The sequence below is a fragment of the Kitasatospora sp. NPDC051705 genome (assembly GCF_044453265.1).
Classification (GTDB): domain Bacteria; phylum Actinomycetota; class Actinomycetes; order Streptomycetales; family Streptomycetaceae; genus Kitasatospora.
The window spans coordinates 217735-271664 of sequence record NZ_JBITCO010000007.1 but is presented as its reverse complement, the minus strand read 5'-3'; the positions used below and the strand labels follow the sequence as shown (position 1 = coordinate 271664).

Below are 53930 nucleotides of genomic sequence, written 5' to 3'. Positions count from 1 at the left end.
GCCGACTATGGAGGTCGAGATGGTTCCCCTTCTTCTTGTTCTGCTGCTGGCACTGCTCCTCTTCGGCGCGGGCTTCGCACTGAAAGCCCTGTGGTGGGTGGCGGTCGTGGTTCTGGTGGTGTGGCTGCTCGGCTTCGTGGCCCGCGGTACCAGCGCATCCGGCAGCCGCGGCCGCTGGTACCGCTGGTAGGCGTCCGGGCGCCAACGCCCGGACGAACGAGGCAGCGTGGCGGGGAACGCACCGGGTGCGTTCCCCGCCACGTCGTGCCCGACCCGGCCGCCGCCCGTGAGCGATCCGCCGGTGTGACAGAATTCCCGTTCGTGGCCATCCGATTACTGCTCGCCGACGACCAGGAGATGGTCCGTCGGGGGATGCGGCGGATCCTCGAGAGCCAGCCGGACATGGAGGTGGTCGGCGAGGCGGCGGACGGCGTGGCCGCGGTGGAGGAAGCGGGCCGGCTGCGGCCCGACGTGGCGCTGGTGGACATCCGCATGCCGCGCATGGACGGTCTGGAGGTGGTCCGCCGGATCGCCGGCCCCTCGGCGGCGGACCCGGTCAAGGTCGTCGTCGTCACCACCTTCGACCTCGACGAGTACGTGTACCCGGCGCTACGCCACGGCGCCTCCGGCTTCCTCCTCAAGCGGTCGGGCCCGGCCCTGCTGGTCGAGGCCGTCCGGGCGGCGGTCGCGGGCGACAGTCTGATCAGCCCGTCCGTCACGGTGCGGCTGCTCAGGCACGTCACCGGCGTCCGGCCCGACGGCCCGGCCCTCGTCGAGCCGCTCACCGGGCGGGAGGAGGAGATCGCCGGGAAGGTGGCCGAGGGCAAGACCAACGCCGACATCGCCGGGGAACTGTTCATCTCGCCCGGCACCGTGAAGACCCACGTGGCCAGCATCCAGCGGAAACTGGGCGTCCGGAACCGGGTCGGCATCGCCGTGCGCACCTTCGAGAGGCGATACGCGGCCGGCCGGTCGGGCGGGTGAGCCACGGTCCGGACACCCCGGACGGCCTGGACGGCCTGGACGGCCGGGTGCGCGTCCGTCGCTCCGGCGCGAACGCGGATCCTCGTCACGGCAAGATCCCTCACACCGGGCCTTCCTGACGACCAGCCACCTCTTCGCCGAGCGTCCGGCCCTGTTGCATAGGCTCGGTCCGTGTGCACCCGGTCCCTGCCTGACACCCGTCGTCGACGCATGCTCTGCGCGATGGCCGTGGCCCTGATCGCGGCTCCCGCGACGATCGCTCCACCGGCGGCGCTGGTCCCGGCGGCCGTCGCCGTCCTCGCCGTGGCCGCGGCGATCCTGCGCCGCCCGCCGGGCCCGGCCTCGCCGGTCCTGGCGGCAGGCCTGGTCGCGGGGATCTCACTGATCGCCGACGCCGTCTGCCCGGGACCGCGGAACCTGGTGGCCCTCTGGCTGCCGTTCGAGTTCGCCGCGTTGCTGGTGCTGGGCGGGCGGGTGATCCGGCAGGCCGACCCGCGCCGGGCGTTCCTCGCCGGAGGGGTCCTGGTCGCCGCCCTGCTGGCCCTCCCGCTGCGCTTCACCCTGCGCCTGCCGCAGCCGGCCTTCGGCCCGTCGGTGGTCGCCGTCGCACTGGCCACTTTTCCGGCGGCCTGCGCCGTCGGCGTCGGGCTCCACCTACGGGCCCAGGACGACCAGCGGGCCCGCGCGGTGCAGCAGGCCCGACACGACCAGCGCCTCGAAGTCGCCCGCGACCTGCACGACTTCGTCGCGCACGAGGTCACCGGCATCCTGCTGGAGGTGCAGGCCGCCCAGGTCTGCGGGTACGACGAGCAGCAGAACCTGGAACTCCTGGCCCGCCTGGAGGCCGCGGGCCTGCGGGCGCTCGACTCGATGGACCACACGCTGCGGACCCTGCGCGACCCGCAGGCCTCCGCGGACGCCGAGCCGCCGCCGACCAGGGTGCACGGCCTCGCCGACATCCCGGAGTTGGTCGACCGCTTCCTCGCCTCGGGCGCCGCCGGCGCACTCGTCCTGGAACCGGGGCTGCCCGGTGCCGCGCCGCGCGAGATCGAGGACGCCGCCTACCGGATCGTCCTGGAGGCGCTGACCAACGTCCGGCGGCACGCCCCGCGGGCCGAGCGGCTGGACGTGGAAGTGGTCCGCACCGTCCATGCCGCGGGCCCCGCCGTGCGGGTGACCGTCACCGACGGCGGACGGCCCCGCGGCCACCGCGGCAGCGGCGGCCCGGCCCGCCGCTCCACGGGCGGGACGGGGCTGACGGCGCTCGCCGAACGGACCGGCGCCCTCGGCGGCACCCTGTCCGTCGGTCCGCACGCCGACGGCTGGCGGGTGCGCGCCGTCCTCCCGTTGCACCCCGCACCGGCGACCTCCTGACGCACCCGCGTCGGCGCGTTCCCGACGCCCCCGCGCCATCGCCCTCCGGACTCACTGCCCTCACCGGACACACCGGACGCACCGGACGCACCAGGCCGTTCGGCCTACCCGCCGCCCTCCCACCCGCCAACCCGAGCGGCGATATCTGCCGAACGGCAGATGGCAGGAGCCCGCGGATGGGCGAGGCTTCCACCGTGTCCCGCGCGGCGTCACGGTGCTCCGCAACGGCAGGGAGACGGACGTCAGGGGCTGAGCCCGCACGGTCCGACGGGGAAGAGGAAGACGATGCTCGAACTGACCGACGTGACCAAGGTGTACCGGGGCGGCAAACGCGCCGTCGACGGCATCACGATGCACCTGGGCCCGGGAATGCTGGGCCTGCTCGGGCCCAACGGCGCCGGCAAGTCCTCGCTGATGCGGATCGTGTCCACGGTCACCAGACCGACCAGCGGCCAGGTCCGCTACCAGGGGCGCGACGTGATCGCCGACCCCGACCGGCTACGCCGCGAACTCGGCTACCTGCCACAGGACTTCGGGTCCTACCCGAACCTGACCTCGCGGGAGTTCCTGTCCTACCTGGCAGCGGCCAAGGGCCTGTCGGCCCGCTCCGCCCGGGCCCGGATCGACGAACTGATCCAGCTGGTCAACCTGACCGAGGCCGTCAAACGCCCTCTCGGCAAGTACTCCGGCGGCATGCTGCGCCGGGTCGGCATCGCGCAGACCCTGCTCGCCGACCCCAGGGTCATCGTCGTCGACGAGCCGACGGCCGGCCTCGACCCGGAGGAACGGGTGCGCTTCCGCAACCTGCTCAGCGACCTCGCCGCCGACCGGATGGTGATGCTCTCCACCCACATCGTCTCCGACGTCGAGTCGGTCGCCGCGGACATCGCCGTGGTCGCCCGGGGGCGGCTGCTGCGCCGCGGCTCCCCCGAGGACCTGCTCCGGGAGGTCGACGGACAGGTCTGGGAGCTCCTGACCGCCCCCGCCGACGTCCCGGCCGTGCAGGCCCGCCACGTGGTCAGCCGGATGGTCCGCACCACCAGCCGCGTGCGCCTGCGGCTGCTCTCCGACGCCGCACCCGCCCCGGACGCGGTCCCGGTCCCGCCTGACCTGGAGGACGCCTACCTCGCCCTCGTCCACCGCAGCGGCGAACCGGCCACCAGCCCTCAGGCGGTGCTGCGGTGAACCTTCGCGCCCTGGCCGCCCTGGCGGTCGGCGACTTCCGCGACCGGGTCCGCCGCCCGGCGTACGCGGTGACCCTGCTCGCCGCGGTCGGCCTCGGCTACCTCGCCGTACCGGACGCGGACAGCACCTGGGTGATCATGGACGTCGGCGGCCACCGCGGGATCTACAACAGCCCCTACGTCGGCACGGTCACCGCCCTCGCCGGCACGCTGTGGCTCACCCTCGGCGGCTTCTACGTGGTGCGCAGCGGCATCGCCCGGGACCACACCACCCGGGTCGGCCAGGTGCTGGCCGCCACCCCGCTGCGCACCGGCGGCTACCTGTGCGCCAAGTTCCTGAGCAACCTGCTGGTGCTCGGCTCGATGCTGGGCGTCCTCGCGGCCACGGCGCTGGCGATGCAGCTGGCCCGTGGCGAGGACCGCTCGGTCGACCCGGTCGCGCTGGTCGAGCCCTTCGTGCTGCTCGCGCTGCCGCTGATGGCGCTGACCGCGGCCGCCGCGATCCTGTTCGAGACGGTGCCGCTGTTGCGCGGCGGCGTCGGGAACATCGTGTGGTTCGTGGCGGCCCTGGTGCTGTCGCTCGGCGGCCAGTCGGCCTCCGCTCCGCTGGGCGGCCTCGGCGTGCACCGGGTGGCGCGGTCGATGGACGCGTCGATCACGGCCCAGCACCGGCAGGTCGGCGAGGGCGGGTTCAGCCTGGGTCTCACCCAGGTCGCCGAGCCGCTCGACACCTTCCTGTGGACCGGCTTCGACGTCTCGGCCGGCTTCGTCCTGGACCGGCTGGTGCTGCTCCTGCTCGCGGTCGCGGTGGCGCTGCTGCCCACCGTGTGGTTCGGCCGGTTCGACCCCGCCCGGTCCCGCGGCGGCGCCGCCGGCGGCGGGCCGTGCTCGCGCCGCGCCTTTCCGCGGGAGCCGGTGGCGGCGCCCCGGGTGCCCGTTCCGCGCGGAGCGGACCGGGAAGCGGATCCGTCCGCCCGCTGGTCCACCGCGCCGGGCGCACTTCCGCGGACCGAGCCCGATCGGGCGGGTGCGTTCGGCCGGCTGCTCGCCGGCGAGGTGCGCATCCTGCTGCAGGGCGTCTCGCCGTGGTGGTGGCTGGTCGCGGCGGCGCTGACCGTCGCGGGCTTCGTCGTCCCGATGAACGCCCTGACCGGGCTGCTCCTGCCCGCCGCCTGGCTGTGGCCGGTCCTGATCTGGTCCCGGCTGGGAAGCCAACAGGTCGAGAACGGGCTGGAGGTCCTGCTCGGCGCCTACCCGGCGGCCCGGCGCCGTCTGCTCGCGGAGTGGGCCTCCGGGCTCGTACTCACGGCGGTCGCCGGCGTCGTACCGCTGCTGCGGATGCTGGCGGCGGGCGACGGCGCCGGAGTGGCGCACTGGGCCTGCGGCGCGCTCTTCATCCCCTCCCTGGCCATGTCCCTGGGCACGCTGAGCCGCACCCATCGGGTCTTCCAGGTCGTCTACCTGCCGCTCTGGTACCTCCTGGTCAACAACGTGTCAGCCCTCGACTTCATGGGCGCCGTCCGGCCCCACGGCCGCCCGACCGGCCCCAGCCCCGTCCTCGTCGCGGCACTGTCCGCGGCGATGCTCGCCGCGGTCTTCGCCGTCGACACGGCCCGCCGAAACGCCAAGGCCTAACCCCGACCGTCCCCCGGCCCCCGGCGACGGGGTCCACCGGGGGCGCCCCCGGCCCACACCTCCACCACACCGGGAGCAGCCGCGGGCCCATGCCGGTGGCGGGTCGGTCGGCCGGCCTGGTCAAGGGCGAAGCTGACGACCAGGCAGAGATGCGGCACGGCCGCTCCGGCCGGCACCAGCCGCACCACCGACGCGCGGTCCGCGGTCCGGGTCCAGATGACAGATGACAGATGACAGATGACAGGAGACGGACGCGGCTCTCTGCCGCCGAGGATCGATCCGCACCGGGCGCTAACCGGCCAGCTGCGCCAGCCACGGATGCCCGGGGTGGACACGCTCCAGCCACCCACGGAGGGTGTCCCGCCGGGCCTGGCCCAGCAGCGGCAGCGCGCCGTCGAAGTCCGCCTGGTCCTTGGGCCGCGCGGCCTTCGCCTTGAACAGCAGCACCAGTTCCGGCAGGAGGTAGGGCGTCCCGTCCGCCGTCCGCTCGATGACGGTGTCGTACGGCAGCCGCAGGCTCTCGTCACGACGGCAGATCCAGGTCGCGCCCTGGTGCGGCTCGCGGAAGACGTCGAACAGGAACCGCCCGTTCGCCGGATCCCGCACCCAGGTCTGGTGGGTGGCCGCCAGCGCTTCGGGCCCCGCGTCCGGCCAGACCCGGCCCGAGCCCGCCGCGTCGAAGGCGTACTCGGGGAAGCGGTCCCGGATCTCGGGGAATCCCGCCGCGGGCACCGCGATCTCCAAGTCGCCGTGCGGGCGCGACTGCCTCCCGCGGAAGAGGTCCAACGCCCAACCCGCGGCGACGCACCAGGGCGCGCCGACCCCGCCCAGTCGCTCCGCGACCTGTTCCGGCCGCCACGCGTCCGCCCACCGGGCGTCCAACTCTTCCGCGTCGAGCACAACACCGCCGGGCGGCAGGGATTCGGTCACCGCCACAACCTACTCCCGCGTCCCTGCCCTGGTCGGCCGATCCTCGGAGGCGGCCTCGAAACCTCCTGGAGGCGGTGAAGCAGTCGCCGGCTCCTGCGAATCCGGGTACCTGGCCGGCAAAGAACCTGGGTGCCATCAGGCTCGTGTTCCACGCTGCCGCCTTATCCGGCCCGAACCCTCGAGGAGTCGTGATGACGGGCGAGTACAGTTGGCTGATCTACGATCATGAGCCCATTTCAGTGGTTCTGACCGACCCCGGACCTCGCCCCGTCGAGGCCGTGAAGCCCTCGCCGAGGTGCGGCAGTAGAAGCCACAGACCACTTCCACGGAACCTGCGGCCAGAACACTCGGTTGTCCCTCGACCACCGCCCAGGCAGAATCAGCGCATGGCGACGTGAGGAGCAGCGGCCGGACGGAAGTCCTGGCGCACGTGGGGGAACGGCTGGTCCGTCCTCGACGGTGACCGCAGGATCTGCAGGGTGTGCCACGAGCCCGTCCGCTCCTACCAGTACCGCTTCCATCCGCCCGATTCCTCCAGCTTCGAGCGTTGCATCGGGTTCGCCTGGTGCTCGGGGTGCCGGATCTACTCGGGCGCCATGGTCCACGTTCCTCGCAGGCGCGTCCTGGTCGACGCCCTTGCCTCGCTGCCCGCCGACGACCGCGACCGGTCGCTCCGGAAAGAGGCCGCGCTGGTCGACTACCTCGACGGCCGCGGCATCGGCCACCGCTGACCCGGAGGCCTGCAGCCCCGGCGTCGAACTCCCCCGCCCGCCGGTGAGGTGGCGCCGCGTCCAGCGATCCGGGGGCTGCGTGGGCGCCCGCGCAACAGACCCAGACGCCTGGTTGCCGACCGGGGCTACGACTACGACAAGTACCGTCGCCTGCTGTGGAAGCGAGGCATCAAGCCGCTCATCGCCCGTCGCGGCGTTGCCCACGGTTCCGGCTTGGGCCGCACCCGCTGGGTGGTAGAGCGGACGTTCGCCTGGCTCCACCAGTTCAAGCGCCTGCGCATCCGCTACGAACGTCGAGCAGATCTCCATCATGGCTTGCTTCAACCCGCCTGCGGCCTCATCTGCCTGCGACGGCTTCGCAGGGCTCCGGCGAGCGGTGGCCCCGACACCGCAGGGGTCGGGGCCACCTCAGGGGCTGGATGGGTCAGCTGAAGCTGACGTCGTAGACGCTGGCGCCGCGGGGGGTGAAGCGGGCACTGCCGGTGAGGCCCTCGTACTTGAGGGTGCCACCGGTGACGATCGCATCGAAGGACTGGAGCTCCGCGCCCGGGTGCGCGATGGGCCGCACGCTGGTGATGGCGATCTGAGCGTCGCCAGTGAACTTGAGCACGGTGCTGCAGAGCACCTGGTCCTGGGTCGAGCCGATCTGGTCCTTGACGCAGTTGCCGAAGGCGGTGCCGATCTGGTTGCCGTCGAGGTCGTTGACCTTGGCGCGATTGCCGTAGGGAACGCCGATCACCGGAGCCCCGGACAGTGCTTCGGAGCCGGTGTAGTCGAGGATGAGGTCCGGTACCTGGGCGGCCCGGGTGGAGCGGTTCTTGTGGTCCTGCGGGGTGTCGCTCGCCATGGCGGGCACACTGACCGCGACGGCCGTGCCGACGGCCGTCGCGGCCAGGACGAGGGCGAGGGTGCGCTTGGTCGGGAGGGCAGGGCGCATCGATTCTCCTTCAGTGCTTCGGGCCTGCTGCCCGAATCCGGTGAAATCTGATCACACCGGGCGAAAGCGCCGGGACGGCTGCAGTACCCCGGACCTGATGCCAGGAGAGCCCTGTCGGCCTTGCACCCCAAGGCCTCATGTCGTCCACGAACAGCGCGGATTGGACGCATGCGTGAGCACGGCTATCACCCGCTCGAGCAGCAAGATTCACCTGCTCGGCTTCACGAGCACCACCGACATTCTGAAACGATCAGTAAGCCGTGCGCGTCGTCCCCGCCGCCTGCGCCCCGAGCAGGTCGATCATGGCGTCGAGGGGCTTGGCCGCCTCCGCCGCCGCCCGGGCCGGATCACCGGAGCGGATCGCCTCGTACAGGCCCCGGTGCAGGTGGACCGGCGGTCGGGGCAGGTCCGCGAGGACGTTCGCGCGCCGCAGGCTCTCGGCCACCGCACTGACCAGCCCCTGGTACAGCTCGATCAGGACGACGTTGTGCGAGGCCTCCAGCACCGCGCGGTGGAAGGCGACTCCGGCCGCGACCCGGTCGGCCTCCCCCTCGCCCTCCCCCTCGCCGTGGCCGTCGCCGTGGAGCCGGTGCCAGGCGTCGGCGAGCCGGTCCAGGTCCTCGGGCGTGCGGCGTTCGGCCGCCGCCCGCGCCGCTTCCACCTCCAGGGCCCGGCGCGCGGCGAGGATCTCGCGCAGGTCCACCGTGCCGAAGCGGCGCCGCAGGATGCCTTCCGTGTCGGTGCGCGCCCGCACGTAGACGCCGTCCCCGTGCCGGATCTCCAGCACGCCGGCGTGGGCGAGCGCCCGGACCGCCTCGCGCATCGTGTTCCTGGCCACGCCGAGGAGTTCCATCAGCACCGGCTCCGGCGGAATGCGTTCGCCCACCCTCCAGCGTCCGGCGGCGATCTCCGCCAGCACGGTCTCCGCGATCTGCTCGACGCGCGAGCTCGACCCGACCTTCACCATCCACTCCCCGAGATCACTAGAGGGTCAATGATTGACTCTCCGACAGGTGACATGATTCCCTTCCCGACATGGATCTCGCAACCCGGGCAACTCCCCCGGCCACCACCACCGTTCACCGCACCGGGCGTCTCCGGACCGGCGGCGCCGAACTGAGCTGGCACGCGGACCAGGCCACGACGCCGGTGGTGTTCGTCCACGGCTCCTTCGACGACCACACCAGCTGGGACGGCGTCGTCCCGCTGCTCCCGCCGGGCGTCACGGCCGTCCGCTACGACCGTCGCGGCCACTCCGACAGCGGCGCGCCGGGCCGGAGCGTCATCCACGAGCACGTCGGCGACCTGGTCTCGGTGATCACCGAGGTCTCCGGCGGCAGCGCCCACGTGGTCGGCCACTCCTACGGCGCCCTCGTCTCACTCATGGCCGCGGCCCGCCACCCGGAGCTGGTCCGCAGCGTGCTGGTCCACGAACCGCCCGCCTTCCCCCTGCTCACCGGCGACCCGGTCGGCGAACCGATGCACGACGCGGCCCGGGCCCACGTCGTCACGGTGGCCGAGCACATCGAGGCGGGCCGCACCGAGGAGGCCGTCGCCCTCTTCGCGGAGCAGGTCGCCTTCGGCGAGCGCTGGCGGGACCTGTTCGACGAACCGCAGCGCGCCATGCTCGCGGCCAACGCCCAGACGTTCCTGGACCAGTTCCGCGACCCCGACCACTACGCGCTGGACCTCACCGCACTGGCCGCGAGCCCCGTCCCGATCACCCTCACGGTCGGCACCGACGGCCCGCCCGCCGTTCGCCGGATCACCGAGCTCCTCGCCCGACGACTGCCCGCCGCCACCGTCCACACCCTCACCGGCGCCGGCCACGCACCCCACCTCAGCCACCCCGCCGAATTCGCGACCGCCCTCACCCACCACCTGGACCGCACCCGCGGGGCCTGATCCTGCAGCCCCCTTCGCGTTGCCCCACGAGCGGGGTGACGCCGCCGTCCCGGCGGAAGGCGGAAGGCGGAAGGCTGAAGGCTGAAGGTGCCCGCAGGTGACGGACGTCTCCGCGTGCCGATCACCAGGACACCTCAGAGGCCCGACCCGTCGAGTCGGCGCCCCACGCTGCTACGTAGCCTGCGGTTCCGTTCGAACGAGAGGGGGGTTTCCGAGTGGACGTCGAGCAGCTCCACAGCGCGATCGAGCTCCCGGAAGGGTCCTGGTGGGACTGGGACGTCGTCGCCTGGGATCGTGACCGGTTCCGGCTCGCAGCCGGATACGACCTGACCTATCACCACTCGCTGGAGCTGGTGTTCACCGCCCCGGTGTTCGTCAGCTGCCCGGCGAACTTTCACGATCCCCGATTTCGCGCCCCCACGTCCGAGGAGCTGGCGAGGATCACGGGCCGGCTCGGTGAGACGCCGTCCGTGCTCGTCGCCTTCGAAGCGGACGCGGGCGGGTCGGAGCCCGTCTCGTGCCTGATCGCCGCGGACCGCCTGGACGTCGTGCAGGAGACCGTCTTGCGGTACTGGCGCGAGGACGTGACACCTGGTCAGCGGTTCGCACCATGGGTGCGGCCTCCGGGCAACTAGCGGCGTCGACTCGGCTCAACTGCGCGGTGGTGAGCGTCTTCTCCGGTCGGACGAGGACTGCGGCCGAGAGTTCGGCGAACAGGTCTGCGGGCAGTCGTGCGTCCACGGTCCGCAGCGCGGCCAGGGCGGTCCTGGCCGGGCCGGACGCGCCGTCGACGGCCAGCCGGACGTGGTCGCGGGCTCGGGCGAGGATCTCCTCGGTGTCGGGTGCCAGCGCCGCGTACAGCTGGAGGAATCCGCGCAGGTTGCCGGGCCGGTCGCCGCGCAGCAGCCGGCCGAGGCAACGGTCGATCAGTTCGGCGCGGTCGAGCAGGCCCTCTTCCGCAAGGGCGGTGAGCGCCTTGGGCCACTCGTTGTCCGGGCCGGAGCGGGCGGCGTACGGGTCGGCGAACTCGGTTCCGACGTCGGGGACGTCGAAGAGCCGGCGGACGAACTCGGTGAGCCGGGGCTGGGCGCGCAGCCAGGAGAACAGGGTGTCGTGGTGTGGCGCCGGCTCGCGCAGGCCTCGGTCGGCGAACCATTCGCCGATCTCGCGGTGGCGGTGGCGCATCAGGCTGCCCTCACGCATCCAGCCGGTCACGTAGCCGTCGGTGGCCGGTGGTTCGGTGCCGGACCAGACGGCGAGGCCGGGGGAATGCGGATGCCTGCTGTCGGCAGCCTGCTCCGCGCGGGTGCACCTTGTAGCCCTTCGGAGCACGCGGCGTGCACGACCGCAGCATTCTTCCTATCGTCGGCAGCACTGAGTGGCACCGCGCAGGGTCGGAACGCGGACGGCTGGGACGAACAGCAGCACGTCGGAGCCGGCAACGGCCTGCCCGATCCTGCCAGACCGTGACACAACGCGCTCGCCGCCCTGCACCGCAACACGACCGTCCGCCAGCACGGATCCGCGATCCGGCGTCGGACGGGTCGACGTGCCGAACACCCCGCTTCGAGGAGGATCCACCATGCCGTACGCGTCGTTCGCAGCCCCCGGTACCGCTCTCGCCGCGACGGGAGTGGCGGCCGGGCAGATCTGGCCCGTCGTCATCGCCACCGCCCTGGTCCTGTCCTCCATCGCCGCCGTACGCCTTTCCTTCCGACGCGGCCGCGGTCCGCTCCACAAGTGACGCCCCCGGCCCCCGTCGGACACGTGCCGCTACCCAGTGCCGAACACGCTCCGCCCCGCGCACTGTTGCTGCTCGCCGTGCTGCCAGTGGCCGCCTTCACGGCCTGGGCCGCGGCCCACACCGCCGCCCTCATCGCCCACATCCACCATCACCACGGAGCCGGAGCACTGGCCGCCCCCTGGCTGATCTCCTTCCTGCTGCTGTGGTGGGTCCCCCTGTCCTGGTGGGAGCGGCCCCGCACCGCCACCCCCGAACAGCAGCACGGCCTCGACCGGCTGCGGGTCACGGTGCAGATCCCCGTCTACAACGAGGACACGGCCGCCCTGCGGGCCTGCTTGCACTCGGTCCTCGCCCAGTCCCGCCCCGTCCAGCGCATCCGTGTCGTCGACGACGGCTCCGTCCGGCCCGACGGCACCCCCATGACCTACGACGAGGCCCGGGCCGAATTCGCCCGACTCGCCGCCGCCGCCGGCATCGAGGCCACCTGGGACCGCACCTCCAACCGCGGCAAACGCCACGCCCAGATGCACGTCCTCGCCAACGACGACGCCGACGTCTTCATCACCCTGGACAGCGACTCCGTCCTCGACTGCCACGCCGTCCGTGAAGGACTCAAGCCCTTCGCCGACTCCCGGACCCAGTCCGTCGCCGGACAGGTCGTCGTCCTCAACCACGACGCGAACGCCCTCACCCGCCTCATCGGCTTGCTCTACCTCCCCTTCACCCGGGGTCTGCGCAGTGCACAGTCCGTCCTCAAACGCGTCACCATCAACTCCGGCACCCTCGCCTTCTACCGGGCCGACATCGTCCGCGACGCCGCCGGCACCTACGAGAACGAGCAGTTCCGCGGCCGTCCCATGCAGATGAACGACGACTCGATGCTCACCTTCTACGCCATGCTCGCCGGAGACACCGTCCACCAGCCCTCCGCGCTCGTCTTCACGCTCGCCCCCGAACGCCTCCCCCACTACCTCAACCAACAGCTGCGCTGGATGCGCGGCACCACCGTCCGCCACCTGTGGTGGCTGCGCTACCTCCCCGCCACCGGCATCGTCTTCTGGACCACCGTCGCCGAGTACCTCCACCTCGCGCTCGGCCTCGTCATCCCCGTCGCGCTCCTCACCATGGCCGACTACCGCGCCCACCTCGGCGACATCGCCCTCTACGGCCTGGCCATCGCCACCGCCATGAGCTACCTCATGGCCCTGCGCCTGTTCACCGTCTCCCGCTCCGACATGACCCGCCGCCAACTCCTCACCTGCTTCGCCTGCGCTCCCCTCGCCGCACTCTGGCGCACCCTCGTCCTGCGCCCCATGTACCTCTACGCCATGGCCACCTGCCACCGCGTCAACCGCTGGGGCACCCGTCAAGACGTCGAAGTCGCCCTGCCCCACCCGCAGGTCTCACCGGCAACGCGGTGATCAGCACCGAAGGAGCCCCGCCGCACCACTGAGCAGTGGCGCGTTCCTCCACCGCTCGCTCCGGCAGGGTCACCTCGCGGGCCGACGGACACACGCCGCCGGTGGCCGGGCAACCCCGGGGCTGCCGAATCGACGGCAAGGCGCAGCCCCGGGCACATCCGGCGCGGGCCCGGAGGCCACCCCTGCGGCGATGTCAGCCGTGTGCCACCGCCCGCATGCGGCCCGGCGCACCTCAGGGCAGTCTCGGCTCCAGGCGCCACGGGCGGGCGCCCCCGGCAGACCCGCCCGCCCGGTCGACCGGCAGGACACCACGGAGGACAGCGTGAAGAAGCACCTCGGCATCCCGGCTGCCCGCCCATGACCAGGTACTGAAGCTGCTTCGGGTTTCCCGTCGAGGAGCGCACGGCCTCCGGGGCGATGTCGACCCGGCCGGTGAACCCGAGGCCCCGGGTCACGTAGTCGGTGATGTTCGGCACCGCGAGGAACGCCTTCCCGTCCTCGGCGGTGCACGGGCGGTACGGCCCCCAGGTCTCTGCCACGGTGGCACTCCCTCCTCGGGCCCGGCGCCGGGCCTGCTCGGACGATCGCTGCCCGGGACCATCCCGGGCAGCCACCCCTCTCACTGCCGAAACCGCTGGTCGGAGGGGCTTTCGGGCAGGTCTCCAGAAGTCGTCAAAAAAGTTTCGATCTCACCTGCAACCCTCGCGGGCCCCGCACGTCTATGTGAGTGAGCGGCGGGGAAGCCCGCCGCGGCGGACCGCAGGCAGACCGGGAGCACCGACTCCCGGGCCTCGGATCCTGCCACCGCACTCATCGCAATCCATCGAGCAGCGACACACGTCTGCCGATGAAAACACCCCGGGGGGTATTCAGAATGTCCATTGTGCGTGCACGTCGTTCCCGCTCCGCGGTCCTCACCGCCGCCACCCTCGGCGCGCTGCTCGCCACCGGCGCCGTGGTGGTCTCCCCGGCCGCCTACGCCGCCGACGCCCCGGCCCCGGCCCCGGCCCCGGCCGCCACCGCCGCCGCCCCGGCCCCGACCGCCACCGCGACCCCGACCCCGACCGCGGCGACCCCGGTCCCGGCCACCACCCCGGCCCCGGCCACGGCCGCCCCGACCGCGAAGCCGACGGCCGCCACCCCGGCCCCGGCTGCCACCCCGACCACCCCGACCACCCCCGCCGCCCCGGCCGCCCCGGCCGCGAAGCCGACGGCCAAGGCCGCCGCCAAGGCCACCGCCGACGACAAGCCGTCGCTGACCGTCACCCCGCCGGCGTCGGTCGGCCGCGGCGGCCAGCCGGTCGAGTTCACCGAGACCGTCACCAACCCGGGCAGCACCGCGGCCACCTACAAGCTGAAGATCACCACCAGCGGCGCGGGCCCCGTCTCGGCGAGCGCCATCAAGGTCGACTACCGCGACGCGGACGGCACCTGGAAGCCCGTCACCGACACGGTCCCCGGCCTGACCGTCGCCGCCGGCGCCACCACGACGGTCCGGCTGCGCCTGACCACCGAGCTCGCGACCTACTGGTCCAACACCGACTCCACCATCACGCTCCGCTCCGCAGTGCTCGACGAGGCCGGTGCCGTCCTGGCCGAGAGCACCAAGGAGGTCGCGGCCAGGGCCATCACCCTGCAGGTCCAGAACGCGCCGACCACCGCCGTCGCCGGCGGCGACCCGGTCGAGTTCGACGTCGCCATCGCCAACCGCAGCGCCTCCGCCTACACCAACGTCGACAAGGTCATCGAGGCCGACCAGCACACCACCCTCCAGGTCCGGAAGGCCGACGGCAGCTGGCAGAACATCACCGGCGTCCCCGGCAGCAACCCGACCGTCGCCGACCGGGTCACCTACCACCTCTCCGACGACCGGACCATGGCACCGGGCGAGACCTTCACCAAGCACGTCCGGCTCGCCTTCACCGCCGACGCCCCGACCGGCACCGGCTACATCCACCCGTGGGCGAAGCTCGACATCGGCAGCGGCTACTCCCCCGTCACCGTCGGCCCCCAGTACCTCCTGATCAACGTCGTCAGCGCAGCGCCCACCCTGTCGCTCCAGGCACCCGCCTCGATCGGCAACGCCGGCGGGCCGGTCGAGTTCACCCAGACGGTCACCAACCCGGGCAACACCCAGGCGACCTACAACCTGGAGTTCGACGCCAGCAACCAGTACGCCCGCGGTGAGGGCCGCATCGCCATGGACCTCCTCGACGACGAGGGCGCCTGGAAGCCGGTGCTGACGACCTTCCGGCAGCAGAACGACGGGTTCCACTTCAAGGGCGGGTACGCCGGCGTGACCGTCCCCGCCGGCGCGACGAAGACGTTCCGGCTGCGCCTGTCCGCCCCGGTCAACAACGACTGGGCCGGCGCGAGCGGCACCATCAAGCTCTCCTCCTCCGTCCTCGAGCAGACGGGGCAGTACGTCATCGCCGAGAGCACCAAGGAGGTCGCCCTGAAGGCCCTCGACGTGTCGGTCAAGAACGCCCCCACCGCCGCCGTCGCCGGCGGCGACCCGGTCGAGTTCGACGTGACCGTGTCCAACGCCAGCGCCTCCCGCTACGACAACGTCCGCCCCGCCGTGCTGGCGGACCGGAACAGCGCGCTCCAGGTCCAGCAGGAGGACGGCAGCTGGCAGAACGTCTTCGGTGTGCCCAGCCGCCAGAACGGCGGCCCGGTCACCTACTACCTCACCGAGGACCGGAACCTGGCGGCCGGCGCCTCCGTCACCAGGCACGTCCGCCTCGCCTTCACCTCCCTCGCCCCCGTCGGCACCACCCACGTCAACCCGGAGGTCATCTTCGAGGGCGGGCAGGGCGCGCCCGCGAGCGTCGGCCCGCAGGGCTTCCCGGTCGACCTCACCCTGGGCTTCCCCACGGACGACTCCGGCAGCACGGGCGCCCCTGGTGCCACCGGCGCCGTCGGCAACAGCGGCAACAGCGGCAACAGCGGCAACAGCACCGTCGCCGCGGCCGGTCTGACCAGCGCCTCCGACACGAAGTCCGACACGGGTTCCGCCGGCGGCACGGTCGGCGGGTCCGGTTCCACCGGGACCACCGGCTCCGCCGGGACCGCGGCCTCCTCCGACACGATCCAGACGGCCGCCAGCGAGCTCGCCCACACCGGCTCGGACGGCACGCTGAAGGTCTCGCTGGGCGCGGCCTCGCTGCTCGCCGGCGGCATCGCGCTCATCGCCCGCCGCCGACGCAGCGCCTGACCGTCAGGGTACGGGTGCACCCACCCAGGGTCCGGCCCCTCACCGCCCGTCGCGGCGACGGGGCCGGCCCTACCTGCGGTACCGCTCCAGCTCGTCGACGGTCAGACCGTGGGTGCTGTGCATGGCGATCGAGCTGTAGGAGGAGCGGGCGGCCCGCAGACGGGCCGTGCGCTCCTGTTCGACCAACAGCCCTTCGACGGTCTCGGTCCGGCCGTCGGGCCGCCGGTGCAGGTAGACCGCGAGGCCGGTCACGATGACGGCGAGGCTCGCGAACAAGGCGATCAGCGTGGCCATGGCCACCCCCTCGGGGAGCTGTTCAGCTGCCTGGACGTCCGGCTGTCGAAGCCGCCGAACAATCGGTACGTACCCGCACGGTCGGGTGGTCGAACCTCAGGGACGCCGCTCCGTGGCCCTTCGGACACGGTGCGCAGCGTGCCGGCCCGGCTCCCGGCGCACGGGCTGCCCGGGGCCGTCTGCGTGAGGAAAGGCCCTGGTCACGAGCCTTCCGGTCGCCCCTGAGAGGATCTGCGCCATGACAAGCACCATCCGCCGCTCCGCGGGCACCAGAACCCTCTCCGACGCCCTGCTCTCGCTGTTCGGCATCCGGCGGCTGAGCACGGAGAAGGACCTGGCCGACCTCCGGGCGGGCACCACCCTGCAGGTGTTCTGTTCGAGCCCGACGCTGGGCACGGTCAGGATGCTGTCGGTCGGCAAGGGCCGCACCGTCCCGCACACGGCCTCCGGCCACCTCTACCTGGCGGCCGACCGGGTGACCTGGCGCAACCGGCGCACCGGCGAGGACGTCGCCCTGACGGGTCCGTTCCGCCTGTCGCCGTCGGGCCAGAAGTCCCCGCTCCCGAAGATGGCGCGCCTGGACCTGGCGGCGGGCGACGCGCAGCACGTGATCGTGATTCCCAAGGCCGACACCGACCTGGTCACGCAGGTGCTGGAGGCGGCCGGCCGGTAGCCCGGCGCCGGCACCGCCGGGGTCCCCCTCGGCACGAGTGCCGAACGACCCCGCGGCCGGTCTCGGCAGCGGGGTCGTTCGGTATGGGACGTGCCGACCGTTCCGGCTCGGCCCAGCGGCCGGGAGGCCGGGAGGCCGGGCGGCCCAACAGCCGGGAGGCCGGGAATCAGACCGCGACGAGCTCCCGCTCGCGCTGCGGCGTCCCGGCCGCGGGCCGCTTCCTGTTCGGCAGGGAGAGCCGGAAGACCTTGTGCCACGCGGAGAACACCTGCTTGGGCAGCGGCCCGGTGACGTACTCCAGCTCGTACTTCTCGAACAGTGCGCGCACCTTCACCGCGACCTCGGCGTACCGGTTGCTCGGCAGGTCCGGGAACAGGTGGTGCTCGATCTGGTGCGACAGGTTGCCGGTCATGAAGTGCATGGCCCTGCTGCCGCTGATGTTCGCCGAGCCCATCATCTGGCGCAGGTACCACTGGCCGCGCGTCTCGCCCTCGATCGACCGGCGCTCGAAGACCTTCACGCCCTCCGGGAAGTGCCCGCACATGATCACCGAGTGGGACCAGATGTTGCGGACCAGGTTCGCGGTGAACGTGGCGGCGAGCGTGGTGGGGAACGACGGGCCCGACAGCAGCGGGTGGATCACGTAGTCCTTGAGCACCTGCTTGCGGATCTTGCGGCCCACGGCCCTGGCCCGCGCGCGGAACTCCGGGTTCCTGCGGCGGCGCTTGCTCAGGTTCTTGCCGAGCTCCAGGTCGTACGCCGCGATGCCGTACTCGAAGAAGCAGGCGTTGAGGAAGTTCCACAGCGGCTGGCCGAGGTGGAAGGGGTGCCACTTCTGGTCCTCGTCGACGCGCATGATGCCGTAGCCGAGGTCGTTGTCCTTGCCGATCACGTTGGTGTACGTGTGGTGCAGCTCGTTGTGCGAGTGCTTCCACTGGTCGGACGGCGAGACGTGGTCCCACTCCCAGGTGGTGGAGTGGATCTTCGGGTCCCGCATCCAGTCCCACTGGCCGTGCAGGACGTTGTGGCCGATCTCCATGTTGTCCATGATCTTCGCCACGGACAGGCCGGCGGTGCCGATCAGCCAGGCGGGCGGGAAGATCGAGAACAGCAGGACGCCCCTGCTGGCCATTTCGAGCTTGCGCTGCGCCGAGATGACCTTGCGGATGTAGGCGGCGTCCTTCTCTCCGCGGTCGGCGATCACCTCGTCGCGGATCGCGTCCAGCTCGCGGCCGAGCTCCTCGATCTGCTCCGCGCTCAGGTGGGCGGTGGGGTCGATGGCGGTCAAGGTGCTCCTACCGTTCGATGTCGCAGGCACCCGCTGCCGCGGACACGCAGGTCTGGATGAGGACGCCCGGCTCGGCCTCGGTGATCTCGCCGGTGCGCAGGTCGCGGACGGCGCCCGCCTTGAGCGGCGTGACGCAGCCGAAGCAGACGCCCATGCGGCACCCGGAGGGCATGAGCACGCCGGCCTCCTCGCCGACGTCCAGCAGCGGCGTGGCACCGTCGGCCTCGACGGTCCTGCCGGTGGCACTGAACGTGACCTCACCGCCGCCACTGCCGTCGCCCACGACGACGGCGACGGCGGGGCGGAAGCGTTCGGTGTGCAGGCGCTCCCGGACGCCGTGCTCGCTCCAGCGCTCCTCCGCGGCGTCGAGCAGGCCCGCGGGCCCGCAGGCCCAGGTCTCGCGCTCGGCCCAGTCGGGCACGAGCTCGTCGAGCCGGGCGATGTCGAGCCGGCCGTCGGTGCCGGTGTGCACCTCGGTGAGGCGCAGCTTCCCGTCCGCGACCAGGCCGTGCAGTTCGTCGCGGAAGATCACGTCGTGCGGCTGCGGCGCGCAGTGGACCATGACGGCGTCGTCGAACTCGGCGTCGCGCAGCATGCCCATCACGGGCGTGATGCCGCTGCCCGCCGTCAGGTAGAGCACCTTGGCGGGCTTGGTCGGCGGCAGCACGAAGTCGCCGGCCGGCTGGTCGAGCTGGATCAGGGTGCCGGGTGCCGCCCTGCGGACCAGGTGGTTGCTGACCTTGCCGCCCGGGATCGCCTTCACGGTGATGGTGACGCGGCCGTCCCGTCGGTTCGTCGGCGAGGTGATCGAGTAGGAACGCCACAGGCGCCTCCCGTCGACGTCGACCCCGATGCGCACGTACTGGCCGGCCGTGTGGCCGCGCCAGCCCCGTCCCGGCCTGATCACGACGGTCGCGGAGTCACCCGTCTCGGGGTGCACGGCTTCGATGCGCCCCCGCAGGTCGGCGCCGGCCCGCAGCGGGCTGACCAGGTCGAGGTAGTCCGACGGCAGCAGCGGCGTCGTGACCATCTCCAGCAGTTTCCACGCCCTGCTGCGGAGGGCTGTACTCGTCATGGTTCCCAGCTTGCTGCGCCTCAGGGCGTAAAGTCCTGACCGTAGGACGTAAATCTGTTCGGCCGAATTGTTCGCAGGGAACAAGAACGTGAGCGATGCCATCCGGAGGGCCAGTGGACTGGCCCTGGACGAGACGACGGTCACCGCGCTGCGGGCCACGCTGAGGACCACCGCCGACGAGGTCGTCCAGGCGATCATCGACGAGGTCCCTTCGTACGCCAACGCCCTGTCGGGCCGCATGGGCGCCACCATCCGCCGGGCCGTCCGCACCGCCCTCGGGAACTACCTGGACCTCGCGAGCGGGAACGCCACGGGCGGCGACGCCGGTGGCGCGGCCTACGAACTGGGCCGCGGCGAGGTGCGCGACGGCCGTTCGATGGACGCCCTGCTCAGCGCCTACCGGGTCGGCGCCCGGGTGGCCTGGCGGTGCCTGGCAGCGGGTGCCGTACCAGCCGGCCTGCCCGCCGCCGAGGTCGCCAAGTTCGCCGAGCTGACCTTCGCCTACATCGACGAGCTCTCCGCCGCGAGCGCGGCGGGCCACGCCGACGAACTGGCCGCCCGGGGCCGGGCCCAGGAGCGCCATCTGGAACACCTGGCCCGCGACCTGCTCGCCGGCGCGGGCCCGGACGTGCTGCTGGCCTCCGTCCAACGGGCCGGGTGGCAGCCTCCGGTCTCGCTGACCGCGGTCCTGCTGCCCGCCGCCCAGACCCGGCCCGCCTACCGCGTGCTCGACCCGGGCACCCTCGTCCTCGACGACCTGCCGGACGCCACCGGTGTGCTGCTCGTCCCCGACGCCGACCGGCCGCACCTCCTGCGGCAGCTGACCGACCGCACCGCCGTGGTCGGCCCGGCCCGGCCGTGGGCCCGGGCGTCCGCCTCGTACGCACGGGCCGTACGCGCGCGCTCCCTCTCCCCCGACATCCGCGACACCGAGGACCACCTGCCCGAGCTGGTGCTGAGCGCCGACGCGGACGCGTTCGCGGACCTGCGCGCCCGGGCCCTCGCACCACTGCGGACCCTGCCCGCCGCGACCGCGGGGCGGCTGGAGGAGACCCTGCGGGCGTGGCTGCTGCACCAGGGCCGGCGGGACGAGGTGGCGGCGGCGCTGTTCGTCCACCCCCAGACCGTCCGGTACCGGATGTCGCAGCTGCGGGGGCTGTTCCCGGATCTCGCCTCGCCGCACCGGGTCCTCGAACTGACGCTGGCGGTGGGCCTCGGGGCCCCGGAGGCCGCCGGGGCCGGGCCGGCGGGGTGATGCGGGCGGCCGGTCGGCCGCTCCCCCGCCCGTCGGCGGCCGGACGGCGGACACCGCGCCACCTGCCCTGGGCGAGACCCTGCTCTCCGGGTGAGGTCGCGGTTGTCGCGGCGGAGACGCCGCCGGGGTCTTCGGGCCGGAACGTGGTGCGGTGCGGGACCGTCCGGTGACGGGCCCGCACCACGGGGTACGACAGGCGTCGGGGTCAGTGCTTGAGGGCGTCCTTGACGTGCTCGCCAGCCTGCTTGATGTCGCCCTTGACCTGGTCGGCCTTGCCCTCGGCCTCCAGCCGCTCGTTGCCCGTGAGCTTGCCCGCGCCTTCCTTGGCCACGCCCTTGATCTTCTCCCCGACGTTCCCGATCTTGTCACCCGTGCTCATGACGCCCTCCTCGGTACGGCTGCTTCGTGGTCGTTGCAACGACCCGGGTGCCCCGGCATGTGCGAAACATGCCGGTGAATATGTCGCCGCCGGCGGGGCAGTTGCGTGGCCACACTCACTCTGGAGGTCACCGTGGTCCCCCTTCTGCTGGTCCTGCTCCTGGCCCTGATCCTCTTCGGCGCGGGCTTCGCCCTGAAGGTCCTCTGGTGGGCAGCCGTCGTCGTCCTGGTGATCTGGCTCGTCGGCTTCGTCGCCCGCGGCACGCACCCCTCCGGCAGCCGCCACCGCTGGTACCGCTGGTGAGCCACGCCCCTGCGGCTCCGGCCACGGCGAACGCGGCCCGCGCCGCTCGGACGCACCGAGCCGGCGTGGGCCGCTGACGCGGCACGCCTGGGACCTCATGCCTCCAGGCGGATCAGCGCCCGCATGGCCTCGCGCTCCACGCGCGCGAGGTCGTCGAGGACCGAGCCGGCCTCGGCCAGGCACCGGGCGTCGCCCGACTCGCCGGCCTCCTCGATCAGTGCCGCCGTCCGCGTCCACAGGACGGCCGCCTCGGCGTACAGCGCGTGGCCGGTGCGCAGGTGGACGCTGTCGAGCAGGCCGGTGCACTCGGCGAGGAAGTCGCGGTAGAGGTTGCGGAACAGGGCGCCGCCGGTGCCGGCCCGCTCCATCAGCAGAGCGGCCCGCGGCAGGTCCCGCCGGGGGTCGTCGGTGCGCTGGAGCCAGGTGCGGACCAGCTTGCCGGCCTTCTCGATGCCGCGGTGACCGAGGTTGGCGATGGGCGGGTCGAGGAAGGCGCCGGCGCAGGCGGTGATGGCGGGGACGATCCGTGCGTGCGGGGCGGGCAGGTCCCGCACGACGGTGAGGGTGAAGGAGCGGTGCCGGGCGGTCATCGGGCCGCGCTCGGCCCGGGCCCGGGCGAGGCTGCTCAGGCCGCAGGAGACGGCCCCGCCCTGCTGGTCGGTGTCCACCAGGTGGGCGTCGTGGTCGTCGTAGCCGTACATGGCGACGACGTGGCCGCCGAAGTGGACCTTCGTGTCGAAGTAGTCCAGGTGGTAGCTGTCGAGCTGGAGTCCGACGGGGCGCCCGGAGTCGATGGCGGACGCCACGTTCCGCCACGCCCTGCGCGGCGAGGTCGTCTCCTGCACCAGGAGGTCCAGCCCGAGTCCGGCGGCCAGGTTCCTGGTGAGGTCGAACGGCCTGACCCGTCCCCCGAGGAACGGGAAGTCCGCGTTCCTGGCGTCCCAGTAGACGAACGACAGGCCGGAGCCGAGGCCGAACAGCATCGGCTCGGACAGGTCGAGTCCCTGGTGCCGCAGCAGCACCCCCAGGGCCGACGACTCGCAGTGCTGCGTACCGCGGGCGTCGATGCCCGCGACCGTGGTCATGCGCCCTCCTGGACGGGGACGACCAGCCGGGTCGTCAGTTCTTCCTCCGGTGCCTCCGCCGGGCCGACGAGATACGCCTCGCGCACGGGCGCCTGCGGGCGCAGCCCGCGCTCGTGGACGGCGGCGAGGAGCGCGTTGTAGGCCAGCCGCAGGTGCGCGTAGGGCCCGGTGTGCGTGGTCTCGGCGACGAGTCCGCCGGGCAGCACCACGATGTCCAGGCCGGGCACGGCTTCCCCGCGCGGAACCTGCGCTCCGACCGCGATCTCCACCCGCTCGTCCAGGTCCAGCGGGTACAGCCCCCACAGCGGCGGCTCCCACGCGGCCGCCGCCCCGCCGAGCGCGGGCAGCAGCCGGCCCACGCACTCCCCGACCCCGGCCCCGATCCCGGCAGGGGCGCAGGTCGCCCGCAGCACCGCCAGCCGCCGCTCCGGCTCCCTGCCCACGGTCACCTCGTAGCCGGGCAGACCGCCCTGCGCCAGCCGCTCCAGGGTCTTCAGCCGGGCCTGGTCCCTGCCGATCCGCTCGGCCAGCCGGTCCCGCTCGGCGCGCAGGATCCGCGCCCTGTGCTCCGGCCCGGCGGCCAGGGCCCGGGCGATCACGGCCAGGGGAAGGTCCATCTCGCGCAGCAGGGCGATGGTCAGGGCGTCACGGGCCTGTTCGGGCGCGTAGTAGCGGTAGCCGGAGCCCGCGTCCACGTGGACGGGAGCCAGCAGCCCCCTGTCGTCGTAGTGCCGTAGCTGCTTCACGCTGAGGCGGCACAGGCGCGCGAAGCGCCCGATGGTGAGGAGTTCGTCTCGCACGCCGCCATCGTGGACCCTCCCACGGTGGGAGGGTCCAGCGCCGGGGCTGTAGCCGTTCTTGGAAGCCTTGCCATTTTGCGTTCGCACCGTCAACAGCCCGACGGTGATATCTGTAGGCGCATTCCTTCATATACTTCCCGCAGGTCCCGCGCATCGGAAATCTTTCGCACTTCCACCGCTTTGACGACTTCGAGGGCGCGCCAATGGTTAGATGGTGCAACCCGACCGGACAGCATGGCACGCTGCGCCGAATCACATGCTTCATCCAATCGGTTAGCGGCCACCAGGGAGAGCGCCAGATCAATATTTGCGGACGCCACCCGGCGAGGCCACTTGCTAACGTCCTCCGAGGGTGCGAGCCGCGAAATAACTTCGCGCGCGTATGCTTCGGCCGCTGGATCGCCGAGCCATGCAAGCGTGGTCGCCGAATAGGCGAGCGACTTCGCCGGATCATATTGGAAATGATGTTCTGGTCGATTTGGAATTCCCATCGCCGCAGAAAGCGCCTGCACTCGATCTATTGCGAAATAGGTCTCGGCAGAATACCCCAAGCGCGCAAATGCTCGACCCTGCTGCGCAAGGGACTGGATTTCAACAGAGCTTCCGGCGGGAGCCAGCTGCTGAGCAGTCGCACTAAGTTCTGCCGCCTTGGAGTAGTCGCCGCCCGTGAGAACCCGCCAAGCATCAGTTTCAAAGCACCACGCCTGAATTTCTGAATTCTCGGCATGCTGCGCTAGGGTCATCGCCGTCCGCAACCTTGCTGTTGCTGCGCCTTGCTGATCGAGGTCGATGTGCAGAGTTGCACCAAGGAGAGAGAACCAGCCACCTATCACGAGTAGCTGTCGATGTTCGGCGAGGGTCTTCTTCGCATCCATGAGCTTAGCCACATAAAGCGCATATTTCCGCACCTGCCCCAAGAGTTCCTGCGGGGCTACGGTCGGATATTTGATTGCGAGATCATGAAAAGTCAGCTCAAGGCGGTCAAGGGTTTCTCGCCCCACGTCGCTGACAGAGACCCTGCGCGCAAGCTCCAGCGCTTCGATCTCGTCGTCGTATTCGAGCGCAACAACAGGGAAACTTTCGCGCCGCGCGGGCTTTGGGGCAGCTGCGGCGTACAGGAGAGAGTCAAGCTCAATTAGTGTAACTCGCAAGACCTTGGCCAGGGTTGGGCGCTGCCAATCCTGGGGGTCTACCCGTCCGATTTCCCATCGCGCCACGGTGGAGCGATCCACACCCAGGTCTCGAGCAAAGGACTCCTGAGTGAATCCAAGGGCTTTTCGCCTTTCTACAAGGGCCCTGCGCCGCTCTGCCATGCCACCTCCTGGTCTCTGACCACCCGTTCTAGCAGGCCAGAGCACTCGGTGCAGAGACTCTGAGACACGGATGCCACACGGATGCGTCACCGCTGCTCTGTCCAAGTGCGAACGACAGCCCTGTACTGGTGAATCACACAGTCCGGCGCTGATCGGAGGGATAGCAGTGCAACGCTCAAGTACCGTGACCAGCGCCCTCGCGGTCGTGGTCGCCCTCGGACCCGCCGCTCTGGTGGCCGCCCTCGCCAAACTCGACCCGCAGTCCACGCGTCGGTTGGTCTGGTGGTTCTTTGCCCTGGCGGTCGCCATGCTCGGCATCGTCTACGGGGCGGACTGGGAACTCTGGTGGCGCCGAAGGCGTGCCCGAGTACGTGTCCGGGCGGCCAGAAGCCGCGGCACCGCACTGTGCCGCGAAGCGCAACGGGAACGGGTCGGCTCGTGAACGCGAAGACCGGCATAGCCCCGGCCGTGCCGGACGGACTCCACCGGGATTCGGGCTGGTGCTACCCCTGCGGCGAAACGCAGGACGTGACGCCGATACCGGCCATAGGGCGCCGCACGGTTGTGACCGTCCGCCAGGTCCACCACGGGAAGTACTCCGTCCGGTTCCGCCGGACGATCCGGCTCCACGCGTGGCACGGATTGCTGTCCCGGACGCGCAGCCGCTCGGCGGTCTCCTGATCTCCCGGAGTGGTCCCTCCGGATCACCCGCAGCCACAACTCCACGAACTCCCGTCCTGGCGGGCGGAAAGGGAATCAGCCACCGGGGCGGGGCACAACCCACCGTGCCTGTTCGCGCCCCGGGAACAGGCCGTAGCAGGCACGGTGGGTCTTTCGCACCCCGAGCAAAGCCGATATGTAGGAGGACAGTTGAGCACCGCTACCGAACGCGCCCCCGTTGCCCCGTGGGGCATGGGGCGTATGGCGCCGCTGCGCAATGGCGAGCCGTCGCAGTGGCAGTACGCGGGGCTGGACCCCGCGACGCAGACCGGTCTGTGGTTCGGCGAGGCCGGCACCATGAGCCCCGCCGAGCTGGGCAAACACGGCACGTCGGTGGGCACCTACCCGCCCACCCAGGTCGGCAAGGACGGCAAGGTTGACGGCGACTCCGGCCACGACGCGACGCAGGACTAGGAGGTAACGCCATGGACGGACGCCCGGTGCTGGTCTCCACCGAAGCCGAGGACCCGACCGCCGATCTGGTCATAGCGGAGTTGAACCGGCGCCGGGTGCCCGTCCTCCGGTTCGATCCCGGACGGGACTTCCCGACCCGCGTCACGCTGGCCGCTTCGATCACGGCTAACGGATGGTCGGGGAGTCTCACGGTAGACAAGCGTGCTGCCGATCTCTCCGGCGTCCGCGCGCTCTACCATCGACGGCCGAACCCGTACACGCCGGACACCGACCACCAGGCCGACCGATTCGCCGCCCAGGAGAACCGCCGGGGGCTGAACGGGGTGCTCGGCGCACTTCCGGGCTGTCTCTACCTGAGCCACCCGCAGGCCATCGCCCGCGCCGAGTACAAGCCCACCCAACTCTCCCTCGCCGCCCGGCTCGGGCTGCCGGTCCCGGCGACACTGATCACCAACAACCCGACCGAAGCAAAGCTCTTCGCCGCTGCGCAACCCACGATCTACAAGCCCCTGCACGCCGGGGCCTACAACGTGGACGGCGAACCCGCCGGTATCTGGGCGGCGTCGGTCGAGCCGGGGGAGATCACCGACGCCGTGAGGAAGTGCGCCCATCTCTTTCAGGCGCAGGTGCCGAAGTCCGGCGACGTGCGCGCCGTGGTGGTCGGGGGCCAGGTGTTCTGTGCGCTGATCACCGCCCCTGCCGGGGTGCTCGACTGGCGCAGCGAGTACCAGAACCTGACGTACGAACCCGTGGACTGCCCCGCGCCGGTCCGGGCCGCTCTGCTGCGGTTCCTCGGCGAGTTCGGCCTGAGTTTCGGGGCGTTCGACTTCGCCGTGACCCCCGAAGGTGAATGGTGGTTCCTGGAGTGCAACCCGAACGGTCAGTGGGCGTGGCTGGAGCACGCGGCGGGCCTGCCGATCACGTCCGCCATCGCGGATTTTCTGGAGAACGGAGTAACCGGGTGAACGAGTCCGAAGGACTGCGGGCGGTGCTGGCCGCACAGCTCAAGGAAGCGGGGGTGATCCGTGCCGCCGAGTGGGAAGCGGCGGTGCTGGCCGTCCCGCGTGAGGCGTTCCTGCGGGACGGCTGGTTCGAGTACGACGGCGACGGGTGGTACCGGCCCGTGTCTCTGGAGAAGTCCCCCGAGCTGATCGGCCGCGTGTACGAGGACGACACGTTGGTGACGCAGCTCGCCGGCTGTGTGGTGCCCCGACAGGTCGAGGGTCGGTTGGCGCAGGTGCCCACGTCGTCTTCCACGTTGCCCGGCCTGGTGGTAAGGATGCTCGAAGACCTGCGGGTGCAACCCGGCATGTCCGTGTTGGAGGTCGGTACCGGCACGGGCTACTCAACTGCCCTGCTGACGCACGTACTTGGCGACGACCAGGTCACGTCAATCGAGGTGGACGCGGACGTGTCGGCTCGGGCGTCCGTGGCGCTCGGCGGACTCGGCTACTGGCCCGAGCTGGTAACCGGTGACGGGCTCGCCGGGTACGCCAAGGGGGCGCCGTACGACCGGATCATCGCCACCTGTGGGGTCCGGACCGTTCCGGTCGAGTGGATCGCGCAGACCCGTCCGGGCGGCGAAGTCCTGGTGACCGTGGGTGGCTGGATGAGCGCCTCAGAGCTAGTGCGGCTCACGGTGGCCGAGGACGGCACGGCAACCGGTCCGGTGCTCGGCGGCGGTGTGTCGTTCATGCTCGCCCGCCCGCACATGCCCCCGCCGCTCGGCATGCTGCCCGCGTTCGACCAGGGCGAGGCCCGTCCGGCGGAGGTCGGCGCCGACGTGCTCGACCAGTGGGCGGCCCGGTTCGTGGCGCAGTTCTCGGCGCCCACCGCGCAGTACTTCGCCATGCCCCGGAACGGACGCACCGAACACGTGTTGGTGGACGTGGACGGCGGGTCTTGGGCCGTGGTGTTCGAGGACGGGGGCCGCTGGCTGGTCCGCCAGGGCGGGCCGGTCCGACTCTGGGACGCGGTGGCCGAGCTGATCACCCGGTGGCGCGTCGCGGGTGAGCCCACGGGCGAGCGACTGCGAATGGTCGTCAGTGCCGAGGGCCAGCGGATCGAGTGGGACTGAGCCCGCGACAGTCGCAGCCGGGGGCGCATGCGCCGCTCCGCGCCCCTACGAAACGGCTGTCGGTGATCACCGTGGCAGCAGTACTCTCGCCGCCACGGCGAACCCCCTGCGAATCGAACTGTCCGATGGCATCGAAGAGTCGGCGAACCTCGTGCCGGGCGGGTACCGGGTTCGAGGACGGCGTCCTCGTCGGGCGCGCCCGGGCCCTCGCGGCGTCATCGGAGCCGCGAGGGCCCGGGGGCAGCTGCCCGGCGCTGGACTACTGCCCGGTGCGGGCGCGCAGGGCTTGCGTGAACCAGGTGAACACCGGTGCCAGGCTGGGCGGGACGGGCCATCCGTTGATGACGGCCAGCAGGTGCCAGTAGCGCTCCGTGCGGGGATCGCCGGCGATCTCCAGTCGGGTCAGCAGCCAGTGGCGCAGCTCCGCGTCGTCGGCGCGGCCGAAGGTCTGCGCGTAGCGGGCGGTCAGCGCGTCGACGACGGGTACGGCCTCGGCCGCGGTCGGGGCGATGCCGGCGTCGAGCGCGCGGCCGACGCCGTCGCGGACGGCCTCGGTGAGGTCGTGGTGCAGCCCGGTGGCATCGCCGCGGGCGCGTTCGGCCGCCTGGTACTCGGCCATGCGGCGCACGGCGGCACGGAAGTCGGGGTCCCGGGTGAGCTCGGCGAGTTCCACCCAGGCCTCGACCTGTTCGGGTTCGGGATCGTCCGGCAGTTCGGGCATGGCCGCGCGCAGCATGTCGACGAGGTCGGCGTTGGCGTCGAGCCCGCCGAAGGCGTCGTCGATGAAGTCGGTGACCAGGCGTCGGCGTTCGTGGTCGGAGAGCTTGGCGAGCTTGTGCATGAGGTCCGTTTCCTCGGGAGTGGAGCCCCGCTTGGCCACCGCGCGCAGGACGGCGCGGCGCAGTCGGAGGGTGCGGATCTGCACCTCCAGGGCGTCGGCGTGGATGGCGGCGACCTCGGGCACCGAGACCTCCCGGTCCACGACCTGGCGGATGAGGGCGAGGTCGAGTCCCAGGTCGCGCAGGGTGCGCACCAGGTCCAGGCGGGCGAGCGCGTCGATGTCGTAGAGCCGGTAGCCGGCCGGGCTGCGGTCCGTCGGCGGCACGACTCCGGTGTCGGAGTAGAACCGGATGGTCTTGACCGTCAGCCCGGTCCGCCGGGCCAGGTCACCGATCGTGAAGAGCGTGTCGCCGTCCATGCCCGTAACTCTCCCGTCTCCCCCTGCGGGAGACTCAAGCCCGGGCGGTGACGGTCGCGGTACGGCTTCGCGACCCGGGTCCTGCGGGTGCTGGTGCGGGTGCTGGTGCTCGTGCTCGTGCTGGCGCCGGGTCAGCTCAGGCGCCGGCGGGCGGGGTGGGCGGTCCCGGCCGCTTCCGGCGCGGCCAGGGCTTCGCGGAGTTCGGGCGTGCGGGCCCTCTCCGCCCGGAACCAGGTGCCGTAGCGGGCGGCGAGGAACGGGGCCGACATGCCGTGGGCGACCACACTGAGGCCGACGGTGGCGGCGACGACGAGACCGAGCCGGTGGATGCCGGGCACGTGCTCCTCGACCACGAGGAGCCCGAAGACCACGGAGGCCAGGCCGCGCGGCCCGAACCAGCCGATGTAGGCCACGGTGGGCCACCGGAAGCCGGTACCGGCGAGCGCGAGGACCACCGGCACCGTCCGCACGACCGTCAGGCTGAGCACCGCGTACGTGACGACCCGCCAGTCCAGCTCTTCCAGGGCCGGGCCGAGCAGCACCGCGCCGAAGACCAGGAAGCTCAGCGTCGCGAGCAGCCCGCCCAGGTACTCGGTCAGGTCGGCGGCCCGCCCGCCGGATCCGTCCGCGGGGAGCGGCGGGGCCTGGCGCAGTCCGAGGGCGAACGCGAACCCGGCCGTCCAGGCGGCGATGAACCCGCTGCCGTCCGCCGCCGTCGCCACCGTGTAGGCGCCGACGGCGACGGCCAGGACGAACACCTGTCGCCACTCGCCGGTCACCCAGCCCCGGGCCTGTGACCAGGGCAGCAGCCGCCCGCCTGTCAGGCCGACGGCCAGGCCCACGGCGGTGCTGAGCAGCAGGGTCCGCCAGAGGACCCCGTCCGCCCCCTCCGCGGAGGTGGCCGTGCCGGGGATCGCGGCGAGGAACAGGACGAAGAACGGCAGCACCAGCCCGTCGTTCAGGCCGCTCTCGACGTTCAGGCCCTCGCGGACGAGCGGCGGCACCGCGGGGCTGGTCATGGCAGCCTTGCCGAGCGCCGCGTCGGTGGGCGCGAGGATCGCGGCGAGCAGCGCGAGCTCCCCGCCGGTGAGGCCTGGCAGCAGGGGCCAGGCCAGCAGCCAGCCGGCCCCGATCGTGAGCGGCAGGCCGAGGGCCAGCAGGCGCAGCGGCAGGAAGCCTCCGGTGCGCAGGTCCCGTCGGCGCACGGTCATCGCGTCGGCGAAGAGGACCAGGGTCAGCGCGGCCTCGACCAGCGTGCGCACCGCGCCGGCGTCGCGTTCCGGGTGGATGACGTCCAGGCCGGCGGGGCCGATGAGCACGCCGAGACCGGTGAACAGCATCGGCGCCGACAGGGGTGTCGAGGCGAGTCTGCGGGAGAAGAGCCCGTAGCCGCCGGTGACGGCCGCCACGGCCGCCGCGGTCCAGGCGCCGCCGCCGCTCATCGAAGCCGTCCTCTCCGCAGGGCCGGTGGCCGGCCGCACCCCGAGGGATCGGGATGGGCCGGTCGGATCGTCATTGTCGCGTGGGAGGGTGCGCGATCACGGCGGGACATGCCGCCCGGGGGGCGCGCGTGGGGACGCCCGGCCGGGCGGCCGCCCGTCAGAAGGCCGCCGCCGTCACGAAGCCGTCGGCTGCGGGCTCATCGCCCGCTCGTACAGCTTCTCCCGCCCCCGCTTGAGCAGTTCGGCGGCCTTCTTGCGCGCCGCCTCCTCCGCCTTGTCGAGCGCGCCCGGGTAGTCGGCGGACATGCCCGAGCCGGCGCCGTAGTCGACGTCGACCGCCAGGTTCAGGTTCCCGTCGCAGAAAGCCGACTTGAAGCTCAGTTGGTCGACCGGCCCGGGGGTGGTGTCGGTGAGCGGGTGCCGGACCGAGGACTGGTAGCCCTCCTGGCCGAGCCCCCCGCCGTCGTTCATCGCGAACTTGCGCGTCTCGGTGGGCTTGGGCCCGCCGAGCGGGGACTTGGCGATGTCCGCCTCGACCTCCATCCAGTGGCAGCCGCGGGCCGCCTCGAAGACCGTCGCGTCGATGGTCACCCGCCAGTCCTCCGTCGCCGGGCCGCCGTCGTAGCTGCAGCTGAGCGTCGAGGACGGGTCGTCCGCGATCCCCTCGCTCGTCACCGGTATCGAGCTCCTCAGCTGCCCCGGCAGACCGGGATCGCCCACCGCCGCGCAGAGGTCGCCGACCGTGCGGTACCAGCCGACCTCCTTCGCCTTGCCGGCACTACTGCTGCTGCCACTGCCGGCGGTGGCACTGGCGCCACTGCCTGCGGTGCCGCCACCGCCGCCGCAGGCGGTGAGGAACACGAGGCCGGCAGCCACGAGGGCGGCCGCGCCGGTACGGGAGGTTCGATTTCGACTCGTCACCGCGCCAGGCTAGTGCCGGATCATGCGACGCCCGACCCGGGGTGACGCCCCGTCCGTCGCCGACCGCGGAGCCTGCGATCATCGACCGATGAACGCCATCGACCGCCCCATGCCGCCGCTGAACGCCGACGAGCGCACGACGCTCGAGAGCTGGCTCGACTTCCACCGCACCACCCTGGCCATGAAGTGCGAGGGGCTGGACGACGAGCAGGCCGCCACGGCCTCCGTGCCGCCGTCCGGCTTCACGCTGACCGGGCTGGTCCAGCACATGGCGGAGGTGGAGCGGAACTGGTTCCGTCGCGTGTTCGCCGGGGAGCAGGCTCCGCCCATCCACCCGAAGGCCGACCCGGACGGCCCCGACGGTGGCTTCGAGGTCGCTGAGGGCACCGCCCTGAGCGACGCCCTCGCCGTCTGGCACGCGGAGATCGCCCGCGCCCGTGCGCACTGCGCCGAGCACGCCCTGACCGACACGGGCCGCTTCATGGAGCAGGACGTCAGCCTTCGCTGGATCTACGTCCACATGATCGAGGAGTACGCCCGCCACAACGGCCACGCCGACCTGGTCCGCGAACGCGTCGACGGCGCCACCGGCGTGTAGCGCCGGGCCCGGCCGACAACTGCGTGGGCCGAGTTCTCCGAGTTTGACCAGGCCGAGGACCGACACCACACTCAGGTCGCCGCCGCGGCCCCGGCCACGTCCAGCCCAGGCGACAGTGCGGTTGACCGGGCCCACCAGTCGGTACACCATTGGTACACCAGCGGTGTACGATCGCAGTATGGCTGATGCGACGATCAAGGTTTCCCCTGAGACGCGTGACCGGCTCGCCGCTCTCGCGGCGGCCAGCGGCACCACGATCGGCGCCCAAGTGGCCCGGCTGGTGGAGGCGCAGCCCACCGCAGAGCAGATCGCGGAGCGCGTTGCCGAGGGCCGTCGGCTGCTGCGGGAGCACTTCGGGATGACGCTCTCCGACACGGAGCTGGACGAGGGCCCGAACCTGCTGCAGCGGGTCTACGACATCGCTGCGGCCGATGCCCGTGCGAAGGTCGCCCCGAGGCGCAGCGCGTGATCATTCTGGATTCGAGCGCCCTGTCCGCGCTGGCCGCCGGCCACCCGCGTCTGGACCGGATCGTGGACTCCGCGATGCAGAGCCCGTTCCAGCATCTGCTGGTACCGGTGCTCTGCCTGGTGGAGGCCGAGATCAAGGACGAGGGTGCCGCGCAGGCGGTGCTGGCGCTGCCCTCTCTGGAGTTCGAGCCGTTGGACGCGACCACCGCCATGGTGGTGGCGGCGATGGTCCGCGACGGGTACGGGGGCCAGGACGTGGCGCACGCGATCGCCACGAGTCTGCCCACCCCGGTGCGTCCGCAGCAGCACCTGATCCTTACGGCCGATCCGGGGCTCTATCCGCCCGGGATCGTCGCCGTCGACATCGACGACCCCCGTCTGGAGCCGTAGGGGAGAGCGCGCGGCCTCGCCGACGAGGTCGTGCCGCCTTGCTGAACGGAGCCGGCTACTCCAGAACCCGGAAGGACGTGCCCGCGGAGTCGGCGTAGGTGAGCCAGGCCGCGCCCGCGCTGTGGACGTGCAGGTCGACGGTGACCTCGTCGTCGTCCCAGCGGCCGGACTCCGAGATCGCGAGGCCGATCAGCGCGAGGGTTCCGGCCTGGTCGCGTAGTTCGTACTGCTCGCGGCTCTCCTCGCCGAGGCCGTCCGAGGACTCCTCGTCGCGTTCCCAGGCGTCCACGGCGGCCCGGGCTAGGTCCCCGGGCAGTCGCACGGTGACCGGGCCGACCTGGAGGTGGACGTGTTCCCCGACCGCCGCCAGCACCGTCGAGTCTTCCCTGTACCGCTCGTACTGCTCCTGATCGACCACGGCGCGAGGCTAGCCGGGCGGGCGGAACCGTCTCCACCGGATTTGCCCGCCGGGCCCCTGTGGGCGGGCACCCGGGGCCTGACGGCACGTCGGCCCCCGGGTGGAGTGGGTGCGAGGGCCGTGCGGTGTGCACGGCCCTCGCACCCGGGTGTGGGGCGCCCCGTTCCCGCCCTCGTCGTCCGGATCTGCACATGGTGGTGAGCTGTGCGGCGTGTGCCGTCACCTGTGCGCGGTGCTGAGCTGCACTGTTGGTGGGGAATCGAACCCCTGCGTTGCTCTTCACGCGCCAGGACCGGTTTGACCGCCGGCCTCGGTGTGTGCACGCCTCCGTGGCGACTACCTGCTGTCCCACACCCGGTCTGCGGGGTCAGTCCTCGACCAGGTCGATCTCCCAGTTGGTGCGCTGGATCAGGGTGTCCACCTCGCGGATCTCCTTGGCGAGGAGGTCCGCCCGGGCGCGGAGTTCGGCGACCGGCAGGGCGGAGAGGATCCTGAGTTCGGACCGCAACTGCCGTACGGCACCGCGCTGGTCGCGTCCGGAGGCGGCGTCGGCGGCCGCGGTGAGCACCGAGTGGCGCAGCCGCAGGACGTCCCGGCGGGCGAGGGCGTCGGTCAGCGTGCCGCCGCCTTCGACGAGCGTGGTGGAGTTGGTCCGGTTGATCAGGCGGATCAGCCGTTCCAGCTCGTCCAGTACCTCCCCGGCCTGGGCCAGGACCTCGGCCGCGTTCTCGGCCGGCTCCTCGCCCTCCTGGTAGCGGGCGCTGCCGACGACGCGCGAGCGCAACTGCTCCACCTGCCGCACCGCGGCCGCGCGCTGTGCAAGCGCTTCAGCCAGTTTCACCGCGTCATCCACCCTCTGCGTGCCGTTGATCGTCCGGCAAGTATGCACGTCGGCGCCGGTGGCACGGATCGCCGGGGCCCGCCCCCTCGGTGGGCTGCGGTGCGTCCTTTCGTCAGGGGGTGGTGGCGGTCGCCGCGACCTCCCCGGTCAGGCCTGCGCGGGTCAGCGCGCGGGCGATGGCCGGCCCGTCCAGCGGGTCGTCGTCGGCGTTGGTCGGGGCCAGCCGTTCCAGCAGCCGGTGCGGGTCCAGCCGGTAGGCCTCCGCGTCGGCCAGGAGGCCCTGCGCGTCCGGCCCGTCGGCCGTGTCGGCCGTGTCGTCCAGGTGGTCCGTCAGTTCGCCCAGGACTTCGCCGCGGTCGATGAAGGAGCTCATGCCGCAGTCCAGGCCGTCGTCGCGGAGGCCGTCCGGGTACGGTGCCCGGGCCCAGGCGCCGTTCTCGTACCAGTAGACGCAGCCGATCTCGTACGACTGGATCAAGTCCCGCAGTTCCTCGTGGGGCAGCCACTCGGGGCCGCCCGCCAGCACGTCGATCGCCGGCTCGTGCCACTTGACGCCGCTCGACTCGTCCTCGCCGTAGAGCACGAACCGGCCGTCGCCCCGCTGGGACATGACCCACCAGGTGCAGCCGCAGTCGTCCCAGTGCAGGCCCTTGTCATCGATCCACCGGCCGGTGCGGTGGCGCGGCGGGCGTTCCTCGTCCGCGGTGGTCGCCTGGAGGGCGGCGAGCAGCGCCCAGCGTGCCCACAGCTCCTCGGCCGGCGGGAGGTCCTGCGGCAGTCCCGGCCGGTGAACGGTCATGTGTGCCCCCGTGCGTGCGTTCCGATGGTGCTCGCCGCAACCGTACTGTCCACGACCGACAGGGCCGGCACGGGGCCCGGGGGCGGCAGGGGCCCGTCCGGGTCAGTACCCCTCGCGGACCTCGAAGACGCCGCTGTCCCAGTACACGGAGGGCTCGTCGGCCTCGCTCGGCCAGTCGCTCTGCAGGTGGCGGCGGCCGTGGCCGAGGGCCCCGACCCGGTGCGGGCCCAACCGCCCCGCCGCCAGGTCGTCCGCCTCGGCGTCGGTGATCGGCAGCACCGTGCGGTACTGCGCGTCCTGTGAGGCGGCCCAGTCGACGTACTCGGTGAAGACGCTCACGAAGGCCTGCGAACAGAGGGCGCAGCGCTGGACGGAGACGATGAAGTGCGAGTCGTCCCGGATCATCGTCTCGACCCGGACCCCGGTGTGGCTCCGGTGGTGCGCCCGCGCCACCTCGGCGTCCTCGGCGCAGCACGCCGCGCACCCGAAGCCCGCGGACTGCGTCGCGTCGTCCCCCATGGTCGCGCCCCCTTCGGCCGTGGCGCCACATGCTACTCGGGCGGGGGCCGGGAGATCCGGCGGCCCGGGGGGTGCCGTGACGGCCCGGGGCACGCCAGACTGGCGCCATGCTGATCTCCGCCCGGCGTGACCGGCCCCTGCTGAGGTTCTGGACGACGACCCGCGCCGACTTCTACGCCGACGACCGGACGGCCCGGTGGACCGCGCGGGCGGCCTGGCTGCTGGTGACCGCGTCGCTGTGGCTGGTGTTGATGTTCACGGTGGTGTTCGGGGCGACGGTCGCCGGCGCACCGACGGGTGTGGTGCTCGTGCTGATGGTGGGTCTGGGCTTCACGGTGCCGGTCGTCTCGATGCTCGCCGTCACGTCCGGGCCGCACGGCCGGATGGGGGCGCCGCTGCTGACCGCGCTGGTCATGGCGGGCGCCGTGGTGCTCTGCTTCTGGCGGAGCTGACCCGGGCCGCCCGGCGCCCCGGTCCCCGGCCGCGCCCGGCCACGCGCGGGGCCCGGACACGCGCGGGGCCGTGCGGGAGCGCTCCGCGCCCGGGGGCGGCCGATATGCTCCCCCAGCTGGGAGGTGCCTGCGGCAGGAGTGGGGGGCACGGGCCTCGACGATCCGCGTTCGCGCTGGTCGGAGGCACCGTGCAGGCCACCCGGCCACGGCGGGACACCGCACTTCATGACGTGACGACGGGGTGATGCGATGCCTCTCGAAGGCGAGTACGAGCCGAGTCCGGCGCAGTGGGTGCGCGAGCAGGTCGAGCTGTACGAGGGTTCGGGCGGCACGCAGGGGCTGACGCTCCGGGACACGGGCCTGCCCGTCGTCATCCTCACCACGCGCGGCGCGAGGAGCGGCAGGATCCGCAAGACCCCGGTGATGCGCGTGGAGCACGAGGGCCGGTACGCGGCCGTGGCCTCGAAGGGCGGCTCCCCGCACCACCCGCTCTGGTACTTCAACGTCACGTCCGACCCGCACGTGGAGCTCCAGGACGGGCCCGTGCGCCAGGACATGACGGCCCGGGAGGTCACCGGGCAGGAGAAGGCCGAGTGGTGGGAGCGCGCGGTCGCCGCGTACCCGCCGTACGCCGAGTACCAGCAGAAGACCGACCGGGAGATCCCCGTCTTCGTGCTGGAGCCCGCCGCGCGCGGGTAGGAGCGCCTGCGCGGGGCTACAAGGGTGGGGCCCGACGCCCCCGGAGACCGGGTCGCGGCACACTTCGGGAACCGGTCCGCGGCGCGGCGATGAGTTTTCCGGCTCCGGCAGGTCTACATCTCGACGGGGTAGACCGACGCACCGGGAGTACAGACATGGGCCTCATCCAGATCGAAATGTTCGCGACCCTCGACCTCGTCGGGCAGGCGCCCGGCGGGCCGGACGAGGACCCGGCGGGGTTCCCGTTCGGCGGCTGGCAGGCACCCCTGCTGAACGAGACCACCGGGGCGCAGATCCTCGCCGCGTACGAGGGCACCGACGCCCTCCTGCTCGGCCGGCGGACGTACGACATCTTCGCCTCCTACTGGCCGCACCAGAAGGACGGCGAGATCGCCGAGCTCTTCAACCGCGTCCCGAAGTACGTGGCCTCCCGCGGCACGCCCGAGCTGCCGTGGGCCGGGTCCGTGCAGCTCGGCCCGGACCTGGCCGCCGCGGTGCGGGAGATCCGGGAGCGGCACGAGAACGTGAAGGTCGTCGGGAGCCTGGACCTGGTGCAGTCCCTGCTGCGGGAGAAGCTCTTCGACCGCCTCGACCTCTGGGTGCACCCGATCGTGCTCGGCGTCGGGAAGAAGGTGTTCGACGGGGGCGCGGTGCCCACGAACGTCACGCTCCTCGAACCGCCGGTGGCCGGCCCGCAGGGCACCGTGTACCTGCGCTACGGGCTCGCCGACGGCACGCCCGGGACGGGCGACATGAGCCTGCCCGACCGCGGTCTCGGGTCCGACGAGGGCAGGTGATCGCGATGACCACGATGACCACCGTCGACGTCGACGGGACCGCCCTGGGCGTCGAGTCCTTCGGTGACCACGACGCGCCGCTCGTCCTGCTCGCGGGCGGGCCGACGATGCTCTCCTGGCCCGACGCGCTCTGTGAGCGCCTGGCCGCCGGCGGGCGCCGGGTGGTGCGCTACGACCTGCGGGACAGCGGGGAGTCCACGACGGCGGACCCTCAGGCACCCGCCTACACCCTGCGCGACCTGGCCGCCGACGCCGCGGCCCTGGCCGGCGCGCTCGGCGGGGCGCCCGCGCACCTCGGGGGGATCGGCGTCGGCGGGATGGTCGCCCAGGTGGCCGTGCTCGACCACCCGGGCGCGTTCCGCGCGCTCACCCTGGTCGGCACCCGCCCGGTCGCCCCGGGCCCGCCCGACGACGACGGGGAGGCGATGGGCCGGCTGTTCGCGCGCCCGGCGCCCGACTGGGCCGACCGCGCGGCGGTGGCGGAGTTCGCCGCCGCCGGCGCGCAGGTCCTCGGCGACGACCCCGCCGCCGCCCGGGCCGTCGCCGCACGCGTCTGGGACCGCACGCCCGGCACCGCTCCCCCGGTCCAGCTGGCCAACCAGCTGGGCGTGGTGTTCTCCCGGCTGGACTGCACGCCCCGCTGGCGCGAGCGCCTGCCCGGCGTCGGGGTGCCGACCCTCGTCGTCCACGGGCGCCGCGACCGGTTCTTCCCCGTCGGCAACGGCGAGGCGCTGGCGCGCGAGATCCCCGGGGCCCGGCTGCTCGTCCTCGACGAGGCCGCCACCGCGCTCCCCGCCGCGGCGGTCGGCGAGGTCACCGGGGCGATGCTCGAGCTCGGATAGCGGACGGCGGGGGAGGGCGGGGCCGAGGACCGCGACGAGCCCGCCGAGGCGCTGCGCAGGCACCACCGGCAGCGCCCCGCGGGCTTGTCGATCTCCTCCCGCGGGGATACCGCGGGTGCCTCGCTCCTCGAGTTCCCCCTGGGGAAAGGGACTTCCATGCCGCTCGGCAACGCGTTCAACAAGGCCTTCTGCAACGGGCACGACTGGGGCTACTGGGAGCGGTACGACGGCAGCTTCACGCTCTACGGGATCGTCCTGGGTGCCAGGGGGACCCCCGAGGCGGAGCACTGCCTCTGGTTCAGACGGTGCCGCAGGTGCCGCGGCCGCGAGACCGAACTGCGCCACAGCTGGGGCCCCCTGGAGTTCATCAACGAGGACCTCGGCGTGGACTCCGGCAAACGGTACGACGGGTACCGGTGCACCTGGTGCAGGGCCACCAAGCCGGCGTGACGTGACGGCACACGCCCACGCCGCCTGCTCAGCCGTCTGCGCGTCCCGGGCCGAGACGAGCCCGGTCTGTCGGCGACGGATCGTCGCATCGAGCAGCTCGGCGGTGCGGCGGGCCAGCGGCACCTCGCCGCTGGCGACGGCCCCGCCGACCGGGGTGTGGAAGGACAGCAGCTGTCGTGCCCGACAACAACGCGTCGAGCGCTCGGCCCTTGACCGGGCCACCCGACCCCGAGGGCTTCGACTGGCCGTTCGGCGGTGGTGGCTCGTCCGCGCCCCCTGAGATTCACGTTGAGGTCACCTGTCTGCGAGTACGTCGTCTGAACGGCACGCTACGACTGTTGTTGATCTAGATCGTGCACAAGAGAAGGCCCCGCTCGCGCGGCACCATCGTGCGAACCGTTCGAGTTCCCCGGACTCGTCGAACGGCGAGCCGGCCTGGCGGCGACCCTCACCCTGGAGGAGCTGCAGGCTGCGTTCAGACAGTGTGCGGAGCCGTCTCCCGGACCGCCCGGCGCCACCGCGGACGGTCGCTCTGGCCGCCGTCGCGACCGGCGCCCTCGGCCTCGACACCCACCTCACCGGCCTGCTCGAAGCCCTCCTCGCCCGAGGACGCGGTCCCCGCATGACCGGCGGCAGCGGTGAGCCGGACGGACGGGCCCCGGGCCCGTCCGCCGACACCTCGTGGGGACGAATCGAGCCGATCGCAGGATACTGAAGCCATGGCGCAGAACGCCCGCACGCACCACGAGCCGTCGCGTCTCACGGTCAAGGGCCGCGAGGTACGACTGCGCACCATCGCCATGGGCGTCATCGCCGTCCTGGCCGTCTGGTTCATCGCGGTCAACACCGCCTCCGTGACCATCACCCTGTGGGTCGCCGACGTCACCCTGCCACTCTGGGTCGTTCTGACCGTCACGATCCTCGTCGGCATGCTGATCGGCACTTTCCTGACCCGCCGCCGGGCCTCCCGCAGAGCAACCCGGCCATGACCCCGGGGCCCGCACGTCGACGTCCGCCCCGGGCCTGACCGGCGGGAAACCGCAGGCGGAGAGGACTGCGCAGTCGGCGGACGGTCTCCCGCGCGGCGCCGGCCACGGTCCCGACCAACCTCTCCACGCTGCGGGTCCAGGAGGGGGCTCCCAACCGCAGTCGTCCCAGTGCAGACCCTCGTGATCCCCGTCGATGTCGGGAGGGTACGGCTGCGGCGCCGTGGCGTCATTGTGTGAACGCTCGTGCCGTCCCTGCATCCGCCCGGTTCCCCGGAGCCCCTCCGTCCACGCCCCGGGCGGAACGCGCTGCGCCGACCGGCGGCGTGCAGGTGGGAAGGCCCGGCTCGCGGCGGAGCGGGGCTCGGGGCAGCGTCCGGGGGGGCTTCACACCGGTTGTCGGCGGACGCGCCGACCGATCCGGCAGGAAGGACGCGGGAGCCTGCCCGGTCTTCCACCCGATCGTCTCCGCCCCGGCGAACACGGTGATCGCAGCCTGGGTGAGCGCGCGGAGCCGGAACCAGGAGGAGGGCCCCATGCCGCAGGAAGCCGCAGGGGCCCCTGCCGGGGACAGGACCGGCTTCGAGACCGATGAGGCGGCCCGCTGCATGGCCCACTCGCACGACGTACTGCGGTGGCGCGAGCACGCCGTGGGCCGGGCGGTCGAGGCCAAACGGCGCGCCGGCCTGGCGGCGACCCTCACCTCGGAGGAGCTGCAGGCGGCGTTCCGGCAGTGTGCGGAGCCGGTATCCGTCCCGTTCGGTTCCGGCGGGGTCTGATCGGGCCGTGACGAGCTCGTGCAGGCGCCCGGCCGGGGCGAGCCCGGCCCCGGCCCGTCCCCGCGCCCCTTGCCCGCCCAGGGCGGGCTCGTGCGCGCCCCGCTCCCGCCCGGGCGCAATCGTGCGCGCCGTGCCTCCGGCCCCGGGCCGGGCGGCGTTGACGCCCGGTCACGCCGGGGTGGAGCGTGGCCCGGGGCGGACAGGACCCGCCCCGCAGGCAGTGCCCCTAACGCCCCCGTACGCCCGAGGAGTTCCCGTGCGTCGCTCCGGCACCTCCGTCCGAAGAACCCCCGCCCGCATCCCCGCCCTGGCCTCCGCTGTGGTCACGCTGGCCGCCCTGCTGTGGCCGACGGCAGCGGCCTCCGCCTCCCCCTCGGCCCTCGCCGCCGACCCCCCGTTCGGCACCCAGACCACCATCGGCCTGTACGCGCCGGTGCCGGCCGGCTGGGCGGCCGTCGCCCAGAACCAGGCGACCGGGCTGAAGACCATCGAGTTCCTCGGCGGTGCGCCCTACCTGGCCAGGGTCGCCGTGCTGGCCAACACCACCGTGCCCGCGGGCTGGGTGCTGGTCGCGGTGTCCATCGACGCCCGGACCTCCCAGGTCGCCTACCTCGGCGGCGCGCCCCACGGTGCGACGGTCACCGCCGACGTGGGCTGCACGATGCCCGGAGGCCGGGTCTACGGCTACCCCGTGCCGGCCGGCTGGACGATCGTCGGCAGCGGCGTCAACTCCGTCTGCTCGTACCAGAACCTGCGCTACCCCTGACCGGGCTCTGCCCGCCCGGTCCCGCCCGATCCGCCGTTCTGGCCGGGGGACGGCAGGCGGCCCGCCCCCCGTGTGCGGGAAGCGGGCCGCCCGGGCGCCGGTACGGTCACTGGTGGAGGTAGGTGTCGGTGAAGCTGGTGCCGCCGGAGCCGAGCGCGCTGGTGCGGGCCTCGTAGGTGCCGTTGGAGCTGGGGTCGAGGGCGACCGGGCCGAAGGAGCCGAGGGACTTGCCGTTGACGGTGGCCGAGGTGAACGCGAGGGTCCCGAACTTGGGGTACGAGCCGGTCGGCGACTCGATGATGACCTCGGCGCTGGTCCGCTGCGCGGACAGGGACTTGGTCGTGCTGTAGGTCCAGCCCCGCGAGGAGTCGGTCAGCTTGAGGGTGTACTTGCTGCTGCCGGCGTAGGTGACGGAGGCGGTGATGACGTCGCCGGCCGACACCGGGTACGAGCTGAGGCTCAGGTAGACCGGGCTCGCCGGGTACATCTCGTACCAGGCCTGGTTGACGGGGCTGCCGCTGGAGCAGTCGGTGGCCACCCCGGTCTGCTCGACGGTGGAGGAGCCGTACCCGTCGATGCCGACCCAGGGCGCGTAGAGGTCGTTGGTGGAGTTGCAGGTCGCGTGCGGCTCGGTCCAGGTCGCCGAGACCGAGGTGAAACCGCTGCCCGTGGCGGCGTAGCCGCCCCAGTTGTAGCCGTTGGTGTTGTACTGCAGGGGGCGGAAGGACATCGCCCGGGCGGCCGCCGCGGTGGTCGGCGCGGCGGGAGCCGCGAGGGTGGTGGCTGCTGCCGCGAGGGTGACGACGCGTATCAGGAACGTGCGCATGCTGGCTCCTTCGTGGGGGGCGGGCCGGCGGCTCACACGCCGAGTCGGGCCGTGGGGGCGGCCGTGGTGGGGTGGCAGTCAGGATTACCGACTGTCATGAGCCGGGCAAGAGGAGCAGCGGGAAGGTTGATGAAGGAATTGCCTTGCCGAGTAGTGGACTTGACGTTCACCCGGCGCGCACGCACGGGGAGAGGAGTTCCCGGCGGGGCCGCCCCCGGGCCCTGCCGGCCCGGGGAACACACCCGCCCCATGGCCTCGGGCACGGCGCAGGAACGCCGGGCCCGAGACCATGGGGCGGGTGTTGACACCTCGGCGGGTGCCGCGGGGAGGGGCTCCTGTTACCGGGCCTGGTCGTCCACCGCCGCGGCCACTGACGCGACCGGGCAGTCGCAGCGCTTGCGGCCGACCAGGAGGAAGGGGCCTCGCTGTCGGGGACGGGCACGAGGCCGGGAGGGTTTCCTCCGCAGTACTTGGCCTTCTGCGCGTCGGTCATGGCGACCCCGTGGGCGGCGAACACGCCCGTTCCGCCCTTGTCCGGGCTGTTGAGCCGCCACCTGCGCCGGACGGGCTGACCGGGCGGACGCTTTACCAGGCATCCGGGCGGGTGGCCTGACGGGCGGTCTGGCGGGCCGGACGGTCAGGACTGCGGGTCCTCGGCGAGGAGTTCGAGGACGGGCAGGGCCGCGAGCAGCGCCGCGCGCTGGTCGGCGGTGAGCAGCGCGGTGCGTTCGGCGAGGACCTGATTGCGTTCGGCGCGGATCTGGGCCAGCGTGGCGCGGCCGTCGTCGGTGATCCGGATCAGGGCGGAGCGCCGGTCCTGCGGGTCGGCCTCCTTGGTGAGCAGGGCGTCGGCGTGCAGCGGGGCAAGGGTGCGGATCAGGGAGGGCGCGGACACCTGCTCGCGGGCGGCGAGGTCGACCAGCCGGATCGGGCCGTGGGCCTCGATCCTGGCGAGGGCCGAGAGCTGGGCGAAGGTGAGGTCGCGCCGGCCGGAGGCCTGGACCATGTGCCGGTGCAGCCGGGAGACGGCCAGGCGCAGCCGGGCGAGGTCGTCGGCCGGTAGCGGGTGTTCGGCCCCGGGCGGGGTCGTGGTGGTCGCCATGGGCCGGTGGTCCTCCTCAGGTGCGCGGGTCGGTGCCGGTCCGCGCCGGGGCGGGCGTTTGCTTCACCGTACCGGCCGGCGGGGCGGCCTCGGCGGGACGGGCGCGGATCAGGGAGGCGGCGGCTCCGGCGAGGGAGAGCGCGATGGCGAACCAGAACACCACCACCAGGCCGTCGTGGAAGGGGCCGGCGATCAGTTGGGGGAAGAACTGGCGCCCGGTGAGGGTCTGGGCGTTGGCCGCCGGGAGGTGGCCGAGCAGGTCGGGGCCGAGGAGTTCGCGGACCGGGTTGCAGCCGAGGAAGGCCGCGAACAGGGTGCCGACCGGGGGCAGGGCGGCGATCGTGTGCGCGGCGGGGGCCGGGACGCCCTGCGCGGTGAGGCCGGTGTCCAGTCCGTGGGGCAGCGAGCTGGACAGGCCGGCGACCATCAGCGAGAAGAACACGCCGATCGACAGCACCATCCCGGCGTTCTGGAAGGTGGCGCGCATGCCGGAGGCGGCGCCGCGGGCGTCGGCCGGGACGCTGGACATGATCAGCGCGGTGTTCGGGGCGGCGAACAGGCCGCCGCCCAGGCCGTTGAGGAGGATCAGCAGGGCGAACCAGCCGTAGCCGAAGTCGGTGGGCAGGAGCAGCAGGCCGCCGAAGGACAGGGCCATGACCGCCAGGCCGGCGGCCGCGTACAGCCGGGCGCCGTGCTTGTCGGAGAGGTGGCCGGCGAGCGGGCCGGCGATCAGGAAGCCGATGGTCAGCGGGATCATGTAGATGCCCGCCCACAGCGGGGTGTCCTCGTACTGGTAGCCGTGCAGCGGCAGCCAGATCCCCTGCAGCCAGATGATCAGCATGAACTGCAGGCCGCCGCGGGCGACGGAGCCGAACAGGGTGGCCGCGTTGCCGCCGGTGAAGGCGCGGTCGCGGAACAGGCGCAGCGGGAACATCGGTTCGGGGGCGCGGAGTTCGACCAGGCAGAAGAGGGCGAGGACGGCGGTGCCGCCGATCAGGCCGGCCAGCACCCACGGGTTGGTCCAGCCCATGGTGCGGCCGCCGTAGGGCTGGATGCCGTAGGTGATGGCGGCGAGCAGGGCGGTCAGGCCGACGGCGAAGGTGAGGTTGCCCCACCAGTCGATGCGGGCCGGGCGGCGCACGCCGGTGTCGCGCAGCGAGCGGTAGGCCCAGGCGGTGCCCAGCAGGCCGATCGGGACGTTGACCCAGAAGATCGAGCGCCAGTTCCACTCGGCGAGGACGCCGCCGAGCACCAGGCCGATGAAGGATCCGGCGATGGCCGCGACGACGTTGACGCCCAGGGCCATGCCGCGCTGGCGGGCGGGGAAGGCGTCGGTGATGATCGCCGCCGAGTTGGCCATCAGCATCGATCCGCCGACGGCCTGGGCGACCCGCCACAGGATCAGCCAGAGCGCGCCGCCCCCGCCGGAGACGGGGTCGAGGGAGAGGGCGACGGAGGTGAGGGTGAAGAGCAGGAAGCCGGCGTTGTAGATCCGCACCCGGCCGTGGATGTCCCCGAGCCGTCCGAGGGTGACCACCAGCACGGCGGTGACCAGGAGGTAGCCCATCAGCATCCAGAGCAGGTAGCTGACGTTGCCGGGCTGCAGCGGGTCGAGGCCGATGCCGTTGAAGATCGCGGGCAGCGAGATCAGCACGATCGAGCTGTTGATGGTCGCGACCAGCGTGCCGAGGGTGGTGTTCGACAGCGCGACCCACTTGTAGCGCGGGTCCTCCTGCTCGTGGCTCGGGTTCTCCCGCTCGTGGCGCGGGTGTTCCTGCGGGACCGCCGGCATGCCACCACTCCGCCCGGGTGAGGTTTCCTGGAACGCCTGGAATAGTTAGTTGCTACTAGCTAACTATCCTCCTGGCGGGTGCCCGGACACAAGGGTCGCGGGGGCTGCTGGAAAGGCACTCGAACGCGGACCGGCCCGCCCGGATCCCGCCCCCGTCCCCGGGCCCGGGGACGAACCCGGGGACGGACGGTGCGGGCCCGGTGCACGGGGGTCACCGGGCCCGCGTCGGGACGTGCGCGGGGCGGCCGCGGCGTCAGGCCCAGGGGTTGAACGGGATGCCGCCGGGCTTCGAGGCGTTGAGCAGGTTGCGGAAGCGGTCGTCCTTGTCGGTGGTCTTGATGGTCGCCGATCCGAAGTCCGCGTTGTTGAGGCGGTCACGCAGCCAGGTGCTGGGCCAGCCGTTCCAGTCGACGATGGGGGGCTGGCGCCAGTTGTGGTAGTGGTTCTCCGGCGGCTCGTCGTTGCCGTTGGCGAGCCGGAAGAGGTGGCTGCCCGGGCCGCCCGTGCCGCCCTCCTTGTGGTAGACGACCTTCGGGTGGCTGCCGTCGAAGCGCACCGACGAACGCGGGTAGGTGTGCTGGCTGTTGTGCTGGGTGACGGTCAGGAACTCGACCTGGTTGGACGACTGGTTGACCCACGAGACGACGTGCTCGAAGTCGTGGCGGTGGCCGCCCGCGCCGCCGTTCTGCGTCTGGTCCTTCTCGAAGTAACTGGCGTACACGATGGCGCACCAGCCGTTGTTGCACTTGGAACGGGCGTAGGTCTGCGAACGGTCCAGGTCGGACTTGTCGCGGCAGTTCCCGTTGACGTCGCCGCCCAGCTTCAGACCCGGGTTGAGGGTGCCGTCCGGGGCGATGGCGGCGACCGCGTAGCAGCCGTCGGTGTCGTAGTCGTAGGCGGGCGAGAAGGACGCCTCGTAGCCGCCGGCCCGCTGCGGCAGGTTCGGCAGCGAGTCCGCCTGGGCGACCGGCCCGGGCAGGGTGAGGGCCAGGGCGCCGGCGCCGACGAGCGTGGCGACCCGGCGACGGACCCGGGTGGCGCGGGTCGTCCCGGACGCGGTGTCCGCCTGCGTGGCGGCGCGGCCGCGTGTCAGGAGGTCTTTCATCTTCGCCTGCTTTCCTGGTCGTCGGTGCGGCCGTCCCGCGCGGTGGCGGGCGGCCGGTGACGATCCTGGCGGCTTGGTCCGGACCTGCGGATCCGTCAAATGACGCAAGGAAATCGGTGAGTTACGCAGTCACGCGGTCCGGACGGCTCCGCCGACGTTCCGGCGACGTTCCGGCGACGGGCAGTCAACCGCCGTCAACGACAGGAGCCCCGGCCCACTCCTGGCCACCGGCCACCATGGATGCCCTGGCTCACCGACTCACGGCGGCTCACCGACTCACCGCGGCGCAGCGGGCGGCGGGCCCGGGTGGCTGCCTACAGTGGGGGCCATGACCGACCCGCGCCCCACCTCGGCCTTCCACGCGGCCAACACCGACCCCGCGGTCACGGACCGGATGGTCGCCGCGCTGGACGTCCAGGCCGCCAACCCCGGTGTGCGGAGACTGCGGGAGTGGGCGCACGCGCGGCTGGGCGCGCGCCCCGGTGAGCGGGCGCTGGACGTCGGTTCGGGCACCGGCTCGGAGACCCGGCTGCTCGCGGCGGCCGTCGCCCCGGGCGGCGAGGCGACCGGCGTCGAACCCAACCCCGGCCTGCGCGCCGTCGCCCTGCAGCGGGCCGCCGTCGACGCCTCCCCGGCCCGGTTCCTCGACGGCGACGCGCTCGCGCTGCCGCTGCCCGACGCCGACCGGGACGTGGTCTGGTGCGAGCGCGTCCTCCAGCACCTGACCGACCCGGCGCGGGCCGTCGCCGAGATCGCGCGGGTCCTGCGCCCCGGCGGCCGGGTCGCCCTGCTGGACACCGACTGGTCCACCTTCGTGCTCCACCCGGCCGACCCGGAGGTCCGCCCGGCGCTGGCCGCCGTCACCCGGGCCACCGCCGCCACCCCGGACGCCGGACGCCGCCTGGCCGGCTGGCTGAGCGCGGCCGGCCTGAGCGTCGACGAGCTCGGCGCCGACGTCCTCCTGCAGGACCCGCACGCCGTCGCCTGGCCGATCGTCCGCGCGCTCGGCGCGGCGGCCGTCGGGCGGGGCCTGGTCACCGAGGAGCAGCGCGACCGCCTGCACGCCGGCCTCACCGCCGCCGCCGAGCAGGGTGCCTGCCACCTGTCGGTGACGATGTTCGCCGCCGTCGCCCACCGGCCGCGCTGACCGGCGGCTGCCCGCCCGGGCCGTGGTCGGGCTACTCGCCGTCCCAGGGCAGGGCCACCAGCACTCCCCCGCCGGCCAGGCGGGCGTAGCGGCAGGTCGCGCCGATCGCCCAGAAGTCGACGGCGGCGCGGCCGGTGACGGAGCGCAGGTCGGCCAGCCTGGCGTCGTCGGGCAGGCCCTCCGCGGCCGCGCGCAGCACGTCGTCGCCGCTCGTGCGCAGCCGGGCCGCGGTGACGTCCTCGACGCTGGTGGTGCGCCGGTCGCCGTCGGGCCACAGGTCCCCGAACCGGCGGCCGAAGGCCCCGACGTCGGCCGCGGTACCCCTGGTGCCGGTGGCGGCGAGGGCCTGTTCCAGGCAGTCGGCCAGGTGGTCGAGCCACGCGGTCAGGGAGGGTGCCATGCGGTCGGTGTCGGCGGCGTCCCAGAACCGGAACACCGGGCCCCAGGCCCCGGTGCGCAGGTCGACGTCCACGTAGGTGTGGCCGTCGCCGTGGTCGGTGTGGACGAACCAGTGGGTGCCGACCCCGCCGGCGTGGTCCTGGTACCAGCTGACGTCGGCGTTGGCGTACCGGCCGCGGTTGTAGGCATGGTCGAGGTCGACGTGCTCGTGGGACTCGTGGCCGTTCACGGCGGAGCGGCTGACGGTGACGCGCACCCCGCCGACCGAGCGCAGCAGGGCCCGGACCTCCTCGGGCACCGGGACGGGCCAGGCGTCCATCCGGGCGTCGTCGATGCCCGGGTCGAGGGCCACCAGCCCGCCGGAGGCCTCGGCCAGCCGGTGCAGTCGGGCCGCGGTCGCGGAGGCGGTGCCCACGGCGGGTGCGGTCGCGGTCGCGGAGGCGGTGCCCACGGCGGGTGCGGTCGCGGTCGCGGAGGCGGTGCCCACGGCGGGTGCGGTCGCGGTCGCGGTGCCCACGGCGGGTGCGGTCGCGGTCGCGGTGCCCACGGCGGGTGCGGTCTCGGTCGCGGTGCCCACGGCGGGTGCGGTCTCGGTCGCGGTGCCCACGGCGGGTGCGGTCTCGGTCGCGGAGGCGGTGCCCACGGCGGGTGCGGTGGCGGTGGTCGTGGTGGTCTGGTCGGTCATGCGGTCGGCCCCCCGGTTCGTTCGGTATCGGGGTCGAAGCTACTCCGGCCGTACGACACCGCGGGCCCCGGTCCTGCCGCGGCCTGCGTCAGCCCCCGGTGGCGCGGTCCTCGACGAAGGTCTTGAAGCGGCGCAGGTCACCGCGCACCTGGCGGTCGAGCACGCCCAGCTTGTCGGCGGCCTTCTCGGCCAGGCCGGTGGGGTGGAAGACCATGGTCATCCGCACCCGGGTGCGGTCCGCGCCGAGCGCCTCGAAGTCGACCGTGCCGGTGTGCTTCACGCTCTCGCCGGTGGTGCGCCAGGCGACCCGCGCATCGGGCACCCGCTCGACGATCTCGGTGTCGAACTCCCGGGCCAGACCGGCGATCTTGGTCCGCCAGTGGGCGTGCTGGTCGTCCAGCTGCCGGACCTCCTCCACGCCCTCCATGAACTCGGGGAACTCCTCGAAGGTCGCCCACTGGTCGTAGACGACGCGGACCGGCACGTCCACGTCGATCGACTCCTCCACCATGCTCATCGCCGCACCTCTTCACGTTCGTCCGGGCCGGACCGGGGCGGGCCGCATCGGCCCTCCGGGCGGCCCGGTCGGCCCGGTCGTACGGGACCAGGGGCCCCGGGGCCGCGGACGGCGCCGCCCCTGCCAATCTGGGCCCTGCGCCGGACGGCGGCAACCGGCGCGCCCGGCCCCCGGCCCGATCGGCCCGCCCCGGCGCCCGCCGGTGCCCCTGTGCGGTGAACCGGCCGAGGTCCGGGCCGGCGGGCGCCCCGGGCGGGCCGGGGGTTCGCTACCCGCGCTCCGGGGGCCCCGCCATCGAGCGCAGGCGGGCCTCCAGGGCGGTGACCTCGGCGAGCGGGGAGCCGTAGAGCCGGGGGATCTCGGCCGCGAGCCCGCGCATCAGGCCGAGGGACTCCGTGGCGGCGGCCAGGGCCTCGGCGAGGTCGGTCCCGGCTTCGGCCCGAACCCGGGCGTGGAAGGCCAGGGCCAGCGCGAGGTCGCCGCGGCGGGCCACCGGGTTGAGCGCCGCCTGCTCGCGCATCATCGCCAGCGCCCGGGTGGTGACCCGGGCCGCCTCGCCGAACCTCCCCAGGTCTGCCAGCGCCGCCGCGAGCAGGGACAGCGAATCGGCGAGCAGTGCGCCGTGGACGCCGGGTTCGGCCCGGTCCAGCTCCTCGAGGATGGCGACCGACTCCTCCACCGCGGCCAGCGCCCCCTGCCGGGTGTCGTGCATCCTGGCCAGGTTGCCGAGCCCCATCGCGAGGTCCCGCCGGTGCACCGCCGGGTTCGCGCGCGCCAGCCTCCGGTAGAGCGCCACGGCCTCGTGGGCGCTCCTGAGCGCCCGGCGGTGCTGGTTGCGGGCCGACTGGCGGCGGGCCAGGTTGTTCACCGCCTGGGCCAGCCCGGGCGTGTGGGTCACCGGGTCCGCCGCGGCCAGCCGGCGCATCAGCACCACGGACTCCCGGGTGACCTTCAACGCCTCGGCGTACCGCCCGAGCCGGGACAGCACCACGCCGAACTGGCTGAGCGCGTTGGCCAGTTGCGGGCGGTAGGCGGCGTCCGCGTGGGCCAGCCGGCGGTACAGGCCGACGGCCTCGCCGGTCACCGTCACCGCCTCCTGCGGACGCCCCAGCCCCCACAGGGCGGTGCCGAGCCCCAGCAGCGTGGCGCCCAGCGGCGCGGCGAAGGGCGCGTCGGTCTGCCGGCCCCGGCCCAGCGCCACCGCCTCCGAGGCGGTGGCCAGGCACTCCTCCCACCGCGCCAGCTTGGACAGCGCCTCGCAGCGGAGCACCAGCACGTAGGCGAGCGTGGCGGCGGCACCCCGGGCCGCGGCGCCCCTCGCCCCGGCGAGCCGGCCCCGCAGGAGCCGCGCGGCCTCGTCGGTGGCCGCCAGCGCCTCCTCGTACCGGCCTGCGAGCACCAGCCGGGTGCACCGCTCGAAGGCCTCCTGGGCGGGGTCGGGCGCGGCGCCGGGCTTCTCGCCGGGTCTCGGCGTCTGGTCGGGCAAGGGGGGCTCCTCGGGCTCGATGACGGCTGACATCGCACGATCAACTCGCCGCCAGACAAGTTGAACTGACGCTAAGTCGGTTCCTGATCCCCCGCCGTGCCGGACGGCCCGGTCAGTATGCCCGCGCCGGCCGCCCCCGGACCCCCGCGGAACGGCCCGCCTAACTGATCGTTTCAAAATGGGTTGAGCTGGGCTCCTTGCGCTTGTCGATCTTGGTCGCCAAGCTGTCCGGATGCGTGTTGATCTTGTTCCGGATGGTCTCTGGGAGCGGGTGGCTCCGCTGCTGCCGCCCGCTCCCCGTCGGCGTTACTGCCACCCCGGGCGGCTGCGACTTCCGGACCGGGCGGCCCTGGCCGGCATCGTCTACGTGCTGCGGACCGGTGTCGCCTGGCGTGATGTCCCCGCGCAGGCCGTGGGCTGCTCCGGAGTGACGGCCTGGCGCCGACTGCGGGACTGGACCGAGGCCGGCGTCTGGCCCCGCCTGCACACCGCGCTGCTGACCGAACTGCGCCGCGCGAATCTGCTGGACCTGGACGACTGCGCCGTGGACGGCTCGCACGTCCGGGCCCTCAAAGGGGGCAATCATGTCGGCCCCTCGCCCGTTGACCGCGCACGCCCCGGCTCCAAGCACCATGTGATCGTGGACCGTTGGGGCACTCCGCTCGCCGTGACGCTCACCGGAGGCAACCGCCATGACGTCACTCAGCTGCTTCCCCTGCTGGACGCGATACAGCCGATCCGCGGACTGCGAGGACGTCCGCGGCGCAGGCCCCGGCGCCTGTACTTGGGTTCTAGCGGTTGTCGCAACACCCCAGCTGAAGGGGTGCGATGGACTTCGAGATTCGCGAGGACCGGAAGCCGCAGGGGCCCAGGAAGCTCCGTGCCGAACGGGAGGAATACTTCCGGCTCGTGCGACAGGGCTACAGCAACAGAGAGGCGTCCCGGCTGGTGGGCGTTCACCCGCGTACTGGACGCGAGTGGCCCAACGGCCGGACGGACCCGAACAGGTTCAGGGCGCCCGCTCGACCCGAGCGGGCGCCCTGCGCCGTGTCCCGGTACCTGCGTGAGGACGAGCGGATCCACATCGCCGCCGAACTCAACGGCCGCCCACGCAAAACGCTCGGCTGGGAAACCCCAGCCGAGCGCCTGCATAAACTCGTCGCGGCCTGATCAAACCGACCACGTGTTGCAACGACCCCTAGAAACCGCCGTACGCCGACCGGGGCTACGACTTCGACAAGTACCGCCGCCTGCTCTGGAAGCGCGGCATCAAGCCGATGATCGCCCGCCGCGGCGCCGCCCACGGCTCCGGACTCGGCACCGTGCGCTGGGTCGCAGAGCGTGCCTTCGCCTGGCTCCACCAGTTCAAGCGCCTGCGCACCCGCTACGAGCAACGCGCAGACCTCCACCAGGGCCTGCTCGACCTCGCCTGCGGCATCATCTGCCTGCGGCGCCTTCGAAAATCCTCCTGAAGCGACCGATGCGGCGGCCCGGACAGGCTGTCGCAAGTGCCCGACCTCAAGGGATGGAGGGCCCGAGCCGGGAGGCACATCCCGCGCAGGCTCCGGGTTGCGGCCACCGCCCGGGCTGACAAGGCGGCGGGTGAAGGGCAAGCCGTGGTGGTCCTCGGGTGCGGGTGTGGGGCGCCGCGTGGTGGCGTACCGGCTGCCGGAATGCCCATGACAGGCATTCACTACAGTGATCACACGGAGTGCTCGCCTCGTGACTGGCCGGAATGTGAACGGAATGTCATGCTGCCCATGACTCGTGAGTCGGACAAATCCTACTTACCGCGCCGACATCCGATCGCGGTCCGCAGATCTGAGAGGTCTCGTCATGCGTTCCACCACCCGCATCAAGCAGCGCAGAACCGCCTTGGCTGCCGCCCTCGTGGTGGCGTCCAGCGCACTAGTAGCGGCCCCCCTAGCCGCCTCCGCCCACGCCGCCGCCCCGCCCGACTGCGTGAACGGCCGCGAGTACACCGGCTCATTTACGTGCAGGCTCCCCGCCAGGCTGGTGGTGACTTTCCATCTCATTGGGGGTGGTGGTGGGGGCGGGGCGGGTTCCGAATTCGGTGACATTCATGGCGGTGGCGGCGGTGGCGGCGGCGCTAGTGTTCGATGCACGAAGCTCCTGGCAAGGGGCACCGTCCTCTCCGGTACGGTCGGTGGCGGCGGTGGTGGCGGAACTGAGTTCGCAGCGGGAGCGGGGGGCTCGGGCGGCGGCTCGGGCGGCAGCAACGCAGCCGGTGGTGACGGGGGCGGCGGGGCGGAAGGTGGCGCCGGCGCGAGCCAGGATGTTCTCGGCTTTGGTGGTGGCGGCGGTGGTGCATCTACCCTAAGTGCCGGTACCGGCATGCAGCTCTCTGCGGGCGGCGGCGGAGGCGGCGGCAGCCTAAGCAATGCTTTTGGGGTTCCGCTGAGCGGCGGCGGCGCCGGAGGCATTGCCACCGCTACCGGTTGCGGTGGCGTCGGCGTGCTGGTAACTGACGACGGGTCACACGGTGGCGCCGGTACCGAGTCTTCGAGCGGCGCCGGCGGCGCCAGCGGCGACTTCGGGTCCGCCGGCATTGGCGGCTACGGTGGCAGCAGCCCCGGCCCCATCAGCGACACTAGTGGTTTCGCCGGGAGTGCAGGCAACATCAAGGTGTCCTGGCTGCCCTGATTCACGCCGTTTCGCAGGGCCGTGAGGCGCCGCCGTCCCGCCCGTGAGCCTGCTGGTGTTGCCCGGCGACCTTGTCGGTCGCCGGGCACACGTCGCGGAAGCCGCACTCGTGCTGCTGTCAGTGAGCGAGCCGCTATCGGCGCTGGTGCCACCCTCTGCCTCGCACCGTCAGCTCAGGTTGTGGCACACCTGACAGATCGTGGCTACATGCAGACCTCCGCCATCCTGGTGGCCGTCTCCGCCGTGCCTCCGCTCGTCGTGGCGCACATGCTCGACTCGGCAGCGACCCCGCCCGCCACGCTCACCGTGGAGGCCCGAATGCGCGAGCTAGAGGGAACTGCTCGCCGTGACATTGGCAGAGCACTCGATCGGCCTTGCACATTCCCGACCGCACAACCTACGCAGCTCAACCCATTTTGAAACGATCAGTAAGGTGCCGCGACGCTCGGCACCCCGACCGGAGCGCAGCCGCCAGCGCTCACTGGGCGCTCGCCGTGGGGCGGACGACGAGCTCGTTGACGTCGACCTCCCGGGGCTGGGAGACGGCGTAGGCGATGGCGTCCGCGACGGCGGACGCGGGCAGGGCCACGGCGCGGTACGTCCGCATGGCCTCCCGGGCGGTGGGGTCGGCGATGCCGTCGGCGAGCTCGGACTCCGTCACGCCGGGAGCGACGAGGGTGACCCGGATGTCCCCGCCGCACTCCTGGCGCAGCCCCTCGGTGATCGCGCGCACGGCGAACTTGGTGGCGCAGTAGACGGCGGCGGTGGGAGAGACCTCGTACGCGCCGACGGACGCGACGTTCACCAGGTGCCCGCCGCCCTGGGCCCGCATCACGGGCAGCGCGGCGGCGATGCCGTGCAGGACTCCCCGCAGGTTCACGTCGATCATGCGGTCCCACTCGTCCGTCCGCAGCGCTTCCAGGGGCGAGAGCGGCATCACCCCGGCGTTGTTGACCAACACGTCCACCCGGCCGTAACGGCTGCGGGCCTCGGACACGAAGGCCCGGACGTCGGCGGCGTCCGTGACGTCCAGGCGCCGGAACGCCGCGGTGCCGCCCGCGGCTTCGAGCTCGCCGGCCAGCGCGGCGAGGCGGTCGGCGCGCC

General features: G+C 72.7%; 57 protein-coding genes and 3 pseudogenes (1 of these 60 running past the window's edge). 35 read left to right on the top strand and 25 right to left on the bottom strand.

Going from position 1 to position 53930, the window contains the following annotated elements:
- Positions 1 to 19: 19 nt before the first annotated feature.
- From ACIA8Q_RS12665 to ACIA8Q_RS12645, 5 genes are all read left to right on the top strand, one after another.
- Positions 20 to 190 (top strand): hydrophobic protein, encoded by a 171-nt coding sequence (locus tag ACIA8Q_RS12665; RefSeq protein ID WP_360220183.1) that lies wholly within the window; start codon positions 20 to 22, stop codon positions 188 to 190.
- A gap of 131 nt (positions 191 to 321) precedes the next feature.
- A complete protein-coding gene (locus ACIA8Q_RS12660; protein ID WP_360220124.1) occupies positions 322 to 984 on the top strand; it encodes a response regulator transcription factor in 663 nt (220 codons plus the stop codon).
- A 171-nt stretch (positions 985 to 1155) separates the two neighbouring features.
- A complete protein-coding gene (locus ACIA8Q_RS12655; protein ID WP_396317149.1) occupies positions 1156 to 2358 on the top strand; it encodes a sensor histidine kinase in 1203 nt (400 codons plus the stop codon).
- A gap of 285 nt (positions 2359 to 2643) precedes the next feature.
- On the top strand, positions 2644 to 3543 hold the full coding sequence (locus ACIA8Q_RS12650) for an ABC transporter ATP-binding protein (RefSeq protein WP_396317148.1): 900 nt from the start codon (positions 2644 to 2646) through the stop codon (positions 3541 to 3543).
- On the top strand, positions 3540 to 5177 hold the full coding sequence (locus ACIA8Q_RS12645; protein WP_387902348.1) for a hypothetical protein: 1638 nt from the start codon (positions 3540 to 3542) through the stop codon (positions 5175 to 5177). The genes ACIA8Q_RS12650 and ACIA8Q_RS12645 overlap by 4 nt, the downstream gene beginning before the upstream one ends.
- A 291-nt stretch (positions 5178 to 5468) precedes the next feature.
- Here the strand turns inward: ACIA8Q_RS12645 and ACIA8Q_RS12640 are convergent, their stop codons facing one another.
- On the bottom strand, positions 5469 to 6107 hold the full coding sequence (locus tag ACIA8Q_RS12640) for a nucleotidyltransferase domain-containing protein (RefSeq protein ID WP_360220136.1): 639 nt from the start codon (positions 6105 to 6107) through the stop codon (positions 5469 to 5471).
- A gap of 479 nt (positions 6108 to 6586) precedes the next feature.
- Here ACIA8Q_RS12640 and ACIA8Q_RS12635 point away from each other — a divergent pair, with 479 nt between their 5' ends.
- Entirely contained in the window at positions 6587 to 6838 is a 252-nt protein-coding gene (locus ACIA8Q_RS12635) for a hypothetical protein (RefSeq protein WP_360220139.1), read from the top strand.
- Positions 6839 to 6898: 60 nt separating this feature from the next.
- Positions 6899 to 7270 (top strand): annotated as a pseudogene (locus tag ACIA8Q_RS12630) (transposase); the annotation flags it as partial.
- Here the strand turns inward: ACIA8Q_RS12630 and ACIA8Q_RS12625 are convergent.
- Positions 7263 to 7775, bottom strand: coding sequence for a hypothetical protein (locus ACIA8Q_RS12625; protein ID WP_360220142.1), 513 nt, complete (start codon positions 7773 to 7775; stop codon positions 7263 to 7265). The pseudogene ACIA8Q_RS12630 and the gene ACIA8Q_RS12625 sit on opposite strands and share 8 nt — an antisense overlap.
- Before the next feature lie 250 nt (positions 7776 to 8025).
- Positions 8026 to 8742 carry an FCD domain-containing protein gene (locus ACIA8Q_RS12620; protein WP_360220145.1) on the bottom strand — a complete coding sequence of 239 codons (717 nt, stop codon included), beginning with the start codon at positions 8740 to 8742 and terminating at the stop codon, positions 8026 to 8028.
- Positions 8743 to 8810: 68 nt separating this feature from the next.
- Here ACIA8Q_RS12620 and ACIA8Q_RS12615 point away from each other — a divergent pair, with 68 nt between their 5' ends.
- From ACIA8Q_RS12615 to ACIA8Q_RS12590, 6 genes are all read left to right on the top strand, one after another.
- Positions 8811 to 9680: an alpha/beta hydrolase gene (locus ACIA8Q_RS12615; RefSeq protein WP_360220148.1), complete on the top strand. Its 870-nt coding sequence runs from the start codon at positions 8811 to 8813 to the stop codon at positions 9678 to 9680.
- Positions 9681 to 9895: 215 nt separating this feature from the next.
- On the top strand, positions 9896 to 10315 hold the full coding sequence (locus ACIA8Q_RS12610; RefSeq protein WP_360220151.1) for a hypothetical protein: 420 nt from the start codon (positions 9896 to 9898) through the stop codon (positions 10313 to 10315).
- 169 nt (positions 10316 to 10484) lie between these two features.
- The gene (locus tag ACIA8Q_RS12605) at positions 10485 to 11150 is read left to right on the top strand and encodes a hypothetical protein (RefSeq protein WP_360220154.1); all 666 of its coding nucleotides are present in this window, start codon (positions 10485 to 10487) and stop codon (positions 11148 to 11150) included.
- A gap of 112 nt (positions 11151 to 11262) precedes the next feature.
- Entirely contained in the window at positions 11263 to 11424 is a 162-nt protein-coding gene (locus ACIA8Q_RS12600) for a hypothetical protein (RefSeq protein WP_360220157.1), read from the top strand.
- Positions 11425 to 11447: 23 nt separating this feature from the next.
- Complete coding sequence (locus ACIA8Q_RS12595) at positions 11448 to 12845, top strand: glycosyltransferase (protein ID WP_360220159.1); 1398 nt, start codon at positions 11448 to 11450, stop codon at positions 12843 to 12845.
- Between the two features lie 883 nt (positions 12846 to 13728).
- Positions 13729 to 16062 (top strand): LPXTG cell wall anchor domain-containing protein, encoded by a 2334-nt coding sequence (locus tag ACIA8Q_RS12590; protein ID WP_396317147.1) that lies wholly within the window; start codon positions 13729 to 13731, stop codon positions 16060 to 16062.
- A gap of 69 nt (positions 16063 to 16131) precedes the next feature.
- Here the strand turns inward: ACIA8Q_RS12590 and ACIA8Q_RS12585 are convergent, their stop codons facing one another.
- Positions 16132 to 16356: a hypothetical protein gene (locus ACIA8Q_RS12585; RefSeq protein ID WP_396317146.1), complete on the bottom strand. Its 225-nt coding sequence runs from the start codon at positions 16354 to 16356 to the stop codon at positions 16132 to 16134.
- Between the two features lie 238 nt (positions 16357 to 16594).
- Here ACIA8Q_RS12585 and ACIA8Q_RS12580 point away from each other — a divergent pair, with 238 nt between their 5' ends.
- On the top strand, positions 16595 to 17029 hold the full coding sequence (locus ACIA8Q_RS12580) for a hypothetical protein (protein ID WP_360220168.1): 435 nt from the start codon (positions 16595 to 16597) through the stop codon (positions 17027 to 17029).
- 166 nt (positions 17030 to 17195) lie between these two features.
- On the opposite strand, the gene ACIA8Q_RS12575 is transcribed toward ACIA8Q_RS12580, so the two are convergent.
- Together ACIA8Q_RS12575 and ACIA8Q_RS12570 are read right to left on the bottom strand one after the other, a co-directional pair.
- Complete coding sequence (locus tag ACIA8Q_RS12575) at positions 17196 to 18317, bottom strand: fatty acid desaturase family protein (RefSeq protein WP_387902366.1); 1122 nt, start codon at positions 18315 to 18317, stop codon at positions 17196 to 17198.
- 7 nt (positions 18318 to 18324) lie between these two features.
- The gene (locus ACIA8Q_RS12570; RefSeq protein ID WP_396317145.1) at positions 18325 to 19392 is read right to left on the bottom strand and encodes a ferredoxin reductase; all 1068 of its coding nucleotides are present in this window, start codon (positions 19390 to 19392) and stop codon (positions 18325 to 18327) included.
- Between the two features lie 88 nt (positions 19393 to 19480).
- On the opposite strand from ACIA8Q_RS12570, the gene ACIA8Q_RS12565 reads away from it, so the two are divergent.
- Complete coding sequence (locus tag ACIA8Q_RS12565) at positions 19481 to 20647, top strand: helix-turn-helix domain-containing protein (protein WP_396317144.1); 1167 nt, start codon at positions 19481 to 19483, stop codon at positions 20645 to 20647.
- Positions 20648 to 20852: 205 nt separating this feature from the next.
- Here ACIA8Q_RS12565 and ACIA8Q_RS12560 read toward each other — a convergent pair whose 3' ends face one another.
- Positions 20853 to 21026: a CsbD family protein gene (locus ACIA8Q_RS12560; protein ID WP_396317143.1), complete on the bottom strand. Its 174-nt coding sequence runs from the start codon at positions 21024 to 21026 to the stop codon at positions 20853 to 20855.
- A gap of 132 nt (positions 21027 to 21158) precedes the next feature.
- Between ACIA8Q_RS12560 and ACIA8Q_RS12555 the strand changes: the two genes are divergently transcribed.
- Positions 21159 to 21329 (top strand): hydrophobic protein, encoded by a 171-nt coding sequence (locus tag ACIA8Q_RS12555; protein ID WP_396317175.1) that lies wholly within the window; start codon positions 21159 to 21161, stop codon positions 21327 to 21329.
- Between the two features lie 95 nt (positions 21330 to 21424).
- On the opposite strand, the gene ACIA8Q_RS12550 is transcribed toward ACIA8Q_RS12555, so the two are convergent.
- The 3 genes from ACIA8Q_RS12550 to ACIA8Q_RS12540 all read right to left on the bottom strand — a co-directional run bounded on the left by ACIA8Q_RS12550 (position 21425) and on the right by ACIA8Q_RS12540 (position 24527).
- On the bottom strand, positions 21425 to 22414 hold the full coding sequence (locus ACIA8Q_RS12550) for a BtrH N-terminal domain-containing protein (protein ID WP_396317142.1): 990 nt from the start codon (positions 22412 to 22414) through the stop codon (positions 21425 to 21427).
- Entirely contained in the window at positions 22411 to 23214 is an 804-nt protein-coding gene (locus ACIA8Q_RS12545; protein WP_396317141.1) for a MerR family transcriptional regulator, read from the bottom strand. Before ACIA8Q_RS12545 ends, ACIA8Q_RS12550 begins: the two co-directional genes overlap by 4 nt.
- An 89-nt stretch (positions 23215 to 23303) precedes the next feature.
- Complete coding sequence (locus tag ACIA8Q_RS12540; RefSeq protein ID WP_396317140.1) at positions 23304 to 24527, bottom strand: helix-turn-helix transcriptional regulator; 1224 nt, start codon at positions 24525 to 24527, stop codon at positions 23304 to 23306.
- A gap of 184 nt (positions 24528 to 24711) precedes the next feature.
- Between ACIA8Q_RS12540 and ACIA8Q_RS12535 the strand changes: the two genes are divergently transcribed.
- The 4 genes from ACIA8Q_RS12535 (at position 24712) to tgmC (ending at position 27738) form a co-directional block, all read left to right on the top strand.
- A complete protein-coding gene (locus tag ACIA8Q_RS12535; protein ID WP_396317139.1) occupies positions 24712 to 24969 on the top strand; it encodes a hypothetical protein in 258 nt (85 codons plus the stop codon).
- A gap of 428 nt (positions 24970 to 25397) precedes the next feature.
- Positions 25398 to 25661 carry a putative ATP-grasp-modified RiPP gene (tgmA, locus tag ACIA8Q_RS12530; protein ID WP_396317138.1) on the top strand — a complete coding sequence of 88 codons (264 nt, stop codon included), beginning with the start codon at positions 25398 to 25400 and terminating at the stop codon, positions 25659 to 25661.
- Between the two features lie 11 nt (positions 25662 to 25672).
- Entirely contained in the window at positions 25673 to 26626 is a 954-nt protein-coding gene (tgmB, locus tag ACIA8Q_RS12525) for an ATP-grasp ribosomal peptide maturase (protein WP_396317137.1), read from the top strand.
- Positions 26623 to 27738 carry an ATP-grasp peptide maturase system methyltransferase gene (gene tgmC, locus ACIA8Q_RS12520; RefSeq protein WP_396317136.1) on the top strand — a complete coding sequence of 372 codons (1116 nt, stop codon included), beginning with the start codon at positions 26623 to 26625 and terminating at the stop codon, positions 27736 to 27738. The genes tgmB and tgmC overlap by 4 nt, the downstream gene beginning before the upstream one ends.
- 259 nt (positions 27739 to 27997) lie before the next feature.
- Here the strand turns inward: tgmC and ACIA8Q_RS12515 are convergent, their stop codons facing one another.
- The 3 genes from ACIA8Q_RS12515 to ACIA8Q_RS12505 all read right to left on the bottom strand — a co-directional run bounded on the left by ACIA8Q_RS12515 (position 27998) and on the right by ACIA8Q_RS12505 (position 31299).
- Positions 27998 to 28936 (bottom strand): MerR family transcriptional regulator, encoded by a 939-nt coding sequence (locus tag ACIA8Q_RS12515; protein WP_396317135.1) that lies wholly within the window; start codon positions 28934 to 28936, stop codon positions 27998 to 28000.
- Positions 28937 to 29067: 131 nt separating this feature from the next.
- The gene (locus tag ACIA8Q_RS12510) at positions 29068 to 30378 is read right to left on the bottom strand and encodes a cation:proton antiporter (protein ID WP_396317134.1); all 1311 of its coding nucleotides are present in this window, start codon (positions 30376 to 30378) and stop codon (positions 29068 to 29070) included.
- Between the two features lie 174 nt (positions 30379 to 30552).
- On the bottom strand, positions 30553 to 31299 hold the full coding sequence (locus ACIA8Q_RS12505) for a hypothetical protein (protein ID WP_396317133.1): 747 nt from the start codon (positions 31297 to 31299) through the stop codon (positions 30553 to 30555).
- A gap of 88 nt (positions 31300 to 31387) precedes the next feature.
- On the opposite strand from ACIA8Q_RS12505, the gene ACIA8Q_RS12500 reads away from it, so the two are divergent.
- The 3 genes from ACIA8Q_RS12500 (at position 31388) to ACIA8Q_RS12490 (ending at position 32755) form a co-directional block, all read left to right on the top strand.
- Positions 31388 to 31897, top strand: a complete 510-nt coding sequence (locus ACIA8Q_RS12500; protein ID WP_396317132.1) for a DinB family protein — start codon at positions 31388 to 31390, stop codon at positions 31895 to 31897.
- Between the two features lie 178 nt (positions 31898 to 32075).
- Positions 32076 to 32366: a hypothetical protein gene (locus tag ACIA8Q_RS12495; RefSeq protein WP_396317131.1), complete on the top strand. Its 291-nt coding sequence runs from the start codon at positions 32076 to 32078 to the stop codon at positions 32364 to 32366.
- Positions 32363 to 32755 (top strand): hypothetical protein, encoded by a 393-nt coding sequence (locus tag ACIA8Q_RS12490; RefSeq protein ID WP_396317130.1) that lies wholly within the window; start codon positions 32363 to 32365, stop codon positions 32753 to 32755. Before ACIA8Q_RS12495 ends, ACIA8Q_RS12490 begins: the two co-directional genes overlap by 4 nt.
- 55 nt (positions 32756 to 32810) lie before the next feature.
- Here ACIA8Q_RS12490 and ACIA8Q_RS12485 read toward each other — a convergent pair whose 3' ends face one another.
- The 4 genes from ACIA8Q_RS12485 to ACIA8Q_RS12470 form a co-directional block, all read right to left on the bottom strand.
- The gene (locus ACIA8Q_RS12485; protein ID WP_396317129.1) at positions 32811 to 33173 is read right to left on the bottom strand and encodes a hypothetical protein; all 363 of its coding nucleotides are present in this window, start codon (positions 33171 to 33173) and stop codon (positions 32811 to 32813) included.
- A gap of 367 nt (positions 33174 to 33540) precedes the next feature.
- Entirely contained in the window at positions 33541 to 34014 is a 474-nt protein-coding gene (locus tag ACIA8Q_RS12480) for a DIP1984 family protein (protein ID WP_396317128.1), read from the bottom strand.
- A gap of 112 nt (positions 34015 to 34126) precedes the next feature.
- Positions 34127 to 34813 (bottom strand): hypothetical protein, encoded by a 687-nt coding sequence (locus ACIA8Q_RS12475; protein WP_396317127.1) that lies wholly within the window; start codon positions 34811 to 34813, stop codon positions 34127 to 34129.
- Positions 34814 to 34915: 102 nt separating this feature from the next.
- Positions 34916 to 35332: a hypothetical protein gene (locus tag ACIA8Q_RS12470; protein WP_396317126.1), complete on the bottom strand. Its 417-nt coding sequence runs from the start codon at positions 35330 to 35332 to the stop codon at positions 34916 to 34918.
- Between the two features lie 107 nt (positions 35333 to 35439).
- Between ACIA8Q_RS12470 and ACIA8Q_RS12465 the strand changes: the two genes are divergently transcribed.
- The 8 genes from ACIA8Q_RS12465 to ACIA8Q_RS12430 all read left to right on the top strand — a co-directional run bounded on the left by ACIA8Q_RS12465 (position 35440) and on the right by ACIA8Q_RS12430 (position 41103).
- A complete protein-coding gene (locus ACIA8Q_RS12465) occupies positions 35440 to 35784 on the top strand; it encodes a hypothetical protein (RefSeq protein ID WP_396317125.1) in 345 nt (114 codons plus the stop codon).
- 249 nt (positions 35785 to 36033) lie between these two features.
- Positions 36034 to 36483 (top strand): nitroreductase family deazaflavin-dependent oxidoreductase, encoded by a 450-nt coding sequence (locus ACIA8Q_RS12460; protein WP_396317124.1) that lies wholly within the window; start codon positions 36034 to 36036, stop codon positions 36481 to 36483.
- Positions 36484 to 36638: 155 nt separating this feature from the next.
- Positions 36639 to 37280 carry a dihydrofolate reductase family protein gene (locus tag ACIA8Q_RS12455; protein ID WP_360222004.1) on the top strand — a complete coding sequence of 214 codons (642 nt, stop codon included), beginning with the start codon at positions 36639 to 36641 and terminating at the stop codon, positions 37278 to 37280.
- Between the two features lie 14 nt (positions 37281 to 37294).
- The gene (locus tag ACIA8Q_RS12450; RefSeq protein ID WP_396317174.1) at positions 37295 to 38122 is read left to right on the top strand and encodes an alpha/beta fold hydrolase; all 828 of its coding nucleotides are present in this window, start codon (positions 37295 to 37297) and stop codon (positions 38120 to 38122) included.
- A gap of 156 nt (positions 38123 to 38278) precedes the next feature.
- Complete coding sequence (locus ACIA8Q_RS12445; RefSeq protein ID WP_360222007.1) at positions 38279 to 38572, top strand: hypothetical protein; 294 nt, start codon at positions 38279 to 38281, stop codon at positions 38570 to 38572.
- A 719-nt stretch (positions 38573 to 39291) separates the two neighbouring features.
- Positions 39292 to 39561, top strand: a complete 270-nt coding sequence (locus ACIA8Q_RS12440; protein WP_360222010.1) for a LapA family protein — start codon at positions 39292 to 39294, stop codon at positions 39559 to 39561.
- A gap of 533 nt (positions 39562 to 40094) precedes the next feature.
- Positions 40095 to 40337, top strand: a complete 243-nt coding sequence (locus ACIA8Q_RS12435; RefSeq protein ID WP_360222013.1) for a hypothetical protein — start codon at positions 40095 to 40097, stop codon at positions 40335 to 40337.
- A gap of 256 nt (positions 40338 to 40593) precedes the next feature.
- The gene (locus tag ACIA8Q_RS12430) at positions 40594 to 41103 is read left to right on the top strand and encodes a hypothetical protein (protein WP_360222016.1); all 510 of its coding nucleotides are present in this window, start codon (positions 40594 to 40596) and stop codon (positions 41101 to 41103) included.
- Between the two features lie 106 nt (positions 41104 to 41209).
- Here the strand turns inward: ACIA8Q_RS12430 and ACIA8Q_RS12425 are convergent, their stop codons facing one another.
- The 4 genes from ACIA8Q_RS12425 to ACIA8Q_RS12410 form a co-directional block, all read right to left on the bottom strand.
- Positions 41210 to 41929 (bottom strand): G1 family glutamic endopeptidase, encoded by a 720-nt coding sequence (locus tag ACIA8Q_RS12425; protein WP_360222019.1) that lies wholly within the window; start codon positions 41927 to 41929, stop codon positions 41210 to 41212.
- 637 nt (positions 41930 to 42566) lie between these two features.
- Positions 42567 to 43031 carry a MarR family transcriptional regulator gene (locus ACIA8Q_RS12420; RefSeq protein ID WP_360222022.1) on the bottom strand — a complete coding sequence of 155 codons (465 nt, stop codon included), beginning with the start codon at positions 43029 to 43031 and terminating at the stop codon, positions 42567 to 42569.
- A 16-nt stretch (positions 43032 to 43047) separates the two neighbouring features.
- On the bottom strand, positions 43048 to 44823 hold the full coding sequence (locus tag ACIA8Q_RS12415; protein ID WP_396317123.1) for an MFS transporter: 1776 nt from the start codon (positions 44821 to 44823) through the stop codon (positions 43048 to 43050).
- Between the two features lie 253 nt (positions 44824 to 45076).
- Positions 45077 to 45928 (bottom strand): NPP1 family protein, encoded by an 852-nt coding sequence (locus ACIA8Q_RS12410; RefSeq protein WP_396317122.1) that lies wholly within the window; start codon positions 45926 to 45928, stop codon positions 45077 to 45079.
- Between the two features lie 328 nt (positions 45929 to 46256).
- Here ACIA8Q_RS12410 and ACIA8Q_RS12405 point away from each other — a divergent pair, with 328 nt between their 5' ends.
- Complete coding sequence (locus ACIA8Q_RS12405; RefSeq protein WP_396317121.1) at positions 46257 to 47075, top strand: methyltransferase domain-containing protein; 819 nt, start codon at positions 46257 to 46259, stop codon at positions 47073 to 47075.
- Between the two features lie 31 nt (positions 47076 to 47106).
- Here ACIA8Q_RS12405 and ACIA8Q_RS12400 read toward each other — a convergent pair whose 3' ends face one another.
- The 3 genes from ACIA8Q_RS12400 to ACIA8Q_RS12390 form a co-directional block, all read right to left on the bottom strand.
- Complete coding sequence (locus ACIA8Q_RS12400; protein ID WP_396317120.1) at positions 47107 to 48159, bottom strand: SMI1/KNR4 family protein; 1053 nt, start codon at positions 48157 to 48159, stop codon at positions 47107 to 47109.
- A gap of 88 nt (positions 48160 to 48247) precedes the next feature.
- Positions 48248 to 48676, bottom strand: a complete 429-nt coding sequence (locus tag ACIA8Q_RS12395; protein WP_360210398.1) for an SRPBCC family protein — start codon at positions 48674 to 48676, stop codon at positions 48248 to 48250.
- A gap of 268 nt (positions 48677 to 48944) precedes the next feature.
- Entirely contained in the window at positions 48945 to 50162 is a 1218-nt protein-coding gene (locus ACIA8Q_RS12390; RefSeq protein ID WP_396317119.1) for a tetratricopeptide repeat protein, read from the bottom strand.
- A 232-nt stretch (positions 50163 to 50394) separates the two neighbouring features.
- Between ACIA8Q_RS12390 and ACIA8Q_RS12385 the strand changes: the two are divergent.
- From ACIA8Q_RS12385 to ACIA8Q_RS12375, 3 genes and pseudogenes are all read left to right on the top strand, one after another.
- Positions 50395 to 51036: pseudogene (locus ACIA8Q_RS12385) on the top strand (IS5 family transposase); the annotation flags it as partial.
- Entirely contained in the window at positions 50991 to 51332 is a 342-nt protein-coding gene (locus ACIA8Q_RS12380; protein ID WP_360210636.1) for a hypothetical protein, read from the top strand. The pseudogene ACIA8Q_RS12385 and the gene ACIA8Q_RS12380, both read left to right, overlap by 46 nt.
- Before the next feature lie 53 nt (positions 51333 to 51385).
- Positions 51386 to 51634, top strand: a pseudogene (locus ACIA8Q_RS12375) (transposase); the annotation flags it as partial.
- A gap of 1670 nt (positions 51635 to 53304) precedes the next feature.
- Here ACIA8Q_RS12375 and ACIA8Q_RS12370 read toward each other — a convergent pair.
- Positions 53305 to 53930, bottom strand: the 3' portion of a protein-coding gene (locus ACIA8Q_RS12370) for an SDR family oxidoreductase (RefSeq protein ID WP_360210402.1). The gene runs 112 nt beyond the window's last position; only the last 626 of its 738 coding nucleotides appear in the window; the start codon falls outside the window, past its right edge; its stop codon occupies positions 53305 to 53307.

Coding starts and splice junctions, on each gene's coding strand:
- ACIA8Q_RS12495 (WP_396317131.1), top strand. CDS start 32,076: ATGGCTGATGCGACGATCAAGGTTTCCCCTGAGACGCGTGACCGGCTC.
- ACIA8Q_RS12435 (WP_360222013.1), top strand. CDS start 40,095: ATGCCGCAGGAAGCCGCAGGGGCCCCTGCCGGGGACAGGACCGGCTTC.
- ACIA8Q_RS12460 (WP_396317124.1), top strand. CDS start 36,034: ATGCCTCTCGAAGGCGAGTACGAGCCGAGTCCGGCGCAGTGGGTGCGC.
- ACIA8Q_RS12425 (WP_360222019.1), bottom strand. CDS start 41,929: ATGCGCACGTTCCTGATACGCGTCGTCACCCTCGCGGCAGCAGCCACC.
- ACIA8Q_RS12580 (WP_360220168.1), top strand. CDS start 16,595: ATGACAAGCACCATCCGCCGCTCCGCGGGCACCAGAACCCTCTCCGAC.
- ACIA8Q_RS12450 (WP_396317174.1), top strand. CDS start 37,295: ATGACCACCGTCGACGTCGACGGGACCGCCCTGGGCGTCGAGTCCTTC.
- ACIA8Q_RS12515 (WP_396317135.1), bottom strand. CDS start 28,936: ATGGACGGCGACACGCTCTTCACGATCGGTGACCTGGCCCGGCGGACC.
- ACIA8Q_RS12400 (WP_396317120.1), bottom strand. CDS start 48,159: ATGACCGACCAGACCACCACGACCACCGCCACCGCACCCGCCGTGGGC.
- ACIA8Q_RS12465 (WP_396317125.1), top strand. CDS start 35,440: ATGCTGATCTCCGCCCGGCGTGACCGGCCCCTGCTGAGGTTCTGGACG.
- ACIA8Q_RS12550 (WP_396317142.1), bottom strand. CDS start 22,414: ATGACCACGGTCGCGGGCATCGACGCCCGCGGTACGCAGCACTGCGAG.
- ACIA8Q_RS12615 (WP_360220148.1), top strand. CDS start 8,811: ATGGATCTCGCAACCCGGGCAACTCCCCCGGCCACCACCACCGTTCAC.
- ACIA8Q_RS12395 (WP_360210398.1), bottom strand. CDS start 48,676: ATGAGCATGGTGGAGGAGTCGATCGACGTGGACGTGCCGGTCCGCGTC.
- ACIA8Q_RS12445 (WP_360222007.1), top strand. CDS start 38,279: ATGCCGCTCGGCAACGCGTTCAACAAGGCCTTCTGCAACGGGCACGAC.
- ACIA8Q_RS12665 (WP_360220183.1), top strand. CDS start 20: ATGGTTCCCCTTCTTCTTGTTCTGCTGCTGGCACTGCTCCTCTTCGGC.
- ACIA8Q_RS12585 (WP_396317146.1), bottom strand. CDS start 16,356: ATGGCCACGCTGATCGCCTTGTTCGCGAGCCTCGCCGTCATCGTGACC.
- ACIA8Q_RS12475 (WP_396317127.1), bottom strand. CDS start 34,813: ATGACCGTTCACCGGCCGGGACTGCCGCAGGACCTCCCGCCGGCCGAG.
- ACIA8Q_RS12625 (WP_360220142.1), bottom strand. CDS start 7,775: ATGCGCCCTGCCCTCCCGACCAAGCGCACCCTCGCCCTCGTCCTGGCC.
- ACIA8Q_RS12620 (WP_360220145.1), bottom strand. CDS start 8,742: ATGGTGAAGGTCGGGTCGAGCTCGCGCGTCGAGCAGATCGCGGAGACC.
- ACIA8Q_RS12540 (WP_396317140.1), bottom strand. CDS start 24,527: ATGGCAGAGCGGCGCAGGGCCCTTGTAGAAAGGCGAAAAGCCCTTGGA.
- ACIA8Q_RS12410 (WP_396317122.1), bottom strand. CDS start 45,928: ATGAAAGACCTCCTGACACGCGGCCGCGCCGCCACGCAGGCGGACACC.
- ACIA8Q_RS12455 (WP_360222004.1), top strand. CDS start 36,639: ATGGGCCTCATCCAGATCGAAATGTTCGCGACCCTCGACCTCGTCGGG.
- ACIA8Q_RS12500 (WP_396317132.1), top strand. CDS start 31,388: ATGAACGCCATCGACCGCCCCATGCCGCCGCTGAACGCCGACGAGCGC.
- ACIA8Q_RS12415 (WP_396317123.1), bottom strand. CDS start 44,823: ATGCCGGCGGTCCCGCAGGAACACCCGCGCCACGAGCGGGAGAACCCG.
- ACIA8Q_RS12380 (WP_360210636.1), top strand. CDS start 50,991: ATGGACTTCGAGATTCGCGAGGACCGGAAGCCGCAGGGGCCCAGGAAG.
- ACIA8Q_RS12440 (WP_360222010.1), top strand. CDS start 39,292: ATGGCGCAGAACGCCCGCACGCACCACGAGCCGTCGCGTCTCACGGTC.
- ACIA8Q_RS12405 (WP_396317121.1), top strand. CDS start 46,257: ATGACCGACCCGCGCCCCACCTCGGCCTTCCACGCGGCCAACACCGAC.
- ACIA8Q_RS12510 (WP_396317134.1), bottom strand. CDS start 30,378: ATGAGCGGCGGCGGCGCCTGGACCGCGGCGGCCGTGGCGGCCGTCACC.
- ACIA8Q_RS12560 (WP_396317143.1), bottom strand. CDS start 21,026: ATGAGCACGGGTGACAAGATCGGGAACGTCGGGGAGAAGATCAAGGGC.
- ACIA8Q_RS12600 (WP_360220157.1), top strand. CDS start 11,263: ATGCCGTACGCGTCGTTCGCAGCCCCCGGTACCGCTCTCGCCGCGACG.
- ACIA8Q_RS12470 (WP_396317126.1), bottom strand. CDS start 35,332: ATGGGGGACGACGCGACGCAGTCCGCGGGCTTCGGGTGCGCGGCGTGC.
- ACIA8Q_RS12420 (WP_360222022.1), bottom strand. CDS start 43,031: ATGGCGACCACCACGACCCCGCCCGGGGCCGAACACCCGCTACCGGCC.
- tgmB (WP_396317137.1), top strand. CDS start 25,673: ATGGACGGACGCCCGGTGCTGGTCTCCACCGAAGCCGAGGACCCGACC.
- ACIA8Q_RS12570 (WP_396317145.1), bottom strand. CDS start 19,392: ATGACGAGTACAGCCCTCCGCAGCAGGGCGTGGAAACTGCTGGAGATG.
- ACIA8Q_RS12650 (WP_396317148.1), top strand. CDS start 2,644: ATGCTCGAACTGACCGACGTGACCAAGGTGTACCGGGGCGGCAAACGC.